Below are 57,128 nucleotides of genomic sequence, written 5' to 3' on the forward strand. Positions count from 1 at the left end.
GTCCAGGGCGGTGTGGTCGGTGGGGAGGGCGTGTTCGGCGGCCGACGCGGTGAGGTCGCGCAGGGCCCGGGTCACCTCCTGCTCCCGGGCCGCCAGCCGCGAGGTCGAGCCGCGTACCAGGTCCTCGCGGGAGGCGACGTCGGATTCCGCACGGTTCCAGCGGCGCTTGGCCGCGTCGAGCCTTCGGTGGTCCGGGCGGCCCGCGCGGTCGGCTTCGAGGCGTTCGCGCCGCCGGGCCAGCCGGGTCAGCTCGTCCTCGAGCTCCTCGATGGCCTCCTTCACCCGGTCGAGACGTGCGAGGTGTTCGGCGATGCGGCGCTGCCGGACCCGTTCGCGCGCGAGGGCGCCGATATGGGCGGCCTCGTCCTTGCTCCAGGTGCCGGTGAGGCCGGCCAGCCGCCAGCTTCCGTCCGCGCCGACGGCCGCGGTGTGCCCGGCGGGGAGTGCGGGCCCGTACGCGATGCCGGCCAGCAGGCGTCGCACCCGCTCGGCGGGGACCGGTGCGCCGGGCTCGGGGCGGAGCACGTCCAGCAGCGAGGCGCCGGTCACCGGTGTGACGGCTTCGGGGCGTGCCAGGGTGTCGTGGCCCGGCACGGTGATGTCTCCGTGGGGTCCCACCCAGGCGTCGAGCAGGCCGGACGCCTGGAGAGCGGCTTCCACCCCCGCCCGAATACGGGTGGGGACGTCGTCGTGGAAGGCCAGCAGCCCCCACAGGGGTGCGCCCTCCATGGTGGAGCGGACGGCGGTACGGGTCGTGGGGGCGGCAGGGGGCAGATCCGCCTGACGGCCCAGGAGTTCGGCACCGGCGGTGAGCCGGCCCCGCTCCTGGCGGGCGTCACGCAGGGCGTCCAGGGTCAGGGTCTCGTTCGCGGTGATCTCACCCTCCACGGCGCGGGAGGCACCTTCCACGAAGGCGAGAACGTCCGTTTCCGAGGCGGCCCGGGAGACCAGGCCGTCGACGTCCGCGAGCGTCAGCTCGGTGCACGCACCGGCCCACGCGCGAAGGCGACCGGCCTGTTCCTCCAGGGCCTGTTCGTAGGCGCTTTCGCATTCCTCCCGCTCCGCGTGTGCCCTGGTCAGGTGGTTCCGTGCCTCCTCCAAGGCGCCCTCGGCCGTGGTGCGTTCGCTCACGGCACGGTCGACCGCACCGACTGCCTGCCGCGCGTGGGTGATCTGTGCGGCCCTGCCCCGCACGGCCTCCCGGAGCATCCGGCGAGCCGTGCGCCCGCGGGCCTCGGCGTCATCGGCCCCGTCCGGTGCGGGCGCGCGGTGTCGGAGGTGCTCGCTCTCGGCGGCGAGCGCGGGGAGTGCGCCGGGCCCCTCGGGCACGTCGGGCGCGTCGGGCGCGTCAGGCGCGTCGGGCGCGTCGGGCGCGTCCGGGGCATCGGGCGCGGCAAGGGCGTCAGGCGCGTTGAGCGCGTCGGGCACGTCGGGGTGAAAAGTCGCTTCGAGCCCGGCACCCACGGTGTCCATGCCCGCGCGCCTGGCGGCCTGACGCATGTCCCGCAGCGCGGCCTGAACCTGGGCGGCCCGGGCGTCGGCGCGTTTCCGGGCGCTCTCGGCGTACGAGGCGTCGGTATCGGCCTCACGGCGCCTGTCGTCGGCGTCCTGCCGCAGTCGCCGTGCCTCCTGCACGGCCTCCTCGGCCTGGCGACGGAGCCGGTCCCCCTCGCGGCCCCGGCCGTACTCCTGGCTGCCGGTGAAGCCTTCGATACCGCCTACGAGTTGCTCGGTCTCCTGCGCCAGTTCCCTCCCGCGCCGCTCGGCGCTCTCCCGGGCCGCCCGGGCGTGGTCGTGGCTGTCCTCGCTCTCCCGGGCGGCCCGGGTGAGGTCCTCCTGCTCGCTGTCGGCCGTCATCAGTGCGGCGGCCGCAGCGCGCAGCACACACCGGGCGTAGTCGCGCTGCCGGGCGGCGACGGTACCGGCCGCCGTCACCTGCGCCTCGAGCCTCCGCAGATGCTCGCGCTGCCGGTCCAGCCGCTCGAACCGCTCGGCGAGTTCGGCGATCTCGGACTGGCCCAGCGGCGGCAGAGCACGGGACAGCAGGGAGGACAGCAGCGACGGGTCGAGGCGCTCGGACAGCTTGGGGGTGCGCAGTTGCAGCAGGGCGGTGATGAGGGCGTCGTACCGCCGCTCGCTCAGACCGGGGAAGAGTGTGCCGCGGACGGCGCGGCGATAGTCGGCTGCCGAGGCATGGACCTCTCCGTGCCCGGCGACGGCCTCGGTCAGAGCGGCCCGGGTGAGCGGTTGGCCGGCCGGGTTGACCAGGGGCAGGCCGCCGGGGACGGAGATCCGCTGCGTCGTGGTGAAGTAGTCGGCGTGCGCACCACTGGTGTGCGCGGTCGCCTGCAGACGGGCACCGCAGCTGAACCAGGATCTCTTCTCGCCCTCTCCTCGGGTGAACTCCAGCCACACATAGCCGACTCTCGTCTTGCCGGTGGCTCCCTCGCCCATGAGGTTCCAGTGCATGGTGCGCTCGGAGCCCCCGAAGGTGGACAGCCGGTGGGGCCGCAGGCTCGCGTCGAAGAGGTAGGGCAACAACACCTCGAGGGCCTTGGACTTGCCGGTCCCGTTCTGCCCGCGCAGCAGCAGCCGTCCGTCGTGGAAGCTGAACGTCTCGTCGAAATACCGCCAGACATTGACGATTCCGGCCCGTGACGGCTGCCACCGTTGCCGCCGCGGAAGACCGGGCCCGTCGTGGGCGGATGGCGTGGCGGTACGCGTCGGGAGTTCCGTGACGCTCATCCAGGGTTCCCTTCCGGGGTGTCGGATCCGGAGGCGTCGGATCCGAAGGTGTCCGGTCCAGAGGCGTCCGGCACGGAGGCGGCCGGCACGGAGGTGGCCGGTACAGACGCGTCCGGCACGGAGGCGTCCGGTGACACATCCGGTACGGAGGGCATGGTGGCGTCGGTGACGCGGTAGCGGGCGGCGGCGGGGCGGGCCGTCACCCGGCCCCCGGCACGGCGGGCGAGCCCGAAGTCGCACAGCACGGACACGGCGTCGGCGACGAGCCGGGCCACGCCCTCGTGGGACGCGTAGGCCTTCGCCCAGCGCGGGAAGCGGCTCAACAGCTCCCGGACCTCGGCGTGCAACTGCTCCGGCGTGCTGCCGCCGGGGGAGGCCGCTATGGGGTCCAGCAGAAGCAGGGCGGCGACCTTGGCGGCCCCCGAGTCGTCGGGGAACATGCCGTCGGTGGCGAGGGCGTCCGGGTCGACGAGCAGAAGACCCTCCGCCCGCTCTTCGAGGACGAACCCCGCCTGTTCGGCGGCCCGGCGCATGACCTGACGGCCGGTCGGCGAGGTGAGGTAGGCCAGCTCCCCGTCGGAGAGGTCCTCCCGGTACAGCACCGGGTCGTCGAAGAGCCTGCGCAGCACGGAGTGGCGCAGCCAGAGGTTGCGCCGAGGGTCGGAGACCGCGGGAGGATCCCCGGTCCCGGCCTCCGGACACGCGGGAGGATCCCCGGCCCCGGCCCCGGCCTCGAGCCCCGCGGGAGGATCGCCGGTCATGTCCCCGTAGCGCCGTTCGCGCGCCAGCTCGCCGAGGAGCTCCTCGAAGCGGTACGGCACCTCCTCGGCCGGAACGGCCAGCCTGGAGGGACTGTTGGGCGCGGCCGGCAGTCGCATGAGCAGCGTCGCGTCCACGCGATAGAGAACCTTCGCGTCTCCGGCGTCCACATAGCTCTCGGTCGACCCGTCCACCACCTCCAGCGCCCCGTAGGACTCCAGCAGCCGCAGCGCATCCACATACGCCATACGTTCGGTCCGGCTCGCGGGGTCGAACGCGGGCAGTGCCCGGTCCGTCGAGGTGGCCCGCACCACCCGGTCGGCGAGCAGGCCGATCGTGATCACCGGTACGGACAGCAGTTCGGCGGTCACCACGCACAGCAGCGTGTAGCGACGGCGGTCGAACGGCGCCTCCCCCACGCGGGGCCGCCGCGCCGGACGGCTCGCGTCCGTCGTGTGCCCGACCTTCAGCAGCCGCGCGTAGCCCAGCCGGGGCTCCACGATCAGCGGCCAGCCGCAGTGATAGTCGAACCACTTCGTCAGCGGCTCCCTGCGGCGCCGGACCACATCGAAGGTGTCCGGGTCGCTCCGCTCGGTGATGAGCGGGCGGCGCAGCAGCGCCTTGATGGAGCGGGCGACGTCCTCCCGTTCGGCGACGACGAGTTGGTTGGCGAGATTGCTCATCCGGCTGCCTCCGTACGGGCGGTCGTCCCGGCCGGTACGGCAGCGCGGCCCGGGGTGCGTACCTCGACCACGTAGTCCGGTCCCTCGAGTGTGCCGCGGGGTGTGCGCAGCACTGCCGACCCCCCGTCGGGGGCCGGGCGCAGTACGACCTCCACCCGCCCGTCGCCGGTGGTGCCCCGGCGGGCCCCGGTGCTGTCGGGCCCGGACGACAACGCTCGACCGAGCAGGTCGAGCAGTCTTTCGAACACTCCGTGTCCCAGACGGGCGAAGTCCGAGAGCCGCACGGGGCCGTCGGTGCGCAACATGTCCCATGCCGCTTCCAGTTCGGCACGCTCGTGGCGGGCACGTTCGGCACGAGCGGCCTTGAGCGCGGCGATGTCGCGGACCCGGGCGGTGCGGGTGAACCGCTCGGTCCGCCCGCTGGTGCGCAGCAGCGCGGAGACCTCGACGGGCGGGGACGAGGCCCAGCTCTCGGACGCCGGGATCAGCTCGGGATCCGGATGGCACAGATGGGCGTGGCGGGAGGAGGTGAGGCCGAAGGCCGCCGACCACAGCCGGTGGAGGTCCTCCTCGCCGGGGGCGGCCGCGAACCAGCGCGCGAGTTCCCGGAAGTCCCGCGCGGCGCCGGTGGAGCGGCGGTGGGACTCGGTGGTGCCGTCGAGCGGGTGCGGCGCCGTGAGGAATGCCCGGCGGGCGAAGTCGTGCAGCTCCCGCATCCGCGCCGGTGTGCCGTCGACCGGCCGGAACCAGGCCCGCAGATCCTCCCAGCGCGCCCGGCGGCCCTCCAGCCAGGCCGGGCCGGGATCCTCTCCCGGGACGAGCGGCAGTGCCGCTCCGCGCAGCGCACGCTCGTGCAGCACGCCGACGCCCCGGTCCTCGACCCGGGCCACGGCCGCCTCCACCGCTTGCCCCCGCCGTTCCAGATCACTCAGGAACCCTTGCACGAGGGCGACGGTCGCGAACTCCCGCGCAGGGGCAACGGTCGGGGACTCCGGCGCAGGGGCAACGGTCGCGGACTCCACCTCCCCGAGGCCGGCGAGGCCGGCTCCTTCGGCCCGCGACAGGCTCCCCAACTCGCGTGTGAGCGCCCCGGAGTTGTCGAGCAGTGCCTCCAGGTGCGCCTCCAGCTCCTGGAGGGTGCCGAAGATCCGCCGGTCCGCCGACGCGGGCTGCTCCAGCAGCGCGTGCAACTCGTCGAGCCGGTCGGCGACGGCCGCGAGTGCGGCCGTCTGCAGCTCCCCGGCCGAGGTGAGCACGGCCGGTGCGTGCCGGACTCCTGCGAACGCCGCCTCCCCGAGAGGGGTCGGGGAGTACTGGAGAGGGCCTTGCTCGTACTCCTGCGCGGTGCGAGGGTTCCCGGCGTGGCTGTGGGTGACGTCCAGCAGCCCCCACTCCTCCAGCTGCCTCAACGCGGCGGACAGATCCTCCTCGGACAGCGCGTCGAGCGGGCCGGACGAGCGGAGTCGTCCGCGGATCTCCTCCACGCCGAGTGCGGTCTCCAGGCGCTCGTGGGCCGAGCCGAACACCTGCAGTATCGCTCCGTACCGTCCGGCCCGGTCTCCCATGGTGAACCGGAACGCGTCCGGCGGCACCCTGCTCAACGGCTCCATCCCATGGTCCCTTCCGTCCGGGCGGAGAGCCCCCCGCTCCCGCCCGGAGACCACCGTACGAGGAGCCGTTGACAGCCACGCCGCGATCACTCGATCCGGCAGCTCGGCGGCAGTGAGATGGATCGCACCGCCGCGCGCTGATCCGGCGTGAGGTGTCGGACAGGTCGTAGGGTGCCCTGTATGAGCGCACACTTTGACGTCGTGGTCCTGGGTGCGGGCCCGGGAGGTTATGTCGCCGCGATCAGGGCCGCCCAGCTCGGTCTCAGCACGGCGATCGTCGAGGAGCGGTACTGGGGCGGCGTCTGTCTCAACGTCGGCTGCATCCCGTCGAAAGCCCTGCTCCGCAACGCTGAGCTGGCGCATATCTTCACCAAGGAAGCGAAGACCTTCGGCATCCAGGTGGACGGCCAGGTGAGCTTCGACTACCGGCAGGCGTACACCCGCAGCCGGAAGGTGGCCGACGGGCGCGTCAAGGGTGTGCACTTCCTGATGAAGAAGAACAAGATCACCCAGTACGAGGGGCTGGGCAGCTTCATCGACGCCAACACCCTCCATGTCACGCTCAAGGACGGCAGCACGGACACCGTCTCGTTCGACCACTGCGTCATCGCGGCCGGTGCGACGACCAAGCTCCTGCCGGGTACCTCCCTCAGCGAGCGCGTGGTGACCTATGAGGAGCAGATCCTCACCGACGAACTCCCCCAGAGCATCGTGATCGCGGGTGCGGGCGCCATCGGCGTCGAGTTCGCGTACGTGCTGCACAACTACGGCGTCCAGGTCACGCTCGTGGAGTTTCTCGACCGGATCGTGCCCCTGGAGGACGAGGAGGTCTCCGCCGAGCTGACGCGGCGTTTCCGGAAGCTGGGCATCAACGTGCTCACCTCCACGCGCGTGGAGGGGATCGACGACTCCGGCGGCACGGTCCGGGTCATGGTGACCACGGGCGGGCAGCGGCAGACGCTCGAGGCCGACAAGGTACTGCAGGCCATCGGCTTCCAGCCGCGGGTCGGCGGGTACGGGCTGAGGAACGCGGGCGTACGGCTGACCGAGCGCGGCGCCATCGATGTCGACGCCAGGTGCCGGACCAGCGTGCCGCATATCTTCGCCATCGGCGATGTCACGGCGAAGCTGATGCTCGCTCACGCCGCGGAGGCGATGGGCATCGTCGCGGCCGAGACGATCGCCGGTGCGGCGACCATGGAGCTGGACTATGTGATGATCCCGCGGGCCACGTACTGCCAGCCGCAGATCGCCAGCTTCGGCTGGACGGAGGCGCAGGCCCGCGAACAGGGCTACGACGTGAACGTGGCGAAGTTCCCGTTCACCGCGAACGGCAAGTCGCACGGGCTCGGAGACACCGCGGGATTTGTGAAGATCCTCAGCGACAACCGGTACGGCGAGATTCTGGGAGCCCATCTGATCGGTCCTGAGGTGACCGAGCTGCTGCCGGAGCTGACCCTGGCCCAGCAGTGGGATCTGACCGTCCACGAGGTGGCGCGGAACGTCCACGGGCACCCCACGCTGGGCGAAGCGGTCAAGGAGGCTGTCCACGGGCTCGCGGGTCACATGATCAATATGTGAGGGGAGCGTGCCCCGGCGCGGCCCCTTCGACGAGGCAGACCCAGCGGCAGCAAGCCACGGGGCCACGTGATCAGTAGGTGCCCTGTGCGGCCCGGGACGGCCCGGACCGGCGCACCTGTGCGACGGAGCCGAACTCCCACAGGCAGACCGCGGTGCGGTCCGCTGTGGCGCCCCGTACATGGACGCCCATCTGCCAGAGGAATTCCGCCAGATGGGGTGCCCCGTCCGACCACTGCTCGGCGAGGAACTCCCGCGCGTCCTGATCCAGGAGGAGCCGGGCGGCGGCCGGACTGCACACGGCCAGCACATCGCCGGGGAGGGTTTCCACGAAGCCGTGGCGGAGCGCCTCCGACGTGTCCTGGACCGTCCGCTCGCTCCGTTCGGCGGCCCCGCCGGAAGCTTCCGCCGGGGCCGGGGTGAAGACCACCTCCCACTCCCCGTCACGCAGACGTATCGCCGCGCAGGGTCCGACGCCGAAAACCAGATGACGGCGGCTGTCGGTGTCGCCCACCGGGGACAGCAGGGCGATGAACTCCGTTGCCGCATCGGACGGATCGGCCGCGTTGCGCGAACGGGCCAGGTGGGACAGCGACTCGACCGTGCCGTCCACGACGGTGTGCAGCAGCTCGCGCAGCAGATCCTCGTCCCCGTCGCCCTCCACGACCCGTTCCACCGTCTGTGCCAGGCTGCCCAGCTGATCCGCCAGACTGAGGCAGGTCCTGCGGGCCGCGATCTGCGCCCACTCCCCCGCCGGGTCGCCCGCGGCCACGGCGGCGAGGGTGAACGGACGGCGGAAACGGCCGTCGTAACTGCGCAGCAGAAAGGCATCCTTGCGGTGTACGGCCGCCCTGCGGTGCCGTGCGCCGCGCACCGAGGCCGCACGGAGGAGGAGGCCCCCCTGATCGCCCGCGTCCACCTCCGTGTCGGGCACCGGGTCGAGCCCCGCCGGCACCTGACCGGCCATCGGTTCGGCGGTGCCCGAGGCACCGGCTGCGGCCAGGGGCGGCATCGTTCCGGGCAGCACCGGAGGCGGCTCGGGCGCCGCAGGCGGCTCGGGCAGCGGCCGGTTGCGGAGCCGCTCCGCCTCCTCCTGCGCCGCGTCCCGTTGCACCTGCGCCACGGAGAGCTGCCGGCGGAGGTCCTGCTGAAGCCGCTCATCGCGCTGGGCCTGCTGGGCCTGTCCCGTCGACAGCTCCTGCGCGGCCGCCAGTTGGTGACGCAGCGCCTCGAGCGCACGCGGATCGGGGCGCGAGGCCGCGAGCTCACGGTGCTGCTCGCGCAGTGCGGCCACCTCCCTGCCGAGCCGCTGCTCGCCGCCCATGAGGCGTCGGGTGCGCCGTACGGAGAGTGCGAGGAGCACCATGAGGATCAGGCTCAGCAGGGTGCTGCCGACCGTGATCCAGTCCTGGTCGTTCATCGGCGTCTCTCCATACGATCGGTGTCCTGTGTACGGCGCGTCCCGGCCATACCCCACGCCGCGTCCGCGGCCGGTCCCGTACAGGTGTGCACGCGCAGGCGGTGCCACAGCGTCTTGGCCGACGCCCAGGGCCGGTCGCCGGGGCCCGGCAGTTCGAGGGCGGGAGGATCGGCGGGACGGCGTGCCGGAGCGACGGTGGGATCGGGCCAGCCCTGGTGGAAGGCTTCGTCCAGGAGTTCCAGCCGCAGGGAGGAGAACGCCGCCCGCAGCCGCTCCGCGGTGACCTCGGCCGGCAGCTCGGGCTCACCCCAGCGTTCGGACACCAGCCGTACGCATGCGCTGCCGCCGGATCCGTGCGGGCCGAGGTCCATGGGCAGGACCGTGCTCGCCGGCCACGCCGGGCCGAGCAGGGACCGGAACGTGGCGGCGCACCAGGAGCTCAGGTTGCCCGGGTGGAACCAGCCTTCCCCGGATCGTGACACCACGGCCACGGCCGTGCCCCGCCGCCCGGCGACATCCTTGGCCCGGCCCGCGATACGGCGGAACATCCGGGCTTCCTCCCCCTGCGGGTCGGCGTCCATGGCCGCGTACGCCGGGTGGTCGACGACGAGGACCACCGCGTGCGAGCCGTCGAGGACCTCCCTCCGGCGGGGCCTCGTGATCTCCAGCGCCATCGGTCCGCGGACGGACCCGGCGTCCGGGGTGCGCCCGGCTGCGCCGGGGAACTCCGCGGCGAGCAGCAGGGCGCGGACCCTGGCGGCGGCTTCCTCGGACGCGGGGGTCGCCGCCGCCACGGTGAGCCGCAACGGCCAGGGAGGCGGGGTGTCCGCCACGGTGTCAACGTCCGCGAGCAGGCGGGGCCCGAGCCCCGCGGACCGGCCGGCCGGGGTGGCGCCGAGGACGCGGGCCGTGGGCCGCCAGCGCCGGATGAGGGCGACGGCGTCCACACCCGGAACGGGTATCTCCCGAGCAGGGGTACGCGGCGCGGGGACACCATCCCGGACGGCGGCGTCATCCCGGGCAGAGGCACCGTCACGGCCCTCGTCACGGGCAGAGGCACCGTCACGACCCCGGTCACGGGCAGAAGCACCGTCACGCACCTCGTCACGGCCGCCGTCACAGCCGTTGTCACGGGCAGAAGCACCGTCAGGCCCGCCGTCATGCGCACAGCCGTCGTCACGCGCTGCGATGTGGCTCATCGCGCGGCCTTGGTGTTCCGGGCGTACACCACAACTCCCGGTGTGAGCTGGTGGTTTCCCTTCAGCAGGGCGTGCTTGGCCACCCACAGCGTGGTTCCCGGTGGCGGACCGGCGAGGTCGAGCGGGACGTCCTTGTCCTGGCGCATGGTGCCGGACAGACCGATATCCCGCGCGGCGCAGTTGAACCCGTGCTCGCGCAGCACCTGTGTGGTGTGGAGGGTCAGCGCCTGGCGCCGCCACCCCCACCAGCTCGTCTGCGCCGCGGGATACGAGTGGACCGGACTGCCGAGACCGGCGTCGAGTTCGACGTACTCCGTCGCTTCCGCCCACCCCCAGTTCTGCCGCCTGCGCTTCGTCACCGCGTCCACTTGACGGAGCAGCGCACGGACATACCGCGATACGTGGAACGCGGAGTCCGCCGTGTGGAACCTCTGCAGAGCCGGTGGATCGACGACCGCCGACCTCTCCCAGGTGTAGTGCAGGCTGCGGTCCCTCGCGGCGAGGCGCAGAATGTCGTTGGCGAGCGAGCTGAGCAGGGGCCCCAGCGCGGCGGCCCGTCCCCTCAAGGCCGGGTGGAGACCGGCCGGTTGAGGGAAACGGGGGCTCTTCTTCACCGCGTACGGTCCGTAGTCCGGCAGTTCGAGCCCCTGCCCGGGGCGCGTACCGAGGTCGAGGCCGCCGTCCGGCGCGGTGGTGGCGTGCGCATGGCTGCCGTCCTGACCCTCGCATGCGCCGGTGCCGTGCCGACTCCCCCATGCACCACCCGTTTCGGAGGTCAGCAGTTCGCCCGGTAGCGGGGGGATGCTCCACCCTTCCCGCCCGGGTATTCCCGCGGCGTCGGCCAGAGCCGCGCGGAGCTCCTTCTCCTTCTTCCCTCCGGGGAGCCGTAGCAGCGCCAGATGCAGGGCGTCCCACACCTCGGCCCAGTGCAGGTCGGAGGCGGCCGGTCCCGCCGCGGCGCACCGGTGGACGAGGGTGTCGAGAACCGTGTCGCCTCGGAGGTGCTCCTGAGTCCGGAACTCATCGGTCCACAGCCGGGCGAGCTCGGCACGGAAGTCCCTCTGACGTACCGAGGAACGGGCAGCCGCCTGTCCACCGCCCGACCGGCCCACGGACGACACGGCCGGCGTGGAAACGGAGAGTTCCGCGCCGCCCCGCGGGTCCGGGGGCGTTACGGGGAAGGAGTCTCTGCCGTCGACGAAGTCCCGCACCGCGGGGGTGTCCGGCGCATCGCCACCGGGGCCCGCGTCCGCGTCCGGAAGCGGTTGCCCGGCTCCCCCCGCCCGGCTTCCCTCCGTCGCGGCTTCCCCGCTCCCGGTCTGTGCCGTCCCGGCGTCCTCCGTCCGGATGTCCTCGGTCCCGGTTGCCTCCGCTCCCGTTTCCTCAGCCCCCCTCCCGCCGGTCCCGGTCTCCTTGACGCCCGCCTCCTCGGCCCCCGCCTCCTCGGATGCCGTCTCCGCTGTCTCCCGCTCCTCCGCTCCGGCCCGGAGCGTCGCGGCCACGTCCGTCGCGGCCCCCTCCGTCCCGGTCTCCGCCCTCCCGGTCCCTGCCCTCCCGCTCTCCTCCGTCCCAGCCTCCTGCGTCCGTTGCCCTCCGTCGGCCGTGCGGCTCAGCCGTGCCACGAGAGCGGTGCCCAGGGCGACGACGCGGTCCCCAGCTGCCCCCTCCTGGGCGTCCGCTCGCAGCCCGATACGGATCAGCGCCGCGGCCACGTCGATCAGCCGTTCGCGCGCCTGACGGCAGGCTTCGGAGCCGTGGTCGTGTATCGCGGCGTCGACCAACGCCTCCAAGGGCGACGGTGGCTCCGGCACGGTGACCGGCAGTGCGTCGGTGGTCATCAGTGCCTTCCGGAGTAGGGGTTCCACATCTCGTTCACCGGGGACTCGCTCCTGGCCATGGCCAGGCGACGGACCGCGCCCGGCCTCTCCTGCACCTCCCGCAGATCCTTGGCGGGCAGGAAAGGGACCCTGCCGCGGTGCACCCGTAGGCGGCCGGTCGACGTCAGCGACGCGTGGTAGGCCGCTTTGGCACCCCATTCGCCGGGCGCGTTGAGCTCGCCCAGGTCCCTGCGCGTCCCGTCCCGCCCCACCGCGACGAAGCGGTACACCTGAAGGGCGCCCTCGCGGAGCGGGGGCGGCAGCTGGGCGACGGCACCAGCCAGGCCCGGGGTCTGGGCGTCCGCGCTCTCATGGAGCTGCAGGGGCTCCGCCCCGCCCAGGGGCCCGGCGGCGAAGACCTCGCTGTCGGCCTCCTCCTCTTTCCCGGTCTCCACATGCACGGCCCACGGCAGGGCACGGATCCCTTTTCCGTCCTCGTCGGACGCGCTCTGCCCCATCAGTACGGGTGCCAGATCCAGTGCCTCGCCCTGGACGAGGTAGTGCTCCGGGCCGAGGAAGATGTGCACCGCGGGATTGAGCTGGTGGTCCACTTCGATGCGTGCCTGGACGCGCTGCTCCGACCGGCGGCCTCCGGCCCCCCACCACAGGGACTCACTGGGCCGGAAGTGCTCCCGGCCGGCGTGTTCGACGAGGTCCAGGCTTCCCCAGTTGACCGAACTGGAGCTGCCGGTGACCCGCTGGAGAAAGATCTTGCGCGGCAGGGAGAACGCGTTGCTGTACCGGCCCAGCCGGCCCGTCTCGTCCAGTTCCTCGAACTGCTGACCGGTCTTGAACACGCCTTCCACAAAGGTGTTCCCGCCGAGGAGATACATGGTGCAGGGCATACCGAGGAACAGATTCCGGGTGTCCAGGGAGATCGCGGTCAGCCCGCGCTGTTCAGCGGTCATGATGCCGCTGCCGTCGCCCTTCGCGGAAGGGCCGGTGGCGGCCTCCCACTCGGTGTTCTTGAGTGCGTACGCCCAGGCGGCGCCGATCGAGGCCGCCTGTTTGGCGTAGCGCGTCTCCTGGGAGAGGGCCGCCGCGTTCCAGGGCAGCGGTGCCGCCCCGGGGGCGTTGCCCGTGAACCATTCCACAATGCCGTCCCTGACGAGCGGCATCAGGGTGCTGCGGCCGGAGAGCATCACCCGGTCCAGCCGGCCGCCGGGAAGCCTGTCCAGATTGTCGGTCACCAGGTCCGCCGCGATGGACGCCACTCGGTGGATCACCGGACGGGTCAGCCTGCGGAACTGCTCCCGCTCCAACCGCACCCCCTCCGCGGGGAAGAGCTCCTCCCCGTACGGTGCCTTCCGGCCCGGCAGGTCGAACGCATGATGCCGCAGCTCCTTGAGCTTGTCGGCAGGGACGGTGAAATGCCCCGCGGACGCCTCGTCCGCTCCGCCCAGCGTCTTCTTGGCCTCCTCGGCCAGCCCCCAGAGGATGTTGAAGACACTGTGGGAAGCCGGGTCGCTCTCGCCCTCCGGCCACTGCGACGGCAGCAGGTTGTTGAGTATCTGCCGGACGTCGGCCGGTGCGACATCGTCCTCCAGCCCGTATCCGAGCACGGCCTCGGTGAGGGCCAGGAGGGCTCCGGACTCCGTCCGCAGCGACTCCGGCAGCAGGGCGGCCAGTGCGTCGCGCTCCATGCTGTGCCCCTCGCCCCGGAGCAGTTCGTCGACGACACGGGCCTTGATCCAGTAGAAGACGCGCAGGCTGAGGAAGTCCCCACCGAGCTGCGTATGGCCGGTGGAACCGACGACCTCAGGGCTGAGGTCGTAGTGGACACCCCGGGCGGAGGCGGCGATCGTCTCACCGGGGACCGGATCGGGGTCCCGCTCCGTGAGGGTCAGACGCAGCAGCGCGATGTCGGTCGTACCTCCCCCGATGTCGATGACCAGACCGCTCTGCTCCCAGGTCGGGCGCTCGGCGCCTTCGACCTCGTGGGAGCGGGCACGCAGCGCCTCGACTCCGTTGCCGAGGTCCATGCCGAGATCGCGCAGGACGAAGAACAGTCCCGCGGCCACGCCCTCGTCGTAGTCGGCACAGACCTCGGTCGCGTCCAGCGATTCCAGCAGCAGCTTCGCCAGCGCCGCACGGGCGCTGGGCGCGGTGGTGGTGGGGTAGGTGACCGCGATCCGGTTCACGGGCCGGGCTTCGGGGTCGCGGTCGCGGGCCGCGAACCGCTGGGCGTGGCCGAGGAGTTCGTGGTAGACGTGCGTGTAGAGGTAGTCGGTGGTGAGGGAGTGGTGCGCCGGCAGCCCGGGGACGTCGATCTGCCGGGTCTCTCCGAGATAGCGCTTGAGGTCGGGGCAGACGGTGTGCTCCTTGCCGATGGAGGCGCCGATGGTGAACGACGGCGGTTCGGACTCCTCGACTTTCAGACCGCTTTCGATGAACGTCCGGTGGCCGGGCAACTCCTCGCGGAAGGTGACCTGCCGCAGCCGCACCCGGGCCAACGGCGGAACGTCCAGCGCCCGGTCGTAGACCTCGTGCAGACGGAGCGCCAGCCAGTGGGACAGGGCTTCCGACTCCGACGACAGGCTCTTGTCCAGTTCGAGGCAGACCCTGTCGAGCAGCCCGGCGGGCAGCGGCCGGCCGTCGCGCAGACGGGACGCCAGCGCGGCCACCGAGTCGATCCTCTCGTCGCCCGCACTCCTGCCCGTCAGCCCGATCAGCCCGTCGAGATGGGACTTCCAGGCCACCCCGGCGGACGCGGACGTGGCCGGGGGAGAGTCCTCCAGCAGATCGGCGAGGAGAACGCGCAGTTGCCGTTCTTGCTCCGGGTCGATCGGAAGCTGGTTGTCCTGACGGGGGTCGAACAGCGTCACGGTGGAGGCCGTCGTTCCGAAGTCGACGGCGGCGAATCCCGGGAAGACCCGGTCCCGGTCGGTGAGCGTGCGCCGGCGGAGGCCGTAGAGCTCCTCCTCGGGCTCCTCCGCGGCGCCGTGCGGCACGAGGACGAACTCCAGGGTCACGGTGAAGGGAACCCGCTGGACGCCGGCGTCCTGCGCGGCTCCCGAGGTGAACGCCACTCCCCAGATCACGTCGCACGACAGGCGCCCGCCGCCGTCCGGGGGAGCGGGCGGAAGGAGCTCCGTCGGTACGGACACGGGCGGTTCCAGATTCCGCCGCCCCTGGACGCGCTCCCCCGCCATGCCGGGGTACACCCAACGCGTCATCAGCCAGTGCTTCAACTCCGGACCCGCGTCGCGGACTTCGATGATCCGCAGGTCATGGACCGAACTCCAGGCCGCTCCGTCGCCGGAGACGAGCACGAGCTGCGGCAGTTCGTACTGGCCCGTGTCCGGACTCGGACTGGTCTCGAACACCTTGGGGCCGTACCGGCGCACACTCGAACGCGGATCCGCGTCGAACTCCAGGGACAGGTCGAGATGCCTCATGTGTCGATCCCCCACTTCGACAGGTGGTCCAGGAGCGGGGAGATTCCGCGCTCCGCGTCGGCCGGTTCCTCCGCGTCGGGCGGCTCCTGGAAGAGGCTCCTGGCCCTCTTGGCGCTGCGGCGCCGGAGCTGGGCCCCCACCGGAATGAACCCCTGCACGCTGCGGAACTGGATCGACAGGAACTCCCGGGCCTGTTCCAGGAGCTCCAGCAGCAGGCCGGTGCAGACCTCGGCGACCGCCTCGGCTATCTCCCGCCGCATCCGGAAGGCCCTCATCTGATGCAGCTCGGTGCCCTTCTGCACCGCGTCCAGACGGGGCGCGACGGAGGGGTTCCACGGCAGGTCGTGGCATTCCCTCAGGGGAAACCGTGCGCTCGGCGTCGAGCCGCTGACCGCATCGTGCGCGGGCCGGAGCACCGTCCGCCTGAGCGCCTCGGCCATCCAGCCGACGTCGGTCAGCAGGCTCAAGATCGCCTTACGCCGCTCTCCGAGGTCGTCCTTGTCGAGCTCCGCGAAGGGGCCGGCGAGCAGGGCCTGTGTCTCCTCCTCCCGCCACCAGTGGTTCAGTTCGACCAGCCTTTCGTTCCACGATTCCCCGAACCCCTGAGCCCACAGGTCGACGTGCTCGAGGGTCTCCAACGCCAGTCGGGCGACGGTGTCGTCGAACCTCTTACGGAAGACGGCGGTCCCGCTGACATCGTCGGAACCGCCGTGCAGCCCGGTGGCGAGGCTGGTCAGGGGGCCGTCCATCAGCCACTGGGACGGCCCCTTCTCGCCCACCGTGATCAGCCCGTTGCTCACCTGGTTCACCAGGTCGTGCCACTCCGGCCATCCGAAGACCTCGACGATCGCCTTCCGGCGCAGCGTCTCCAGCAAGGAGACCCCGGACCCGTAGGTGAGCGACGTGGGATCGCGCAGCTGACCGAGGTCGATCTGGATGCGCACCAGCATGCTTCTGAGCTCCCTCAGCCTGGTCTCCGCCTCCCCCAGGGCCTTGTTGTCCTCCCCGCCCGTGCTGCGGACGACGGCGGCCAGTGCGCGCAGGAGACCCGTCAGCGTCTTGTGCCGCTTGAGTACGCGCCCGGCCTTCAGCCGTACACCGTGGCGTATGACATGCCCTTCGATCAGAACGCGCAGCGCACCGATGCCGCCGTCGTTCGCGAAGTCCTGGAGCCGGACCGCCCAGGGGTCACCGGGGAACGCCTCGCCGATGCGCCGGCCCCACTCGTCCCAGGAGGGCAGCGCGGGGTCCTTGGCCCGCTCCCTCTTCGCCTGGCCGTACTGCCGCAGCAGTCCTTCGACCTCGATCCGTGACTCCGCGCCCGCGTCCTCGTAGTGGTAGCCGTAGGCGTGGACACCGGCGATCGCCGACACGGGCAGTACGCGGTCGGAACGGCCCTGGACGAGTTCCCGCCCCGTGACGTCGAACCCGGTCACGTACTGGGACCTGGAGTGCAGCTCCTGCGCCGAGACACGCCCCTCGGAGGACAGCGGAGGTACGGGCACGGTGTCGAACCGGTTCCCCGCGACGAGTACGGCGTCCTCCAGCTCCGCACGGCTGCGGCCATGGCGCTGGAGCATCCCGTAGAACTCCAGGGGGGCACGCGTGTTGGGCTGATTGGCTCGCAGGACGACCAGGATCGTCGAGACGTCGCTCAGTTCACTGTGGCTCAGATAGGCGTCGCGGCTGCCGGAGCCCTCACTGCCCAGCCCGGGGAAATCGAGCAGGACCACGTCGTTCTCTCCCCGCAGCGCTCCCAGGTCCCATGCCTCGGGCGCCACCGACACCCGGTAGGTGACCCGGCGGATCAGCGGGAACGCCGCCCGGAGGGCGTCTGCCGAGACACCGACCGAAGCGGCGTCGAACCGCACGCCGGCGCGTCCGGGGAACGAGGCAGGCGGCGGCGCGATCTCCCCCAGGTCCAGGGCGCCCCGGATGAGTTCGTGCGCCATGGCGGTCCGGCCGCCCAGGATGCTCTCCCCGCCCCGGTGCGCGTCCCGGAACAGCAGGATCTCGTGGGCCAGACGCCGGTGGCGGGGGTTGCCCACCTCCGAACCCCACAGCGTGCGCTGCGCCCAGCGCTCGAAGGCCCGCCAGTCGTCCTCGACCGGGTCGTACGCCTCCAGGGCCGACAGCTCCGCGCCGGGCAGGTCCTGGCGCACCTTGTGGACGAGCTCGTCCAGCATGAACCGGAGGCACTCCTGTGCCCCTCTCCGGGAGAGGAACTCGACGACCGCATCCCCCTCCAGACGGGTCGGCTCCCCCTCCGGCCCCTGGACGAGGTGGAGTGCCGTGACATTGCCGGTGGTGGCCCGCACCTCGACGGGCAGCAGGTCCGGCCGGCCGAGAAGGGTGCCGATCAGCAGGGTCTTGCCGGCGCTGAACTCCCCCACCACACCGATGGTGACGGGGGCTTCGGCGACCTGGCGCAGTTCCAGGGCCTCCTGGCGGGCCTGCTCGATCAGCCGCGGAGTGATCTCGTCCCCCTCGCCGGGGCTCTGGAGCCCGAGGACCTCCAAGCTCTCCTCGGCGAAGCGCACCGCGTTCTCGACGGTGGACGAGGAGGTGCCGGACGGTGGAGGGGGATGCGGGTCTCCGTGCGCGTCGGTGTTACCCGTACCGCTCCCTGCGGAGGCGGTGTGCTGCTCGGCCATGCGGCGGTACTCCGAATCTGGTGCGGTGGTGTCACGGGCGACGGCTCAGGTGTCCGTGCGGCGGTCGAAGAGGAAGATCTTGACGGTCAGCCGCCCGGCCGGCGCGCTCAGGTCGTGGTAGTGCTGGTAGAACGCGATGTCCGCGGGGAACAGCGCGGGGTCGGCTTCGTTGAACAGCCGGGAGGCCGCGAGGGCGTACTTCTTGCTCCGTTCGGAGTCGACTCCGAACGAGGTCCGGAAGGTGCCGAAGACGGCGCAGATGGCCGCGCGGCGGCCGGACAGCCCGACCTCTCCCTCGGCGTCCGCCTGCCGCACCTGCAGATCCACGGCCGCGCGTACGGCCGCGACGAGGGAGCGGTGCGCGCGGGCTCGCCGCTCCCGGTCCCCGCCGAGGACGTCCTGGTCCGATGCCTCCCCCAGCACCTCGATCACCACCGGTGTCCGGTCGAGCCCAGGGGGAGCCGTGGCCGGGCGGGAGGGGGCCGACGAGGGCGAGGGGTCCGCGCCACCGGTGGGAGACTCGGTCCGCTGTCCTCCGAGCACGACGAGCACGAGGACGATCAGGAGATCCGCGAAGAGCCAGCCGGCGAGGAGTTCGGGGCGGCCGGAGAGCCGGCCCGGCCGCGTCACGACGCTCCTCCCTCGTCGTGGATGTCCCCGGCCGGCCCGTCGTCCGCGGGCCACGCCGCGTTCCGCGCGTACGCCGTGCCCTCGCTTCCCGACGGGGTCCCCGAGCTCCCGGGCCCGGGCTGCACCACGTCGGAAGCTGTGCCGGCTGCGGCCCTCGCGCCTGCCTCCGTGACCACGGCCTCCAGAGCCGCCGTCGCACGGGTCAGCGCGGTGTCGAAGACGGCAGCGGACTCCCGCAGCCGGTCGGCGAACTCCGCCTGCCGCCGCAGGACATCACCGTGCCGGCGCTCCTCGCGGGCCGCGCACTCCGCGTGGACGGCGGCGTACTGCTCGACCGTCTCCCGGGTGGACCGCTCGCCCCGCGCCACCACGGCCTCCGTGTCGCGGGCCACTTCTGCCATGGTGCCGGTGAGCGAGACGGTGGTGGCCGCCACGGCCAGACGGTACGTCTCGCCGATGTGACGGGCTCCTTCCTCCGCGGCGGCCATGAGAGCCGTGGCCAGACCGCTGCCGCTGGAGGACACCGTTCCCGACGCCGTGAGCAAGGCGTCGACCGTCTCGGAGAGCCGCTCCCGGATCGCGCCGAGCTGTTCCTCGGTGTGCGCGGCCGCCTCCGTGAAGCGCTGCCGTCCGTGGTCGGCCGCTTCGGCCGTCTGCTCGACAAGGCTCGCCGCGGCGGAGTCGATACGCCGCTCCACCGCCTCCAGGTGCCGGTCCACGGCCCCGCTCAGCCGGCCGGCGGCACCGGATGCCTCGGCGGTCGAGGACAGTACGGCGTGGGCGGCGTTCTCGAAGTCCTTGGTGGCATCGCGGAGAGCCTGGGCGGAGGCGTCCAACTGCCCGTAGAGCTCGTTGGCCTGCTGCGCCAGGTCCCGGGTCGCCCGTTGTGCCTCCACGGCGACCTCATGGGCCAGCCGGGTCTCGGCGAGAGTGCCGCGCATCGCGTCCGCGAGCTCGGCGAAATCCGAGGCGTGGCGGCCGGGTGAAGCGTGCCGGGCCTGGTTGAGCACGGCCTGCGCCTCGTGCAGCAGCGGGATGAGGGCCCTTCTGGCCCCTTCCCTGGCGGAGGTGACCCGCGCGTCATGACGACGCCTCGAGACGGCCGCGAGCACGGTGGAGGCGATGACCAGACAGATGGCGAGCAGCGTCCACAGCGCCATCCAGCCGAAGGTGAGCGGTGCCTGAAGATGGCCGTCGAACCCGGTCTGCCACAGTTCCAGGAAGGTTCTGCCCCGGGCCTGCCGCCGGTCCCGCACGGCGGTGTCGTCCAGCATGCGCTGGTACGCGTGGGTGGCTGCCGCCAGTCCGCTCCATGTCACGAGCAGGGGGACGAAGACCGTGACGGAGGGCAGCAGTTCCAGGCTCCGCCGAAGGCGGCGCGACGGGTCGGGTGGGTCGTCGTAGGCCGAGGAGTCGGTGAACGCGCCCGCCAGGTCGGTGTACTGCCACTGCTCGAGCGAGCGTCCCGTACGGACCGCGGCGGCGAGACGCCGGAGCGCGGGGGCGTGCGGGGCGAGAGGCGGGTGGGTCGCGACCAAGTGCTCCAGTGCCTGCGAGACAGCACTGGACGCGGGCGCCGGTTCCTGCCCGGCCGACTGCCGGACCGACGGGGTACTTGTCGACATGGCTACCAATGCCCTTCACTCCCCCGGAAGGGCGGCCAGGCCCTCGTCCCTTGCCTTCGGGGAGTCGGCGACGCCGGACCGATCAGCCCCTCGGAACGGGCTCATCGGTCCGGCGGCCACCGCGACACACAACCGCTCCCCTACTCCCGGACGCCGCTCGTCCACGTTTCCCCCTCGCAGAGCGCGGGCCTGTCCGGCAGTACGCCGTGTGTCGTCCCCCGGTCCACCACTGTCCCCGGGGGGCGCGGATACGACCTCGTCGTGCGACGGGATTGGGCGTTATCGCGGATACGACTTCCCGACCGCCGCCCGATGGCTGACGCCCGGCCGCCATCTGCCCAACCGCCCGACACTCGAGGCCTGTCGATCCCCTGCCGCCGGCGATTGCCCGCCGGTCACCGCCCGACGGCCGAGGCTCCCCATCCCCATCCCCTGCCGCTGCCGCTGCCGCTGGCGGACGGTCCGGCCATGCCACGTGACAGGCCCGGCCGCTGTCTCGCGTCCGGTCGGCGTCTCCCCGTCACCGATCGCGTCGATCCCATCGACTGATGGGAAGTCACCGGCGCGTCCGGACCTACGATGGCGCTTGCCCGACGTCAGCGTCAGCCCGTGCGGTACCCACAGCCCGTCGAGGAACAGCCGCACGAGAACCGTCGGCGTCTCTCACCGCCTCCCGCGGAGTCGGGGGCTCGGCTCCCCCCCCGGAGTCGGGGGCTCGGCTCCCCGCGGGGTCGGGCGTGGGCTCCACCGGGTACCGCCATGCCCGGTGGCCCCCCCGCTCAGGTCGGTCGAAACCCGTACGGCGGGTCCGCCGTTGCCGGGACGACGCCGCAGGCCCGGGCCCGGAGCCGGCAATCCGCGGAGCGGGTGGGCGGTGGGGCGTTCCAGCGGAAGAGGCACGCCGCTCACCGATGACACGACCGTTCGACGACCTCGGCGACGTCCACCACCACGGTGGCCAGGGGAAGGGATGTGCGTCATGGCCGAAGACGAACCGCCGTCACCGACCGGCCCGAGGCGACCGGAGACACTCTCCGCCGCCGAGGAGGTCACTGTGGCGGTCGCCGCGCTCACCTCGTTCCAGCAGGTGACTCAGCAGGCGGATGCGAAGGCCGGAACGCTGGTCGCCGTACACGTCGGTCTGACGGCTGTCGTGGCCACACAGATCGGGCGTGTCTCCCGGGCCGTGGCCTCCTGGCCCTCGTCCCTCCCCTTCTGGCTGGCCACGACGGCCTATGTCACCGCATTCGCCGTCTCCGGCTACCTGTTGGTCCAGGTGATCCGCCCCCGGACCGGTTGGCCAGGGGGGCCGAACCGGTTCGCACTCGTCGACGGCGGACCCGGCCGCGCCGTGCCGGGCTCCTCGGCGGGCTCGGTCAACGGCGCGCAACTCGCCGCGCAGGCATGGGAGACCGCCGAGACGCTCGCCCGGATCGCGGTGGTGAAGAACCGTTACACGGTACTGGCCGTGGGGTGGGTGGCCACGATGGTCATCGTGGCTGCGGCGTGGTTGGTGGTCGTCGGGACGGCACGGTGACGGGCAGCGCTCTCGTCCGGCCCCCCGCTTGCCGGAGCGCGAGTTCGACGACCGCGTCAATACCGGCGATACGGCAGAGCGCGCCGACGTCGCGGACGAGTATCCGGCGGTATCCGGTTTCGATGGTGCCGTCCTGGCGGAGCGACCGCAGTGTTCTGTGCACACTCGGTTCGGAGGCCCCGACCAGCGCGGCGAGATCCGGCTGGGTGAGAGCCGCGCCGATCGAGATGCCATCGCTGCCGACCTGGCCGTGGACCCGGACCATCTCCACCAGAACCCGGGCCACGCGCGTACTGATGGGGCAGCCTCCGAACTCCTGCCGCCGCCGGGTCGCCCAGCGGAGCTTTCCGGCCACGGCACGCATCACCGCCTGCCCGGCGTCGTCGTGCACGGCGAGAAAGGCGAGGAACTCCTGTCGCCCGATCAGCCTGGCGCTGCCGGCACCGACCGCCCTGACTGTGGCGACCCGGGGCTGTGCGTCGAAACAGGCCAGTTCACCGACGACGTCGCCGCCTGACCGTACGGCCATCAGCGCTTCCCTGCCGTCGTCCGTGGCGGCGAGCACCTTGAACCAGCCATGGAGAAGAAGAAAGACATGGGAACCGTGCTCCCCCTCGCGCAGCAATCGCTCACCGCCCTCGAAGCGCACCGGACGGCCGAGGGACAGCATCCCGGCGCGGGTCTCGGGAGAGAGGCCGCCCAGCAGGCCGGCGGGCGGCCAGTGATCTCTTCCCGGCCGGGAAACGAGACTGCCGCGAGAATTCATCGACACCACCAATACCTCAATTCACCGATGTCACGTACGGATCGAGAAATCCACTGACACAGAAAGAGTCCGGGCTTGGTGGAATGTGTTGGTTGGAGGCATCAATTCCCTCATTCGCTCACAGCGCAGCCGCCCGTTCACGCGGCCCCAGAGGTCTGCGTGGAGGCCTATTATCTGCCCGATCCATCACGTCTGCCCAGACATGCGGGCACCACGAGGGACGGATTTCATCACACAAACGCCGTGATGGTCGAGTTCCCCGCCCGGCCGACCGGGATGTCATCCATATACGATCGGCCATTTTCGAATTTGATCGGAGCGAGCTGACTGGAGGCACATTTTGTCTGCGGGCCTGTATTCCCCTGGTGGGAGCTGTCGGGTGATCACGGCTGCGCGAACGCTCAGCGGGGGAACCGCCACCGGGTCTGGCTGTAGTCGCCCTTGCGGAAGCCGAAGGCCGTGGAGGGCGCGACCTCGTACACCAGGGCCTCGCCCGCCTGATGGTGAAACACACCGTCGCGCACATCGAAGTGCCAGTCGCTGCCGTACTTCGACTCGTACGCCTCGGCGATACGGCGGAGCTCGGCGTCGTCACTCACCCTCTCGGCGTCGCCTTCGACCACCACATCGAGACCCTCGTCAAGGGAGTTGCATCCGGTGGTGAGCGTGCAGTGGGGGTTCCGCGCGATGTTCTCGGCCTTGCGTTCGGCCGGACCCGTACAGAAGTACAGCGCGTCGTTCCGCCAGACGGACAGCAGCGGGGTGACATGGGGGCGCCCGTCGGGGCGAACCGTCGAGAGCCAGAACAGCTCCGCCTCCTCGAGCAGCCCCCGTGCCTCCGCCCACCCCGTCGGACTCGCCCCGGGCATGCTGTACCGGGCGTCCAGTTCGGTCACCGGCTCCTTGTCCGCCATCTCTCCTCCTCCGTGCGGCCGTCGGCGCCCGGGGCGGGGACTCGGCCGCCGACCGGTTCATGGTGGGTGGTCAGCGGCTCCGGGCCGGTCCATGGTGGCAGCCGGTCGACGGCCGGTGGCGGACGCCGAGCCGTGTCGCCGACCGCTGCTTCGTGAGGCGCAGGCGCGGTGGCTCCACGCCACCACTGCGCGGGTGCGCAGGCGTCATCCGGCTCTCCGCAGCCGCCCGAACGCCCTCTACGGCCTGTGGCACTCGCCCGAGGCGATCGCAGCGGCGGACCGGCCCGCCGGGCCGCCGGCCCGCCGCAGGGAGCCGTACTCCGGTTGCGCTCCGGGCGCACACCGATACGTTACGTAAACGATGGATTGCTGACGATCAGTGGAGTTTGCGATGGAAACGTCGAACCGGGTGCGGACCGAGCAGGCGCGTCATGCCGAGGCCGCGGCCGAGCGCTACCGGCGGACCAGCGCCGAGCGCCACGAGATCGAGCGCCGGCAGCGGGCCGGAGTGGCCTTCCCCGATTCACCGGAGTCGCTGGCCGCCAGGACCGCGCGTCTGCTCGACCGTTACGGCGTACCCGTCGCGGCCGTCGTCGAGAGCATCCGCAAGGAGGAGCCCCTGAAGGCACCCGATGCGTTCGAACGCATCCTCGGTGTGTCCAAGGAACTTCAGGCCTGGAGCTTTCTGCCGCGTGGCGCCCGGGCCGCGAGAACCATCGCCCGGATCTCGGTCCGGGAGAACGGCCGTGAGCTCCCCATGGGTACCGGTTTTCTCGTCTCGCCCAAACTGATGATGACCAACCACCATGTACTGCCGGACCGGACGGCCGCCGAGCAGAGCTTTGTGGAGTTCGACGCCCAGGTCACCATCGACAACACCCCGGGCGCCGCCACCCGGCTCGAACTCGACCCCGCGGCCCTCTTCATCGCCGACGAGCGTCTGGACTTCGCCCTGGTCGCGGTCCGTCCGGGCGGCGACAACCGCCCTCCGGGCGAGGTGTTCGGATGGAACAGGCTCAGCGTCCAGACGGGCAAGCTCGTCGTCGGCGAGCCGGTCAATGTGATCGGGCACCCCATGGGCCGGCTCAAGGAGATCGCGGTCCGTGACAACGCCCTCCAGGTGCGGCTGGACGACTTCCTCCACTACAGGACCGACACCGAGCCCGGAAACTCCGGCTCCCCGGTCTTCAACGACCAGTGGGAAGTCGTGGCACTTCATCACAGCGGTGTGCCGCGCACCGACTCCCAGGGCCGGGTGCTGCGCCGGGACGGCCAGGTCTGGCAGCACGGCGACGGTGACGACGCCATCGACTGGGTCTCCAACGAAGGCGTCCGCATCAGTTCCATCCTGCGACATCTCGCGGCACTGCCGCCGGAGTCCGCGCCACGGGCGCTCCTGGCCGAAATGGGCCCGGAGGCAGGTCTGCTGGACGGCGTACCCGCACCGCAGACGGCAGCGGGGCCGGTGGTCCCGGGCCCGGCGGAGGCACACACGTACGGAGCACCGTCAGCCGCGGCGCTCTCCTCCGCGGCGCCCTCGTCCGCGGCGCCCCCGTCCGCGGCACCTTCGTCCGCAGCGCCGTCGACCGCGGCTTCCCGGCCTGCGGGCGAGGCCGTGGCGGCGCCTTCCGGACTCGCCGCCAGGGCCACCGCGTTCGGCGGCAGACGACGGCTGGTCTTTCTGCACGGCCGCAACCAGCAGAACCGCATCCCCGAGCATCTCCGCCGCACGTGGGCGGCGGGGCTCAACCATGGACTCACCGAAGCCGGACTCACACCGATCGACCCGGCGGACGCCTGGTTCCCCTACTACGGCAACACGCTCGTCCGCGCGCTCGAACGGCAGGAAGCCGTGCCCCACCCCTTCGAAGGAGCGATGGTCGCACCGGCCGAGGCCGGGGCACCCGCGTCCGCGTCAGCCAAGGGACTGTACGAGCAGCTGATCAGCGAGGCCGCCGTGCGGGCGGGTATGCCGGCGGACGACCGACTCGCCACCGAACGGCTCGGTTGGGGCGACGCGGTCGGGGCCCTGCAACGCCGGCTGAGCTGGCTGGCCTCCAGGACCTCTGTGGACGAATGGTCCATCGCCTTGTTCTTCCGGGATGTCGCGTCCTACCTCGACGATCAGCGCGTCCGGGACGAGGTCCTGAACTGCGTCCTGGCGACCATGCCCACCTCCGGGGAGCTGCTCCTCGTCAGTCACAGCCTGGGCACCGTGGTCGCCATGGACCTGATCACCCGGCTCGCTCCGGAACTCGACATCTCCCTGCTCGTCACCGCCGGCAGCCCCCTCGGCATGAACACCGTGTACAGCCGGCTGCTGGTCGGCGGCCCGAAGCGCCCCGAACGGGTGGCCCGTTGGCTCAACGCGTGGTGCCCGACCGACGCGGTCGCCATCGGCAGCCCGCTCGGCGACGACTGGAAGGGCGAACTGACCGAGCTGGCGGTGGCCAACGCACGGGACCGCCCGCACCACATCGACGAGTATCTCGCCCACCCGGAAGTCGCCCGGGTGATCGGCGGCAGCCTCGCGACCTGAGGCCGCGCAGGCCACCGCCGCGGCCCGACGAACGGTACGGCCATGGCTCCGGCCGGCGCGCCGACGTGGAAATCCCCGTCCCGGTTCGGTGTCGTCGGCCTGCTCACCCAGCCCACCGCCTACACGGTGGTCATCTCCGGGATCACCGGATTCCTCTTCTTCATCGACGCGTTGCAGTCCGGATCGGTGACCGCGGCGACGGCTGCCATGGTGATCGGTGAGAGCGTGGGGCCCGCCGCGTTCGGAGTCGCCTGGCTCGGCGATTCCACCCGGCACGGATACGCGCCGCTCGCCATCCTCGGCTTCGTCCTCTCGATCGCCGGCGCACTGGCCCTGGCCCGCTTCGGCGAGGCGGAACAACAGGAACGACAGACAGCGCCGTCGTGAACACCGCCGCGTCCGGACCCGGCGGCGGGCCGCCCGGTGCGGACAGGCGGCCCGCCACCCGGACCACCGTCGCCGAAGCGGGTTCGTAGCGGCCATTCGGTGACTCCGCCCGGCCACCGGCAGCCCGCCGACGCTGAGGGGGTAATCGACACTCATGCCCAAGAAGTCTTCCGACGCCGCAGGTCATGGGTCCTGGTTCGGACGACTGGACCGCGCCTTCCACCTCTCCGTCGCGGGGCGTGGCTGGAGGCACGCCGGCGAGCTGGAACTGATGCAGCGCTCGATGGGCTTCGCGGCACTCGGCTTCCTCACTCTGGTGCCGCTGCTCATCGTGGTGGCCGCTGCCGATCCGGCGAACGGGCGCGGCTTCGCTCAGTGGCTCGGGGACGGCCTGGGGGTGTCGGCGACCGCTCAACAAGAGATCCAGCAGTTGTTCGCCAAGCCCCGTCAGGCACTCGAGTCGACCACGGCGTTCGGCCTCGCGGCCCTTGCTGTATTCGGCCTGACGTTCGGCTCGGCGGTGCAGGTGGGCTACGAGAAGGTCTGGGAGCTGCCGCCGGCCCGTTGGCACACCATGTGGCGGCATCTCGTATGGGTCGCCATGCTGATCGGCTATCTCTTCCTGTCGGCCCACTTCACCCTGGAGCCCGACCGGTCCGAGCCGGTGGCCGAGACGTTCTGGCGCTTCCTCGTCGGTGTGCTGAGTGCCGTGCTGTTCTTCTGGTGGTCGCAGCGACTGCTGCTCGGGGGGCGGGTCGGCTGGGTCGCCCTGCTGCCCGGCGCGGTGGGGACGGTGATCGGGCTGCTCGGACTGCGGGTCTTCTCCCGACTCGTGTTCTCGCCACTGATCGCGACCAACGCCGTCACCTACGGGCCCATCGGCACCGTTCTCGTCGTGCAGTCCTGGCTCGTCGGCGTCGGTGTCGTCGTCTTCGGCGGAGCCCTCGTCGGCCGGCTGCTGCATGAGGAAGGTCACCGGATGGCGCACATGGTGCGCCGGCGCCGTTGACGCCGGCGGTCGGACGTGTCGGGCGGCCACCGAGCGTACGACCCGTGGCCAACGGGATTTCGGCGTACGACTCTGGCGCAGCGGCGCCCGTATCGAGTGTCATGTACCGGTCCAGCGTCGAGAAGGAGTGGGTGTGCGCTTACTGCGAGCGGTGTGCGGAACAGCGGCGGTCGTGGTCGCCGCGCCGGTGATGACGGCCTCGGGTGCGGTGGCGGGGGGCGAGGGGACGCCGCCGGAGGGGACGGTGTACGTGCAGAGCGCCGTCAACGGTCTCAACGCCTCCGACAGCGACGGGACCATCGCGCTCCACCGCCCCAAGGGCAATGAGGACCGGCAGCAGTGGGCCGTCGCGCCGGTCTCCGGAGACCGCCATGAGCTGCGCAGCGTCGACGATGCGGAACGCTGCCTCGGGCGGAGCGGCGCGCAGGCCGTCACCGTGGCGTGCGGCGGAGCGGAAGCCGCATGGGAGGTGACCCCGGCCGGGGGCGGGCAGTACACCATCGCCGTACCGGACGCCGGCGGCCACCTCACCCTGGGGGCCAGGCCCAGCGGCGGAACGTACCCGGAGCAGGCGCTGATCGGTGGGGACGGGGAGCTCGCCCGCTGGTTCCTCACGCCCGCTCCCCCGCCCCGGGCTCCGATGCCCCCGGCCGACCAGCGCCGGCTCGACCAGGTCACCTTCCTCACCGCTCACAATGCCTACGCCAATGGGGTGGACGGCGGTTTCGCGCCGCCGTTCGTGGACGCCTTCCCCAACCAGAAGCGCGGCATCGAGCAGCAACTCGCCGACGGCGTACGGGGGTTCATGCTCGACATCCACCAGACTCCGGACGGGGCCCTGCTCTGCCACAACAGCTGCACCCTCGTCAGCCGGCCGGTCGCGCTGTGGGTGGACCTCCAGCGCATCGTGGACTTCCTCCGGCAGCACCCCGGCCAGTTCGCCACGGTATTTCTGGAGGACTACGTCTCCGCTGATGTACTGCGCGGCGAACTCGACCGGGTCCGCGGTCTGTCGGACGTCCTCTACCGGCCCGACCAGGACGGAGTACGCGAGAACGGCTGGCCGCGGATGGCCGGTCTCGCCGCCCGCGGAAAGCAGTTGATGATCTTCACCGATCGCACGCGTGCCCAGGACGCGGGGGGCACGGCGCGCGACAGTTTCGGCGTGATGTACCAGCAGGAGTGGACGGTGGAGAACCACTGGTCCATGGGGCCGGGCGTGGGCGCCTCGGACTGGTCGTGCTACAGCCGCTGGTACGGCGGCGACGTCAATGTCCCGCTCACCCGGGAAGACGGAGCGTTCCGCCCGCTCTTCGTGATGAACCACTTCCGTGACGTCCCCATGACCGCGACGGCGTCGACGGACAACAGCCGGGTGCTGAACCGGGCGGAGAACTTCTGCGCGCCCGCCGCCCGGAAGAAGGCCAACTTCCTTGTCGTCGACCACTACGACCGAGGTTCACCGCAGTCGGCCGTCGACCGGCTGAACACCTATACTTCGTCGCCCTGACAGGGCGACCGATCACACGGTGTCGAGGAGCGCGATCTCGTCGGCGTCCAGCACCAGGTCGGCGGCGGCCGCCGAGTCCCGGATCGTCTCGGGCCGGCTCGCGCCGGGTATCGGGATGACGACGGGCGACTTGGCCAGCATCCACGCCAGACAGACCCGCTGCGGGCTGACCCCGCGGGCCTCGGCGACGCGGGCGAACGGCGCGGAGGCGGAGCCCAGGTCACGCGCCCGGGGAATGCCGCCGAGCGGGCTCCACGGCAGGAAGGCGATCCCCCGGTCATGGCAGAGCTCCAGCTCCGGCACGCTGGAGCGGAAGGCTGGTGAGAACTGGTTCTGCACCGCGGCCAGGCGCCCTCCGAGGATGTCGTCCGCCAGCCGGATCTGCCCCGGATCGGCATTGGAGACACCAGCCGTGCGGATCTTGCCCTCGTCCAGCAGATCGCGGAGGGCGCCGATCGACTCCTCGTACGGAACGCGCGGGTCCGGGCGGTGGTACTGATATAGCCCGATGGCCTCGACACCGAGCCGGGCCAGCGAGTCCTCACAGGCCCGCTTGAGGTGTGCGGGAGATCCGTCCAGCGTCCAGGAGCCGTCGCGGTGGCGCAGATGTCCGCCCTTGGTCGCGACCAGCACCTGCGAGCCGCGTTCATGGGCGGACAGCGCCTTGGCGACGAGGGTCTCGTTGTGGCCCACCTCATCGGTCCCCAGGTGGTACGCGTCCGCGGTGTCGATCAAGGTCACGCCGGCGTCCAGGGCCGCGTGCACGGTGGCGATCGAGCGGGCCTCGTCGGGCCGTCCCTCGACCGACATGGGCATGGCCCCCAGCCCGATCGCACTGACCTCCGCGGCGCCGATGCGGCGGGTCTGCATGAGCTGATGCCTCTCCTCGAACCAATGGGCGCGCGGCGTGGTGCGGCACGCGCCGCATCAGCCTCTCCCCGCACCCGGCCGCCTGTCCAACCGGATACGAGCCGGGCGGCCGCGGAGGACCGGTGACCGCGGAGTTACCGGGCCCGGACTGGGTTGCGCAGCTCCAGGCGCAGCTGAACCTCCTGGTCACCCGGGACCATATGGCCCTCCTCCCGCACGCCGAACGTCGTCGCCAGCGCCTCACGGATGTCGTGGACAGCCCGCTCGCAGCCGAAGAGATCGGCGACGACGGCCCCGCCCAGCGCCGGAGGGGCGACGGGCTCACCATGGCTGCGGACATCGAAGGTTCCGATCCACACCATGGGGTTGGCGCCTTGGTGGCTCTTCACGCAGTGCTCCTCGGCCGTCCGGTCCAGGGGCGCCGGGAAGGCGGCGCGCAGGGCGTCGAAGACGGCGTCCGCGTCCTGCGGGGCGCATTCGGTGAGATGGACGCTGACAAGTGCGGAGTGTTGCAGGGTGGTCATCGCTGAGGCCTCCTCTGGTACGGCTCGTCCGACTCCGAGGACCGGCGGTCCCTAGGGTGTGTTTCAAAAGTAGCGCCGTCCGCCCGAAGGGCGGGGTCCGCGGCGTCTGGTGCGTGCGATCGCAAGGCGGTGGGGGTACCCCCGGCCGGAGGCTGGGGGAGGTCGTCCTCGTACTGGGCGTACCCGGACGAGCCCGACAACGCAGCGAGCGTGCGTGCCAGACGTCGCGGACCAGGCGGGACTTTCGAAACACGCCCTAGGAGGACGGACAGCCGTCGGGCGTTCGACGGATGGCAGGTCCGTGTCCGCGGCCCGCTCCCGGGGCGGCGGCAGTGGTCTCGCCGAGCCGCTCGGCCAGCCGGGCCAGCTGGGCCTCGACGCCGCGGCCCCGGGTCCGTACGAGAGCTTCGGCGAGGTCGGACAGCTTGCGGTTGGTGCGCTGCGACAGCCGGCGCAGCAGGGTCATGGCCGTGTCCGCCTCGCACTGCAACACGTACATCACCATGCCGCAGGCCTGGTCGACGACGGGGCGGGTACGCAGCGCGGTGTCGAGCTGGTCGACCTCGGTGAGGACGTCCAGGTACTGGCGGTCGCGGAGCAGTCCGGTCGTGGCGAGGTCGCCCAGGAGGACGGTCGCCCCGTGCCCCGCGTCCTGGAGGAAGCCGGGCCGGAACCCGTAGACCGTGAGGGTCACGGCCAGGGCGTGGCGGCGGAAGGGCAGGGTCACGCTCGACCGCACTCCCGCGTCCAGGGCCTTGGCCCGGTAGCCGGGCCAGCGCTCGTCGCGCAGCAGGTCCTCAGCCGCGGCGGGACGGCCGCTCTCCAGCGCGGACGGTATGGGCCCTTCCCCCGCCTCCCACTGCACCGCGACCAGCGGCGACAGGTCGGGGTGGGTCACCGCGGTGGACGGTGGTTCGCCCTGGCCCGCGGCGTCCTGGGTGATGACCGTCGCCGTGGCTCCGCAGCAGGCGGGGTTGCAGGAGGCAGCCTGCTCCGCGAGATCGGCGAGCCCGCCGTCCGGCGGGCGCGCTTCCCGGTCGCGCGGAAAGTCCCGGTACTCGGCCATGAGGACGTTCATTCCCCTCGTTCTCGCGGCGATTTCCTACGAAGGCGGGCAGACGCCTCGTCCGCCCCTCCGCTCCGGGTCTTCCCCCGATCGTGTGCTCGCACCGGATTACTGTCAACATTTCTCCTGGCAGGGCCGGGGCCGCCGCACCGACCCGGCCGGGGGGTCGTGATCAGAGCCTGCGATGCATGATGTGCAGCCCGACATAGCCCTTCTCCGGGTGGTGGAAGCCCTCCGGCAGGGTGCCCAGCACCTCGAAGCCGAGGGAGCGCCAGAGCGCGACCGCCCGGCTGTTGGTCTCCACGACAGCGTTGAACTGCATCGCCCGGTAGCCCTCGGCCCGCGCCCAGTCCAGGGCGTACTCCCCCAGCGCCCGCCCGACTCCCCGCCCGGCGTGCTCCGGGGCCACCATGAAGCTCGCACTGGCGATATGCGCGGCGGGGCCCATGTGATTGGGGTTCATCTTGGCGGAGCCGAGGACGGTCCCGTCGGGGGCGACGGCGACGACCGTACGGCTCGGCGCCTCCAGGCACCACATCGCCCGGGCCTGCTTTTCGCTGACGTCACGGGGCCAGGTGAAGGTCTCGCCGACGGCGACGATACGACGCAGGAAGGCCCAGATCGAGGGCCAGTCCTCGGGGGTGGCTTCTCTGATCACCATGCGCTCAGCATGGCGGCCGGGGAAGCGGGCTGCCAGGGCTTTCGCACGGCTGCCCGCTGGTGTCATCCGGCTCTCGCTGCTGTCACCCGCTTTCTTGCTCATGTCACCCGCTCACTTCATGTCATCCCGGCTCTCGCCCATGCCGACCGGCCCGCTCATGTCGCGGCGAGCCTCCAGAGAGAGGTGACCTCCGCCGCCCGCGCCGCATACAGCGGATCACTCGCGTCGGAGGCCCGGGGGTGGACCGGCCGGGTGTCCAGGCGGCCCGCGACCGCGAGCCCCGCCGCGTCAATGGCCTCCAGCAGCTCGGCGCGCGTCCGTAATCCGAGGTGCTCGGCGAGATCCGAGAGCACCAGCCAGCCCTCGCCGCCCGGCTCCAGATGGGCCCTCAGACCGTCCAGGAAGCCGCGCAGCATACGGCTGCCCGGGTCGTAGACGGCATGCTCGACCGGGGTGCCGGGCCGTGCGGGCACCCACGGCGGGTTGCAGACGACGAGCGGGGCACGGCCCGGGGGAAAGAGATCCGCCATCACCACATCCGTACGGCCCTCCAACCCCAGCCGGGCCAGATTCTCGCGGGCACAGACCAGTGCGCGCGGATCCTGGTCCGTCGCGATGACGCGCTCCACTCCGCGGCGTGCCAGGACCGCGGCCAGCACGCCCGTCCCCGTGCCGATGTCGAAGGCCCGGGTGCGCGCGGGCAGCGGCGCCTCGGCCACGAGCCGCACATATTCACCCCGCACCGGGGAGAACACGCCGTAGTGCGGATGAATACGGTCGCCCAGCGCCGGCACGGCGACGCCTTTCCTGCGCCACTCATGGGCTCCGATGAGGCCGAGCAGCTCGCGCAGCGACACCACCGAGGGCTCGTCGCCCGGCCCGTACACCTCCGTGCAGGGCTGCCGGACATCAGGGGCCCGGCGCAGCGGGACGACATGGCCCGGGTCCAGCGGTACCAGAAGCATGCCGAGCGTGCGGGCCCGCTGGAACCGGTCCTTGCGGTGCAGATGGAACGCCTCGGCCATGGAGACGGGCGGTGACGCGGCGGCCTTGCGCTGCTTGCGGTCCGTACGCCGTCCCATCGCCTGGAGCAGCTGCCGCGCGTTGGGGAAGTCGCCGCGCCACAGGATCGCGGTGCCCTCGCAGGCCAGGCGGTACGCGGTGTCGGCGCGCAGGCGGTCGTCCGCGCTCACCACACGCCGCGGCGGGGGCGCCCCGCTCTCGGACCGCCAGCGGGCGGCACGGACTTCCTCGGCTTCGGTCCAGCGAACGGCGTGCACCGCCCCATCGTCGTCGGAACGCGGAGGCACGGCAACGCATTTATCCCGCTTTCACCGGTGTGCCCTCCCTCCGCATACCCGCCCCCATCTCCTGATCAACACTCAACTCGCTTACGCTGCTGCCACTTTCACCACCCCTCACACACAAGGTGGCATCGCATGCGCAGAGATCGCACTGCCGGATCAGCCGCGGCCGTGGTGGCCGCGGCGCTTCTCGTTCCGGCCGCGCCGGCCGGCGCCCAGGAGCCGGGCCCCGGCGCGCTCTCGTACTCCTCGAGCACCTCGGTGGGCGTGCACAACGCCTACGAGAAGACCACGTACCCGTACTTCGCGGACGCCCTGGACTCCGGAGCCGGGCTGCTGGAGCTCGATGTGTGGACCAACGGACTGAGCAGGAAGTGGCGGGTCTCGCACGACAACCCCGTGGGCAGCGACAACAACTGCGAGAACGCCGCGTCGTCGGCCGAACTGCGGTCCAAGCCCCGTAATCAGAGTCTGGACGGCTGTCTCGCCGACATCAGGGCCTGGCACGACGCCCACCCGGGCCACCGGCCGGTGCTGTTGAAGATCGAGATGAAGGACGGCTTCAACGCCCGGCACGGTCTGGGCCCCGAAGCCTTCGACGCCCTGGTCTCCGGCAAGCTGGGTGACGCGCTCTTCCGCCCCGCCGATCTGCTCGGCGACCGCACGAGCCTGGACGAGGCGGTACGGGCGGACGGCTGGCCGGCGCGGTCCGCGCTCACGGGCAAGTTCCTGATCGAGTTGATCCCCGGCACCGTCGAGGAGAGCAACCCCTTCGACTCGCTGTGGACCGACCGCGAGTACGCCGGACATCTGCGGGCCCTGGCCGCGTCCGGCACACTCGCCCGCGCCACGGCCTTCCCCGCCGTCCACGGTGCCGCCGCGGGTGATCCGCGGACCCGGTACACCGATCCGGCGCTCCGCCCGTGGTTCGTGGTCTTCGACGGCGACGCGTCGCGGTATGTGACGGACACCGGGATCGACACGGCGTGGTACGACCGCCGCCACTATCTGCTGACCATGACGGATGCGCACGGGGTCGCGCCCGCCATCGACCCCGTCCATCCGTCCGAAGCCGATGCCCGGGCCCGGGTCTCCGCCCTCGCCGGACAGCACGCCACCACCGTCACCAGCGACTGGTACCCCCTGCCGGGAGTGCTCTCCACGGTCCTCCCCCCGCGGCGCGTAGCCGACGCCGTCCGGCCACCGCCGCCAACGGTTTGACCACCCCGTCTGTCGCTGATCGTCGTACTCGCGCACACTGGTCGAACACACGGACAGCGGGCCGGTGCGAGGGAGGCGCGACATGCGGATGTCGGTCGACCGGTGGCGGCGGGCTCTCGCCTCGCCGTGGCAGCGCGGTGCTGTCGCGGCCGCGGCGGGAACGCTGCCCGCGCTCGCCTTCCCCGAGCCGTCCCTGTGGTGGTTCGCCTACGTCGCCCTGGTGCCGTGGATGCTGCTGATCCGCTCCGCTCCGAGCGGGCGTCGTGCCGCGTTCGACGGCTGGCTGGGCGGGGCGGGCTTCATGCTGGCGGTGCATCACTGGCTGATGCCGAGCCTGCATGTCTTCATCCTGGCGCTGGCGCTGCTGCTCGGGCTGTTGTGGCTGCCGTGGGGGCTTCTGGTCCGGCGGCTGCTCGGCGGTTCACCGGGCGTGGGGCGCGCGGCGGCGGCGCTCGCCCTGGTGCCATCCGGCTGGCTGATGGTGGAACTGGTCCGCTCCTGGGAGAACCTGGGCGGACCCTGGGGGCTGCTCGGGGCGAGCCAGTGGGAGGTCACGCCCGCGCTCCGGCTCGCCTCGTTGGGCGGGGTGTGGCTGGTGAGCTTCCTGATCGTCACGGTGAACACGGCGCTGACCGTGCTGATCGCGCTGCCGGTCCCCCGTAGGGCGGCGGTGGCCGGGCTGGTGGCGTGCGTGGCCGCGGCCGGTGCGGCCTGGGCCTGGGCGCCGCTGCCGGAGCGTACCGGCAGCGCGCGGATCGCTCTGGTCCAGCCCGGCGTCGTCAACGGGATCGGGAGCCGGGAGCATCGTGTCGAGCGGGGGGAGGAGCTGACCCGGCAGCTGGCCGGCCATGAGGTGGACCTGGTCGTCTGGGGCGAGAGCAGCGTCGGCTCGGATCTCGGCAGCCGTCCGGATCTGGAACGGCGGCTGGCGGCGCTGTCCCGGGACGTCGGAGCCGATCTGCTGGTGAACGTGGACGCGCCGCGTTCGGACCGCCCGGGGATCTTCAAGAGCTCCGTGCTGGTGGGGCCGGACGGCCCGGACGGGCAGCGCTACGACAAGATGCGGCTGGTGCCGTTCGGCGAGTACGTTCCGCTGCGGTCGCTGCTGGGCTGGGCGACATCCGTCGGCAAGGCCGCGGACGAGGACCGCAGGCGCGGAGCCTCCCAGGTGGTGATGGAGGTGCCGGGCGCCCAGGGGCTGCGGATCGGCCCGCTGGTCTGCTTCGAGACGGCGTTCCCCGATATGAGCCGCGGGCTGGTGCGGGACGGTACGGGGGTGCTGATCGCCCAGTCCTCGACCTCGACGTTCCAGCACAGCTGGGCGCCGGAGCAGCATGCCTCGCTGGCCGCGCTGCGGGCGGCGGAGACCTGGCGGCCGATGGTGCACGCGACGCTGACCGGGGAGAGTGCGGTGTACGGCCCCCGCGGCGAGCCGGTGGGCGGCCGTCTGCCGACCGACCGGAGCACGGCCGCGATCTACGACGTACCGCTGGCCGCGGGCAGGAGTCCGTACGTCCGGTTCGGCGACTGGGTCATCTACGCGTCGATCGCCGCCCTCGCCGCCTTCGGCACGGCCGAGAGCATACGGGCCTTCAGGAGGCCTGCTCCCGGGCCTGCGTCACGACCCGCTCGCACAGCTCATGGGTCCGCAGCGCGTCCTCGGCGGTGAGCAGTCTCCCCGCGCGCACGGCGTCGAGGAAGGCCAGGGTGATCTGCTCGATACCGCGCTGCCGCGCGACCGGGACCCAGTCGCCACGGCGGCGCACACTCGGCTGACCCTTGTGGTCGATCACCTCGGCGAGGTTACGGACCTCCCGCTTGGTGTCCTGCCCGGAGACCTCGAGGATCTCCTCCGCGGAGCCGCTCATCCGGTTCATGGTGCCGACGGCGGTGAAGCCGTCGCCGGACAGCTGCAGCACGACATGGTGCATCAGGCCCCGCCGCACCCTGGCGCGGACATCGATGTGCTCGACCGTGCCGGGCACCAGGAAGCGGAGTGTGTCGACGACATGGATGAAGTCGTCGAGGACCAGGGTGCGGGGATCCTCGGCGAGACCCACCCGGTTCTTCTGCATCAGGATCAGGTCGCGGGGGTGCTCCAGGCACTGGGCGTAGCCGGGCGCGTAGCGGCGGTTGAAGCCGACGGCCAGGCTGACCCGGCGCTCCTCCGCGAGCCGTACGATCCGCTCGGTGTCGGCGTAGTCGTAGGCGACGGGCTTGTCGACGTACGTCGGCACCCCCGCGTCCAGGAGCCGCGTGACGATCCCGGCGTGCGCGGAGGTGGCGGCGTGGACGAACGCCGCGTCCGGGCGGGCCGCGAGGAGCGAGTCCAGGTCGCCGTGGAGCCGGCCGGCCGGGACGTGGTGGGTGGCTCCGACCCGCTCCAGGGTGGCCGCGGTCCGGGTCTGGAGGTGCAGCTCCAGACCCGGCTGGGCGCCGAGGACCGGCAGATAGGCCTTCCGGGCGATGTCCCCGAGCCCGATGCAGCCGACCTTCACCTGCGTCACCTCAGTCCTGTGCCGTGGGCGTGTTCTGCGGCCGTTCCGTGGCGGCACCGGCAGCATACGTGCGCCGTGGCGGCTGCCAGTCGGCGATGCCGTCGAAGCCGCGCAGCGCCATCCCGGGGCCCAGCCGGCCCACGGCGGTGAGGAGGGCCGTGCGCAGCGCGACCGCGGGCCGGGAGGACAGGCTCACCACGCGGCGGATCCGGGCCGAACGACGCAGGACGTCGGTGGTGCGGGGCAGCCGCTGCGCGGTGTAGCGGGCGAGGGCCCGACCGGTGCCGGAGCCGGGCGCGGCGAGATGGGCGAGCACGACCGCGTCCTCGATGGCCTGGCAGCCGCCCTGGCCGAGGGTCGGAGCCATGGGATGGGCCGCGTCGCCGAGGAGGGCGGTCCGCCCCCGGTGGTAGGCGGGCAGCGGCACGGTGGGCTCATGCGGAGAGGGCTGCGCGGAGACGGTGACGCAGCCCGCGAGGGCCGGGGAGGCGAGGAGGGCCACTGCGGCGGCAAGTCGGTGCACCCCGAGAACTCTGCTGGTCCCCGGGCGCCTTTGGACAGCTTTCACCGGGAAAGTGGCCCATTGGGGTGACGACGGATCACTCTCCGGTGGGGCCGGTGATCCGTTTCCCGGGCAAGGCCCGCGACATCGTTGCGCCGCGTGCGGTCCCTCGATCGCGGTCGCGCGGTGCGCGTGGGGGGGCGATCGCGGGGCGCGAAGCCCGGAGCCGGAGCGTTCCCTCAGTCCTCGGGGCCGCTGCCCGGTGAGGCCGGGCCGAGTAGCGCGCCGCCCGGCTGGGACACGTCGGCGCCGGACTCGGTCTCGCGCCCAACGCGTTGCGCGCCCTCGACACCATCGGCGCGGGCGATGGCGTCCGCGCACTGTCGACCTGGCAGACCGAGGGCGCACTGCGGACGCCCCACGGCCGCCGGCTCTCCCGGATCAGCAACGAAGCCGCCGTCGCACGCTTCGGAGGCCCGATGGTCGTAGCCCACCGCGCGACCCTGATCGATCTGCTCGCCTCCCGGCTGCCCTGCGGCACCCTGCGGACCGGTACGCCCGCGCGGCTCACCGACCCCGGCGGGCAGGACCGCCCGGGCCTGGTCACGACGGCCGACGGCGAGACCCTGGAGGCCGACCTCGTCGTCGGCGCCGACGGCATCCACTCGGCGGTGCGCCGGACGCTGGTCCCCGGCCACCCCGCGCCCCGCTACAGCGGCCTCACCGCCTGGCGCGTCGTCGTACCCGCGCTCGACGAGCCCTTCGAGCCCCACGAGACCTGGGGGCGCGGCAGGCTCTGGGGGACCCAGCCGCTCCACGACGGCCGGGTCTACGCCTACGCCGCGGCGCTCGCCCCGGCGAGCGCCAGGGCCCCGGACGGGGAGAGGGCCGAACTGCTGCGCCTGTTCGGCGGCTGGCATCATCCCGTCCCGGCCGTCCTCGCCGTCCTCGCCTCGGTGTCCCTGGCGGTGCACCGCCAGGCCGCCGGACGCCCCTGGCGCGCCGCGGTGTCCTGTGCGGCGGTCGCCCTCTGCTGCGCCGGGGCCGTGGTGCTGCCGGTCGCGCTCGACCTTCCGTACCCGGTCGCCGTGGCGCTGCTCATGGCGGAGGCTGCCGTGCTCCTCGTCGCCTCGGCGACCCTGGACTCCCACCCGGCCTCGCTCACGGCGCTGGTCTGCGCGGTCGCCGTCGCCTGCGTCGCCGCCTTCTGGGGGCTGGCGGACCAGTCGGTGACGTTCGGCGTGCTCGGCACCCTGCTCATCGCGTTCACCGCCGCGGCGGCGGCCGGAGGGCGCGTGCGGCAGGCTGTGACGGCCTGTGCGGCCGTGGTGTGCGCCGTGGGGCTCTCGGTCGCCCTCTGTGCCGCCGCGGGGCTCTCAGCCCCTCGTACGGCGTTTCCCGTGCTGGCCGTCGCGGGGGCCGCGGCGTTCGTCGCCGCCCGGCTGCGCCGCCTCCCCGCCGGTCTCCCCGTCGAGTGCACCGGCTACGGGGCCGCGCTGCTCGCCGTCGGCCTGTCACTGGGCGACGCGTCCATGCTCGCCGCCGTCCTGGGCCTGGCCGGCGTCCTCGCCGCCGGCACCGCGCTGCGTCCCGACCGCCGCGCCGCCGCCCGCACCGCCGCTGGGCTGTTCGTCCTGGCGAGCTGGGTACGGCTCGCGGCGTACGGCGTCGTGGCACCGGAGGCGTACACCCTCCCGGTGAGCGTCCCGGCGCTCGTCATCGGCCTGCGCCGGCGCCGCCAGGACCCGGCGGTGTCCTCCTGGGCGGCGTACGGTCCCGGGCTGTCCGTGACGCTGCTGCCCGGCCTCCTGGCGGCCTGGGGCGACGCGCACTGGCCGCGCCCGCTGCTGCTCGGCGCGGCCGCCCTGGGCCTCACCCTGCTCGGCGCGCGGCTACGGCTGGGAGCCCCGCTGCTGCTGGGCGGGGCGGTGCTGGCGCTGGTCGGCGTGCACGAGCTGGCCCCGTACATCGTCCAGGTCGCCGACGCGCTCCCCCGCTGGCTGCCGCCCGCGCTGGCGGGCCTGCTGCTGCTCGCCATCGGGGCGACGTACGAGCAGCGGCTGCGCGACGCCCGGCGGCTCCGCGACACGCTGGGCCGGATGCGGTGAAGGCGCCCCGTCCCGGGTCGGCGGCCATGGCCGGCCGCGGCTCCGGGTACGGGCCGAAGGCCGAAATCCGGCGGTGGCGGCATCAACGGCAGCAGCAGGCCGGAAGAGCGTCGCAGAACGGCCGGGGAGAGTTCCGCGACGCCAGGAGACGATCGTTCTCGTACGGGAGCTCCGGCGCCCACCACGGGGTACTCCTGCCCACGGCTTGGAGCGCAGACGGCTGCCCAGCGCCGAGGAGCTCACGCGCGGACCGGGATCGCACCGGCCCGCCACGTTGTCCGTCTACGGGGCCAGGGAAGGCAAAAGGCCGGGGGTCCGCAGGCTCGTAAGCCTGCGGACCCCCGGCCTGTGGTGGGCGATACTGGGATCGAACCAGTGACCTCTTCGGTGTGAACGAAGCGCTCTCCCGCTGAGCTAATCGCCCGGGCGCAGGGGAAACATTACCGCATGTCACCGCATGCCCTTGACCACCCCGAGGTCACCGGGCCGACCGCCCGAGGGCCGTCCGGAGCTCACGGGCCGACCCTCCACGGCATCGCGGCACCGAACTGCCACACGTACACCGCAACCCCCATCGCGATGATCACCAGAGCGATGACGGTCAGTGTCGTGTTCCGCCGCCGCACCCGGGGGTCGAGCGCCTTGTGTGCCGCCTCGGTCACTTTCCGTTTCGTCCAGCGCAGCACCAGCTGGGCCCAGACGAACTCGGTCGCCCAGATCGCCATGCCGCCGAAGATCACCAGCCAGCCCGGTCCCGGCAGCGGCAGCAGGGCCACGCCCCCCGCGACGACGGCCAGACCGACCAGGAAAACCCCCACCTGCCAGCTCAGATGCAGCGGCTTGGAGGCCTTGATGAACCGCGGGGCCCGCGAGCCGAGCGGCGGATCGTCGTGCGCGCCGTCCGCCTTCTGGCCGTCCCACGACGTACCGTCCCCCGCAGCGCCGGCGGCCGCCCCCTTGGCGACCTCTCGCCGCTCGTCACTCTCCGCATTCATGCGGCCCAACCTACCCGACCGCGAAGCGTCACCGGAATGGGTGTTGAGGATGACACGCCGCTCCGCCGTACGGGGTACCTGAACGGTCTCAAAACGGTCAGAGGGGTTTACAACGACACTGGAGGTGGCATGTCGATTTCGCCGACGTGCGAATCCCCGAGCGCACACTGAGCGAAAGGCCTTGGCGCTTATGAACACCACGGTCAGCTGCGAGCTGCACCTGCGCCTCGTTGTGTCGAGCGAATCCTCCCTGCCCGTTCCGGCGGGCCTGCGGTATGACACGGCCGATCCCTACGCCGTGCACGCCACCTTTCACACCGGAGCCGAGGAGACCGTCGAGTGGGTGTTCGCCCGCGACCTCCTCGCCGAGGGCCTGCACCGGCCCACCGGCACCGGCGACGTCCGGGTGTGGCCGTCCCGCAGTCACGGTCAGGGCGTCGTGTGCATCGCCCTGAGCTCTCCGGAGGGCGAAGCCTTGCTCGAGGCCCCGGCGCGGGCGCTGGAATCGTTCCTCAAGAGGACGGATGCCGCAGTGCCTCCCGGCACCGAGCACCGTCACTTCGACCTCGACACCGAGCTCTCCCACATCCTGGCCGAAAGCTGAGCCGACCGACATCCGAGAGGTACCGCAGGGACCCACCGCCCCCTACGCTCACCGTTCGTAGCCGTCCGACTCGGGGCGACGGCACGAGCACGGAACATCGCATGGCGCACACACCGGCGCCTTCGCCGCGCGGCACACCGCGGCGAAGGCGCCGGTGCGCTGTGGCGAAGGCGCCGGTGCGCTGTGGCGAAGGCGCCGGTGCGCTGTGGCGAAGGCGCCGGTGCGCTGTGGGCGATAGGGTCGGCCAACGTCCGCGGCCACGGACGGAGCCGCCCCACCACCGGCCAGGGAGCGAACCGTGCTGATCAACCACGACACCCGGTGCGCCCTGGAAGCGGTGGTCGACCTGGTGAACACCGCTCCGGAGGGCGGTGAGCCCGACGGCCTCCCGGACACCCCGGCGCTGCGCCGCTTCGTCGAGCGCAATGTGATCAGCGATGTGGAAACGCTCGGCGAGCGGGACCTGGCGGCCGTACGGGCCGTACGCACCCGGTTCGCCGAGGTCTTCGCGGCGGCCGACACCCAGGGTGCGGTGGACCTGCTCAACGCCATGGTCGCCGCGGCGGGCACCACGCCCCGGCTGACCGACCACGACGGCTACGACTGGCATGTCCACTACTTCGCGCCCGGCGCCTCACTGGCCGACCATCTCGCCGCCGACGGCGGTATGGCGCTCGCCTTCCTCGTCGTCGCCGGGGAGCGGGAGCGGCTGCGCCGCTGCGAGGCCCCGGACTGCCGGCATGCCTTCGTCGATCTGTCCCGGAACCGCTCCCGGCGCTACTGCGACAGCCGCACCTGCGGTAACCGGCTGCATGTGGCGGCGTACCGCGCGCGGCGCCGCGAGGCCGGGGAGTGACTCCCTCACCGCCTCTCACCACCGGTTGAGGTCGTAGAGGGCCGTGAACAGCAGCAGGCTGCCGATCACCGCGAGGAACAGCATCAGCGGCGGCTGGGAGAGCGCGAAGAGGCAGCCGCGCGATTCGGCGGGCCTTCCCGCGGGCGGGGCCAGGGACGGGTCGGTGCCCGGGGTGGCGAGGTCGTCGTTCATCTCGCGCAGATGATCGCGCAGACAGCCGGGCCCGCGGGCTCAACACGCCCGTATCGCAGGGGACTTCGTCAAATTCCGTGCTTCTTGAGGATCGCCTCGATGTCCCGGAAGTCCTCGGCTCCCTCACTCGCGCCGGCCTTCGCCCCGGGCCGGTCCTTCGCACCGCCGCGGACCTTCGAGGGACCCGGAGAGACGGCGGGGCGCTGTGCGGCTCCGGCAGCGGCCGGCTCGGTGCGGCGGCCGCGGCGACGGCCGGCGACCCGGGCACCGACGAGCAGCACCACCGCCGTGGCGAGAACGGCGAAGCCGACCCACACCGAAGGCTTGAACACCAGGTCGGCGGCCCAGTCGCCGACCGCGGCGCCCACATCGGCCACCAGATCCGCCAGACCGGCCATGGCCAGGCCGACGGGGATCAGCGCGACGCCCGCGATCCGCGTGGCGCGAAGGTACCGGCGCCGGTACGCGGTGAGGAACGCGATCGCGAGGCCTGCCGCGGACAGCGCCACACATACGGTCGTGGTCAGCATGGTGGGCTCCCACCCACAGTGACGGACATGCCCTCTCCTCCCCGTGGCAGAGCAGTATCCCGCCCCGCTCGCCCACAGGCACCCGGTGCGCCCTGGGCTCGCGGGCGTGTCCCTCCATCCTGCACCGCCAGGCGTGGCACGGGCACGCCCCCGCCCGGACTTCAGGGAGATCTCCGGGGGCGTGCCCCGCCGGGTGCCGGTTCGAGAGCGACGGCTCCGGCTGGGAGACTGTGACCATGAGTCACGCCGACCCCACCCGCCCCGTCCTCGACATCTGGTGCGAGCTGCAGTGCCCCGACTGCCGGACCGCCCTGGAAGATCTCCGTGCCCTGCGCGCCCGTTACGGCGACACGCTGGAACTGCGGCTGCGGCACTTCCCGCTGGAGCGGCACCGGCACGCCTACGCCGCGGCGCAGGCGGCCGAGGAGGCGGCGGAGCAGGGCAAGGCCTGGCCGTACGTGGAGGCGGTGCTGGAGCGTACGGAGGAGCTGGGCCGCAGGGGTGAGCAGCTGCTCGTCGAGGTGGCCGGGGAACTGGGGCTGGACGCCGAGGAGATGGACACCGCGCTCATCGACGGCCGTCACACGCTCATCGTGGACGCCGACCAGGCGGAGGGGCGGGCGATAGGCGTGACGGGCACGCCGACGTATGTGATCGACGGCGAGCGGCTGGACGGCGGGAAGAGCCAGGAGGGGCTGCGCGCACGGATCGAGGCGATCGCCGACCGGCTTCTGGAGCGGCGCGGCTGACCACAGTCGGTCGGAGCAGCGCCTTGCAGGGCGGCGCTCCGGGCCGCGCTCGGACCAGCGCGCCGAACAGCGGCGCTGCCGACCGCGCTCGGAGCAGCGTCTCGAACAGGGGCGTGGTCGTCCGCTGTCGAACAATGCCCGGAACCAGGCTCCGGATGCAAGAGCGGAATACAGCCCCGCGTAGCCGGAGAGCCCGCAGCGTCCTGGACGCCGGCGCGGTCGGCCGCGCTCGGATCAGCGCCCTGTACGGCGGAGCAGCCGGCCGCGCCCGGCCGCCCTGAACAGCGGCGCTTCCGACACGTCTCGGACAGCCGCGCGGCCGGCCGCCGTCAGACCAGCGCCTTGAACAGGTGGTACCGGGTCGGCTCGTACCCCAGCGACTCATACAGCCGGAGTGCCGGGGTGTTGTCCAAGAACACGTTGAGTCCCAGCCTGTCGGCGCCGGCGGTCCGGCACTCGCGCTCGGCCAGCAGCATCAGCGAGCGCCCGTGGCCCCGCCCCCGGTGTTCCTCGGCGACCTCGACATCGAAGACGTAGGCGTCGAGTCCGTCGGGCAGTCCGCCCAGGGAGATCCAGAGGGTGCCGACGTCCCCGCCCCGGTGGGACAGAACGCGCAGGACGGCGCCGGACGTGCGGACTCCGTCCGGCAGTTGCGCCGCGTGGTCGGCCTCGGACTTCGCCCAGGCCTGGTCCTCGGGGACGCCCCGGTCGATCCAGTCCTGCGCGTACGCCTTCTTGCCGGCGGCGAGCCAGGTCGCGAACTCCCGCTCGCTCATCGGACGCGTCGCGCTCTCCCCGGGGAGCGAAGGCGGCTGCTCGGGGACCCGCTTGACCATGTTCCGGTTGCGCTCGGTGTAGCCGAGGGCTTCCACCAGGCGCCGGGCCGCCTCCGCCCCGGCCGGGACGCTCACCTCGATACGGCCGCACCGCCAGCCGCGCAGCACTTCCTCGGCGGCGAGCGCGGCGACCGTCGCGCGGCCCCGCCGGCGGTCCGGCTCGTCGATCCGCAGTGACCGGATACGCCCCACGGCGGGGCCGAACCGTTCGTCCGTACCGAGGTCGATCGTGCCGACGGGGCGGCTGTTGACGCACACCTCGTACGTGCGGGACCGATGTCCGCCCGGACCGTGTTGTTCCGGCCCCGAGGGCCGCAGAGTGGTGGTCACCCGTGGTGTTGTACCGGCTCAGCGGCCCCTCGTCACCCGTTTTTGCCACGCCGGGGCGGGCGGGGCCGGGCGGCGGTGGCTCAGCGCGGGTCGGTATCGGCGGCCGACCGCTCGTCGAAGATCCGCATGGCCTTGGCGGTCACCGGGCCGGGCGCGCCGGGCAGCTCCCGGTCATCCAGCCGGTGCACGGCCTGGACGTCCCGGAGCGACGAGGTCAGAAAGACCTCATCGGCCCGCTCCAGCACGTCCTGGGGCAGGTCGGCCTCCTCCGCGCCGACCCAGTCCACGACGAGGGCCCGGGTGATACCGGCGAGGCAGCCCGCGGAGAGGGGCGGGGTGTACAGCTCACCGTCGAGGACGACGAAGACATTGGCCCCGGTGCCCTCGCACAGCCGGCCGGCCGTGTTGGGGAGCAGCGCCTCGGAGGCGCCGTGCTCCCGGGCGCGGGCGAGTGCCACGACGTTCTCCCCGTACGAGGTCGTCTTGAGCCCGGCGAGCGCACCCCGCTCGTTGCGGGTCCAGGGCACGGTCACGACCGCGGTGGTGTCCGGCCGGCGGTGCGTCTCGCCGAGCGCGACGACCAGCGTGGGTTTCGCGGTCCCGCGGTCCGAGCCGAGCGGGGACAGCCCGCCGGTATAGGTGATCCGCAGCCGGCCGAACGGCATCGGGTTGGCCGCCAGCACCTCCTCGCAGGCCCGGCGCACATCGTCGTGGTCGGGCTCGGGCAGGCCGAGGCCGCGCGCGGAGCGGGCCAGCCGGTGCACATGCCGGGTGAGCGCGAAGGCCCGCCCGTCGACCGCCTTGATCGTTTCGAAGACGCCGTCACCCACGGTCAGCCCGTGATCGAATACGGAGACCCTCGCCTCGCCGGCGTCCTGCAACACCCCATCGAGCCAGATCTTCACCGTACGACTCCTCCAGTTTCCCGGTATGCCCCCGACGCTACCGCGAGCAGCCGGGAAGCCTTCAGCTGCGTCTCCTCCCATTCGCGCTCCGGGTCGGAGCCCCAGGTGATCCCCGCTCCCGTACCGAAGCGCAGCACCGGCCCGCCGGCCGCCGCCCGGTCGATCCAGAACGTACGGATGCCCACCGCCAGCTCGCCGGTCCCGCGGTCCGCGTCGACCCAGCCGATGCCGCCGCAGTACGGACCGCGGGGCGCGCTCTCCAGGGCATCGATGATCCGCAGCGCGCTGGACTTGGGAGCGCCTGTCACCGAGCCGGGAGGGAACGTTCCGGCAAGCAGCTCGGGCCAGCCCGCGCCCTCGGCGAGCTCCCCGCGGACGGTGGAGACCAGATGCACCAGGCCGGGGTGCTCCTCGACCGCGCACAGTGCCGGGACGGTCACGGTGCCGGTCGCGCAGACGCGGCCCAGATCGTTGCGGACGAGGTCCACGATCATCACGTTCTCGGCGCGGTCCTTCTCCAGGAGGTCCGCGGCGGTCCGTCCGGTGCCCTTGATCGGTCCGGACTCGACGACCGGGCCGTGGCGGCGCAGGAAGAGCTCGGGTGAGGCGGTCGCGATCTCCACTCCGTGGGCAGGGAGGCGGACCGTACCGGCGTAGGGGGCCGGATTGGCGCCGGCCAGCAGTGCGGTCAGCGCGTCGGCATCGACGCGGTCCGGATCGGGCAGCGGTGCGGACAGCACGCGGCAGAGGTTCGCCTGATAGACCTCGCCCGCGGCGATGTGCTCGCGTATACGCCGTACACCGGCCGTGTACGCGGTGTGGTCGAGGGAGGACGTCCAGTCCCCCGCCCCCGGTCCGTACCATGCCCCGGGCACGGCGGCGGGTACGGGCTCGTGCCGTACGTCCCCGAAGCGGGCGCAGACCAGCCGGCCCTCGAAGTCGGCGACCACCGCCCAGAAGCCGCTGGAGTCCAGGGCCGCGGGGTCGCTGGTGACGTCGCGCAGATCAGCGGCGACGAGACTGCCGAAGCGGGCCAGTGGGGCGAGGTCGTACACGGCTGCGAGTCTATGGCGGGTGCCCTCCCGGGCGGTCCGGGCGGTGTCGCACCGCAGCACGCTGGGCAAACGGAATTTGAGCTGGCTCAGGAATCCGCTAGAGTTCAACACGTCGCCGGGACGCGGAAGCGCACCGGGGACGGGGGCACCTCTCGGACCTGGTCCGGGGGAGGCACTGCGGACGTGGCTCAGTTGGTAGAGCATCACCTTGCCAAGGTGAGGGTCGCGAGTTCGAATCTCGTCGTCCGCTCGATGGGGGCTCCGGCCCCCGCACTGGTGGAGTGGCCGAGAGGCGAGGCAACGGCCTGCAAAGCCGTCTACACGGGTTCAAATCCCGTCTCCACCTCGGACGATTAGCTCAGCGGGAGAGCGCTTCCCTGACACGGAAGAGGTCACTGGTTCAATCCCAGTATCGTCCACTGGGCCCGTCGGGGCCCCTGCACGATCTGCGGCATCTTCGGGTGCCGCACCCCACCCGCGCGATTAGCTCAGCGGGAGAGCGCTTCCCTGACACGGAAGAGGTCACTGGTTCAATCCCAGTATCGCGCACGCAGCACCGCACCACCGAGGACGATTAGCTCAGCGGGAGAGCGCTTCCCTGACACGGAAGAGGTCACTGGTTCAATCCCAGTATCGTCCACGCACAGAGGCCGAGGGCCGGAGCTTCCGCTCCGGCCCTCCGCTGTTTCCCCGGCTCAGCTCTCACGGGTCTCACGGGCCCAGCGCTCCGGGCTCTCTGCTGAGCTCCCGGGGGCGGCTCGGGGCTCAGGAGGAGAAGAGCATCCGGCCGAAGCTCTTGTGGCGGTGGTGACCGTGGTGGCCGTGCTGGCCGTGCTGCTGAGCCCCCCAGGCGGGAGCGGCCGGGTACGCCTGCGGGGCCGCGGGAGGCGGCGGGGCCTGCTGCACCCACTGCGACTCGAGGCGGGTCAGCGACTCCAGCTCCCCGTAGTCCAGGAATATCCCCCGGCAACCGCTGCACTGCTCGATCTGGACGCCGTTGCGGTGGTACGTGTGCATCGGCGCATGGCACTTGGGACACTGCATGGTCGGTTCAGCTCCTCGCCAGTTCATCGGAATCGCCCGGGAAGTACTGCCCGGCGACGACGAGTTCACCCTACGGCGTACGGTCCGGCGCCACGTCGGAAGGCAGCCGGACGATCCGTGCGCAGGCATCGGTGAGTGCCTCCTCCACCTCATCGGGGGCGCGGCGCTCGGCGGCGGCCCGGACGAGTGCCAGCGCTGCCGACTGGACCGTCAGCGCACGGGCGGGGATGTCCAGTTCCGGCCATGGGTCGCCATCGGGACGGACGGCTCGGCCTCCGTACGCGCGGTAGGCGGTGAGGAAGCGCTGCCATACGTCCGGGGCGAGCAGGCCGGCGGCGTACCAGGCCGCCGGGCGGGCGAGATCCCAGGCCGGGTCTCCGAGACCGAGGTCGTCGACATCGATCAGCAGCCACGGGCCGCCGGGAACCGGATACCTGACGAGCTGCCCCAGGTGCAGATCGCCGTGGCAGAGCGTGTCGGCGCGCGGCGGGGCGGCTTCGCCCCGCGCCCAGGGCGGTAGCCCGGAGCAGGCCCGCAGCACCGTTTCCCCGGCGGGCGTGGGCGCGACGGCCCGCAGCCGGGCGGCGGCCCGGGCGACCTTGGCGGGGCCGCGCATGGACGGCAGCGGGCCCGGCAGCCCGGCCGTCGGTACGGAGTGCAGCCGGGCCAGCAGGGCTGCTGTCTCCTCCCAGGGAGCGGCGTCCGGTTCGTCCGGTGCCACGGGCAGGCCCAGAGGCCACAGGCTGGCCGGACGGCCCTCGGCGTCGAGCAGCCTGCCCTCGTACAGGGGCGGCAGCAGGATGCCGCCGAGGCGGGGGTGCGCGGCCGTACGGAGTCGGGTGACGAGGGCTGATGTGTCGCTGTCGGGCGCGTGTGCCTTGGACACGACAGGTCCCACGCGCACGACGGTGCCGTCGGAACGGTCCGCCAGCACGACCGCCGGCCCGTCGCCCCCCATGTCACGGCCGAGCGCCGTCAACCGGTAGGTCAACGACGTGCCCATGGCGTCCCCCTGCGTGCGTGCGTAGTAATGGCGGTGCTCGGTCCGGGCCTGCGGGGGCACCGCCCTGTGTGGTGGAAGCCCTGAGTGGTCCAAGCCCCGCGTCCTGAAACCCTGTGTGCGTGCGCGTTCCACGGCGTCCTCGGTCCCGCAGCGTACGGCGCACGTGGTCGGGCGCCCGCATCGTACGACGGCGCCGTACGGCCCCCGCTGTACGCCCGCGTCTACGGCCCGCGGCGTCCCATACATGCCGTACCGCCCGAGTCATACGGCCCGTGGCGCACCGCTCGCACCTACGTCCGCGTCATGCAGCCCGCGTCGCACCGCCCATACCTACCTCCGCGTCAAGAGGTCCGCGTTGCACCGCCCATACCTGCACCCGCGTCATGAAGCCCGCGTAGTACGGACCATGCCTACGCCCGTCTCATGAGGGGCGTCGTTCCCGCCCCTCCCGTACTGCCCATGCTGTACGCCCGGGTCATACCGCCTACGACGTACCGCCCCTGTCCTGCGGCCTCGTGCGCACCGCCCACGGCGTACGGCCCCGGACGGCGCGACGCCCGGACAGCTCCCCAGCTGTCCGGGCGATCGTGCCGTCCGCCGCACCCCCGTCCCCACGGGGCTATGACCGGAGGCCTCCCGGGCCGCTCTCCCGGGCCTGGAGTGCCGTTCAGCGCCCCAGGATTCCGGCCACGGACGACGCTTGGACGACGACGGCCTCCCAGCCGCCGAACGCGACCACGAGCAGCGCCGCGAGCGGCAGCACCATCGCGGCTGCCACCAGCGGGTGACGCCTGCCGGACCGGCGGACGCCGAACGCGGCGAGTGCCTTGTGCCCCTGCGACCCCGTGGCCGCTCGTCCTGCCGCGTACACCATGGCCCCGCTCCCGTCGTGTCGGGGCGGCGGGCGTCTGACCTCGGGGGACGAGTGCGGCGCCCGCCGCTTGAGTTCAACACTAGGGACGCGCCGGGACAGCGGCGTCATGCCGCGTATCGATTGCCTGGCCTCCCGGAGGATGACAGACCTCCCGTGGACGTACTCCCCAGGGTGGAGATCCACCCCTACTCCACGACCGTCTCCTCCACGGGGCGCTCGCCCGCGTCGGTCCTGGGCACCGGCTGTTCCACCAGTGCCAGCACGCGGTTGGCCATGAAGCGCGCGGTGCGCACCACCGAGCCGTTCCTGGTGACTTCGCTCACTTCCACCACTCCCCTGCGCACAGCCGTCTCCACCCTGCGGCCCGCCCGCGCGGCCACAACTTCATACGTACGAGTCGTGTCCCCGGCGTCCACGACTATCTCCACCCGGTCACCCTTCACCGACTCAATCCCCCTTCTGCGACGGATCGTTGAGATCTCGCACGGCCACGGGAGCTGTCGAAATGCCTGCCCCGGGCCACTTTTCAAGGATCCCACCCGGCACTGACAATCCGTCTGCCGACGCATGCGCGGCCTATGAGCACACCGGGCCGTCAATCCGTAAGCTGTGCCACGTCAGACGGACGGGCAGCGGAGTGGGGCCTCCCCACGGAGGTAGGGGACGGACATGGCGATGATGCGGCTCCGGCGCGAGGACCCGCGTGTCGTCGGCTCGTTCCGGCTCCACAGGCGGCTGGGCGCCGGCGGGATGGGCGTGGTGTACCTCGGCTCGGACCGGCGCGGGCAGCGGGTGGCGCTGAAGGTGATCCGGCCGGACCTGGCGGAGGATCAGGAGTTCCGGTCGCGCTTCGCGCGCGAGGTCTCCGCGGCCCGGCGTATCCGCGGCGGCTGCACGGCCCGGCTCGTCGCCGCCGACCTGGACGCGGACCGGCCGTGGTTCGCCACCCAGTACGTGCCGGGGCCCTCGCTGCACGACAAGGTGGGCGAGGACGGCCCGCTCTCCGCGGCACGCACGGCGTCGATCGGCGCCGCCCTCTCCGAGGGCCTGGTGGCCGTACATGAAGCAGGAGTTGTGCATCGCGACCTCAAACCGTCCAACATCCTGCTCTCCCCCAAGGGCCCCCGGATCATCGACTTCGGTATCGCCTGGGCGACCGGTGCCAGCACACTGACCCATGTCGGCACGGCCGTCGGGTCGCCGGGCTTCCTCGCACCGGAGCAGGTGCGCGGCGCGGCCGTGACTCCGGCCACCGACGTGTTCGCGCTCGGTGCGACCCTCGCCTACTGCGCCACCGCGGACTCCCCGTTCGGGCAGGGGAGTTCGGAGGTCATGCTCTACCGCGTGGTGCATGAGGAACCCCATCTGTACGGTGTGCCCGACGCGCTGGCCCCGCTGATCCAGGCCTGTCTCGCCAAGCACCCGGAGGAGCGGCCGAGCACCCTGCAGCTGTCGATGCGGCTCAAGGAGATCGCAGCCCGCGAGGCACACGGCCGGGAACCGGCCCGGCCGGCCGGCGGATTCGCCGAGGAGTACGATCGGCAGCGCACCGAGCGGCGCCCGTCGGCCACGCCCGCGCACCGCACCCAGTCGCCTCGTGCCTCCATGCCCCGTACGGGACCGCGTTCAGGGGTGCGTCCCGGCCAGCGCACGCCCACCACCCGCAACGGCACGCGCCCGAACGGCCGTACGCCCGCACGCCCCACCGCGGGCGGACGCCGCCCCGGTCCCGACCGTCGCTTGCTGCGCCAGCGGCTGATCGTGTTCGTCACGGTCACCCTGCTCGTGGCGCTGGGCATCGCTGCGGCCCAGGGATGCCAGGGTCCGGCCCGCAGCCTCGGTCTGCCGGAACGGCCCGCTCACGCCGCGCCCCACTGAGGAAACCCGGTCAGGCTCCATTGACGAGGCCCTGCTCAGCAGCGGCCGGTCTCACAGGCCGTTCGCAGCCTCGCCTACTTCGTCACCGCCATGGAGGACCCGGCGTGGGCCGGCCCGCATCCGACCCGTAAGGGGAAGGTGTTGCCTGCACGGCACAACATCGACCACGAGCGCGAGCTCTGGGACACCTATGCCGAGGGCACCAAGGACATGGCCCGAGGTGTGGGAGGAGCACCTCCTCCGGGCCGGGTTCGCCACCGCCGAGGCGAGCGTCCTCAACGCTCCCGAGGACGGCCACATCGGCACGCTGATCGTGCGCGCCGTAGTGGACTGACGAGAGCATACGCCCCGATCTGGCCCCGGTCCGCCGGGTCGGGGCGATGCTTGAGGCGGCGTCAGCGGAACAGATGGCGGGGCGCCCCGCCGAGGCCGACGACAGCCCTGCAGGCACAGCCCCGGACCAGCGGAACGTCAGAGGCGGGTGGCGTAGAAGGCCACTGCGGAGGCTGCCGCGACGTTCAGGGAGTCGACTCCCCCTCCCATCGGGATGCGCACCCATTCGTCCGCCCCACGGAGGGCTTCGGTGGTCAGCCCGTCGCCTTCGGTGCCGAACATCAGGGCGAGCCTTTCGCACCGACGCGCCGCGAGCTCGTCAAGGGTGATCGCGTTGTCGCTCAGGCAGAACGCGGCCGTCACATACCCCTGGTCGCGCAGGAACTCGATGCTCTGGGGCCAGGGATCGATGCGGGTCCACGGGACCTGGAAGACCGCGCCCATGGAGACCTTGACCGCTCGCCGGTACAAGGGGTCGGCGCAGCGCGGGGTGAGGAGGACGGCATCGACGTCGAGCGCGGCCGCCGATCTGAAGGCCGCCCCGAGATTGGCGTGATCGACGATGTCCTCGAAGATCGCGACCCGTCTGCTGGAGCTGTGCTGCGCACCGTCGCGGAAGGTCCCGGCCAGCAGCTCACCGGCCGCCGGCAGCGGTTTGCGCTGCATGGAGGCCAGCGCGCCGCGGTGCACGTGATAGCCCGTGACCTGCTCCGCGAGGTCCGGGGTCACGGCGTAGACCGGCGCCGGAACCTCGTCGATCACATCCCGCATCACATCGACCCACTTGGCCGACAGCAGCATCGACCGCATCTCGTACCCGGCGTGCCTCGCCCGCCGGATCACCTTCTCGCCCTCCGCGATGAAGAGGCCCTCCGCGGGCTCCCGCTTGCGGCGGAGCTCGACGTCCGTCAGGCCCGTGTAGTCGCGCAGTCGCGGGTCGGCGGGATCATCGACCGTGATGAGATCAGCCACAGGGTGATACTGCCTTGTCCTGGATACGGTGCCAACGGTGGGACGTCAGCCGCGGCCCACCGCGACGACCTCGCCGATGACGACGACGGCCGGCGGCCGTACGCCCTCGGTGCGCACCGTCTCCGCGACGTCGGCCAGCGTGGCGTCCACCCGCCGCTGGGCGGCCGTGGTGCCTTCCTGGACCACCGCGACCGGCGTATCGGCCGCCCGGCCGTGCTCGATCAGCGTCTCGGCGATGGCCCCGATCCGCTCGACCGCCATCAGCAGCACCAGCGTGCCGCGCAGCTGGGCGAGCGCCCGCCAGTCGACGAGCGACCGCGGATCGTCCGGCGCGACATGACCGCTCACCACGGTGAACTCATGGGCCACCCCGCGGTGGGTGACCGGAATTCCCGCCGCTCCGGGGACGCTGATCGAACTGGAGATGCCGGGCACGACCGTATACGGAATTCCGGCCTCCGCCAGTGCCTCGGCCTCCTCCATGCCACGGCCGAAGACGAAGGGGTCACCGCCCTTGAGCCGGACGACCGCCTTCCCTGCCTTCGCGTGCTCGATGAGCGCGTTGTTGATGGCCTCCTGTGCCATGAACCGGCCGTACGGGATCTTGGCGGCGTCGATCACCACGACGTGCGGCGGGAGTTCGTCGAGCAGATCGCGCGGGCCCAGCCGGTCGGCGATCACCACATCGGCCTCCGCCAGCAGCCGCCGCCCGCGGACGGTGATCAGATCGGGGTCGCCGGGGCCGCCGCCGACCAGGGCGACGCCGGGCGTACGGGCCCGGTGCCGGGGCGCGGCGAGGGTGCCGTCGTGCAGGCCCTCCACCACGGCGTCCCGCACATCGGCCGACCGCCGCGGGTCACGGCCGGTGAGGACCGCGACGGTCACACCTTCGCTACGGCCGGTGGCCGGCGTCCAGGCGGTGGCGGCCTCCGCGTCATCGCTGCGGACGCACCAGACCCGGCGTGTCTCCGCCTCGGCCGAGGCGGCCGCGTTCGCTTCCGGATCATTGGTGGTGATCACCACGTACCAGGCGTCCGCCAGGTCGCCTTCGCGGTACGGCCGCCGCTCCCAGCGCAACTCGCCCGCCTCGGCCATCGCCTCGACCGAAGGGGTCGCGGAGGGTGCGATGAGCAGGACGTCGGCCCCTGCGGCGAGCAGCCCGGGCAGCCGCCGCTGTGCGACCTGCCCGGCGCCGAGCACCACAACGCGGCGTCCGGCGAGACGCAGTCCGACGGGGTAGGCAGGGGCGTTGTCGGTCATGACGGTGCGGCTCCTCATCCTGGAGAGGGGAATCCGGGCCGCTGCGGCACTGAAGCGGCGGAATGGGGCGGGCGTCGGCCCTGCTGCGGCCACCCTACGGGGCGGTGCGGCCTCCGGCCCAGCAGATCATCGCAGGCCGGAGCCCTGCGCCACCCTTCGGGGCCCGCTCCGGGCGCCGTGGCGCCGCCCGGGCGGAAGCTCCGCGGTGACCGCGGCGCGCCCGGGCGGGAGCCGGTGCGGCGTCGGCCAGGTCTGCCCGGTGGCGAGGTGACCTGGTGCGGTCAACGGCTCTGGTGCGGTCAGCGGCCAGGTGGCGCCGGATCGGCCTCGTCGTCAGGCCTTCTCCGTAACGCCTGCCGAGTCGAACGTCGCCACCTCGTGCATGGCCCGCGCCGCGCTCTGTACCAGCGGAAGTGCCAGCAGCGCGCCGGTGCCCTCGCCCAGCCGCAGGTCCAGATCGACCAGCGGACGCAGCCCGAGCTTCGTCAGAGCCGCGACATGGCCCGGCTCGGCGCTCCGGTGGCCCGCGATGCACGCGGCCAGGGCCTCCGGGGCGATGGCCCGTGCCACCAGGGCTGCCGCGCCCGCGCTGACCCCGTCCAGGATCACCGGTGTACGCAGTGAGGCCCCGCCGAGAAGCAGCCCGACGATCGCCGCGTGCTCCAGTCCGCCGACCGCGGCGAGTACACCGATCGGGTCGGCGGGATCCGGCCGGTGCAGGCTCAGGGCGCGCCGTACGACGTCGACCTTCCGCGCGTGCGTCTCGTCGTTGATGCCCGTGCCGCGTCCGGTGACCTCGCTGGGGTCCACTCCGGTGTAGACGGAGATCAGGGCGGCGGACACGGTGGTGTTCGCAATGCCCATCTCCCCGGTGAGCAGCGCCTTGTTGCCTGCCGCGACGAGATCCCGGGCCGTCTCGATACCCACCTCGATCGCGCGCAGTACATCCTCGCGGGACAGCGCGGGCCCGGCCGTGAAGTCGTCCGTACCGGCCCGTACCTTCCGGGGGAGCAGCCCGGGAGTGCTCGGCAGGTCGCCGGCGATGCCGACGTCCACCACACACACCTCGGCACCGACCTGGTTGGCGAAGGCGTTGCACACCGCCCCGCCGCCCAGGAAGTTGGCGACCATCTGTGCGGTCACCTCCTGGGGCCACGGGGTCACGCCCTGGGCGTGGACGCCGTGGTCGCCCGCGAAGATCGCCACAGCCGCGGGCTCCGGGATGGGCGGCGGGCACTTCCGGGACAGGCCGCTCAGCTGGGCGGAAATGATCTCGAGCATGCCGAGCGCGCCGGCGGGTTTGGTCATCCGCTTCTGACGCTCCCACGCCTCGCCCAGGGCCTTGGCGTCCAGGGGCCGGATGCCCTGCAGCGTTTCGGCGAGCAGGTCGTGCGGCTCCGCGCCGGGCAGGGCCCGTCGGCCGTAGGTCTCCTCGTGGACGACCCACGACAGGGGGCGGCGCTTGGACCAGCCCGCCTGGAGCAGCTCGGGCTCGTCCGGGAACTCGTCGACGTAACCGACGCAGAGGTAGGCGACGACCTCGAGGTGTTCCGGCAGGCCGAGGGCGCGGACCATCTCCCGCTCGTCGAAGAAGCTGACCCAGCCGACGCCCAGGCCCTCGGCCCGGGCCGCGAGCCAGAGGTTCTCCACGGCGAGCGCGGAGGAGTACGGCGCCATCTGGGGCTGGGTGTGGCGTCCGAGGGTGTGGCGGCCGCCGCGCGTGGGGTCCGCGGTGACGACGATGTTCACCGGGGTGTCGAGGATCGCCTCGATCTTGAGTTCCTTGAACTGCTTGGCCCGGCCCTTGGGGAGGGATTTGGCGTAGGCCTCGCGCTGGCGGGTGGCCAGTTCATGCATGGTCCGCCGGGTCTCGGCGGAGCGGATGACGACGAAGTCCCAGGGCTGGGAGTGGCCGACGCTGGGCGCTGTGTGGGCGGCCGCGAGGACGCGCAGCAGGACGTCGTGGGGGACGGGGTCGGTGCGGAAGCCGTTGCGGATGTCACGGCGCTCGCGCATGACGCGGAGCACGGCTTCGCGCTCGGCGTCGCCGTATCCGGCCGCGGCGGCGGAGCCCTCCTGGGCGTCCGCCGGTGTCCCGGCGTCTGCGTCCGCATCCGCGCTCGCGTCTGCGTCCTCATCCGCATCGGTAGGTGCTTCGGCCGCTGCCTCGTCGGCGACGAGGACGGGGGCGGGCGCGTCCTCCACCGGAGCAGCCTGCTCGCCCTGCTCCGCTGCGGCCTCGCCCTCGGCAGGCTCCGGTACGGGCTCGGGCTCCGGCCGGCCGGCGGCTGCGGTCCGGGATCCGACGAGTGCATCGGCCAGCACGGGGCCACCGCCGGGCACGGCCGCCCGGCCGGGCTCGTCCTGCGCCGCGGGACCGGCGGAGAGTTCGGGCTCGGCGGGGGTATCCGCAACGGTCGTCCCGCTGTCAGCAGAAGCTGCGGCCTCCGGCTCGGCCGGGCCCTCGGCGGACTGCTCGGCGGCAGTCGGCGCCTCGGCCGCGGCCGCCCTTTCGCCGGTGGGAGCCTCTTCGCCGGTGGGCGCTTCCGCCCCGGCGGGCGCGGGCTCCGGCTGCCGGCCCGTGTCGGCCGGGAGTTCCTGGGGGTCCGGGGTCTCCGGCGCTGTCTCTCCCGGCACCTGCTCGGCCGTGGCCGGAGCGGCGGCGGCGTGCGGCGCGGTACCGGCGGCCGTAGCCCCTGGGGCCTCTGCGGAGACGTCCTGAACGGGAGCTTCCTGGGACGGTGTCGCGGAGTGAGGATCGGCCGCGGTGACGGGCACGGCCGAGCCGGGCCCCTGAGAACCCGGCTCCGGAGCAGCCTGCACCGGGACGCCCTGCCCCTGAGAATCCGGCTCCTGAGAGCCCGGGTCCTGGGATCCGGTCTCCTGAACCTGCGGCTCCTGAGCCCCCTGTGCCCGGGGCCCGTGCTCCGGAGAGCTCTCTCCCCCCGCCGCGACCGGCTTCTCAGCCGACGGCGACGCGGACGACGCCGGTGCGGACTCGGTCACCGCCGGATTCTCGGGCTCCCGCGCGACCTCCGGAACCACCGGATCCGGTACGGCCGCGTCCACCGCCTGGGCCGCGCCGGCCTGTTCCGGCGCGGGCTCGGAGATCGTCTCG

Annotated in this window: 44 protein-coding genes, 6 tRNA genes and 2 pseudogenes (1 of these 52 running past the window's edge); 19 read left to right on the plus strand and 33 right to left on the minus strand. The window is 72.3% G+C overall.

What is annotated here, in order from left to right:
• The 3 genes from ACTWQE_RS06310 to ACTWQE_RS06320 all read right to left on the minus strand — a co-directional run.
• Positions 1-2,745, minus strand: a 2,745-nt coding sequence (locus ACTWQE_RS06310; protein WP_443327807.1) for a TIGR02680 family protein, incomplete at its 3' end; no start/stop codon positions are given.
• Positions 2,742-4,187 (minus strand): TIGR02678 family protein, encoded by a 1,446-nt coding sequence (locus ACTWQE_RS06315; RefSeq protein ID WP_443327808.1) that lies wholly within the window; start codon positions 4,185-4,187, stop codon positions 2,742-2,744. The genes ACTWQE_RS06310 and ACTWQE_RS06315, both read right to left, overlap by 4 nt.
• Positions 4,184-5,797, minus strand: a complete 1,614-nt coding sequence (locus tag ACTWQE_RS06320; RefSeq protein WP_443327809.1) for a TIGR02677 family protein — start codon at positions 5,795-5,797, stop codon at positions 4,184-4,186. Before ACTWQE_RS06320 ends, ACTWQE_RS06315 begins: the two co-directional genes overlap by 4 nt.
• Before the next feature lie 180 nt (positions 5,798-5,977).
• Between ACTWQE_RS06320 and lpdA the strand changes: the two genes are divergently transcribed.
• Positions 5,978-7,378 (plus strand): dihydrolipoyl dehydrogenase, encoded by a 1,401-nt coding sequence (gene lpdA / locus ACTWQE_RS06325; protein WP_443327810.1) that lies wholly within the window; start codon positions 5,978-5,980, stop codon positions 7,376-7,378.
• A gap of 70 nt (positions 7,379-7,448) precedes the next feature.
• On the opposite strand, the gene ACTWQE_RS06330 is transcribed toward lpdA, so the two are convergent.
• From ACTWQE_RS06330 to ACTWQE_RS06360, 7 genes are all read right to left on the minus strand, one after another.
• Entirely contained in the window at positions 7,449-8,795 is a 1,347-nt protein-coding gene (locus ACTWQE_RS06330) for a protein phosphatase 2C domain-containing protein (protein ID WP_443327811.1), read from the minus strand.
• Positions 8,792-9,742: a hypothetical protein gene (locus ACTWQE_RS06335; protein WP_443327812.1), complete on the minus strand. Its 951-nt coding sequence runs from the start codon at positions 9,740-9,742 to the stop codon at positions 8,792-8,794. The genes ACTWQE_RS06330 and ACTWQE_RS06335 overlap by 4 nt, the downstream gene beginning before the upstream one ends.
• Before the next feature lie 248 nt (positions 9,743-9,990).
• On the minus strand, positions 9,991-11,832 hold the full coding sequence (locus tag ACTWQE_RS06340; protein ID WP_443327813.1) for a hypothetical protein: 1,842 nt from the start codon (positions 11,830-11,832) through the stop codon (positions 9,991-9,993).
• Positions 11,832-15,269 carry a hypothetical protein gene (locus ACTWQE_RS06345; protein ID WP_443327814.1) on the minus strand — a complete coding sequence of 1,146 codons (3,438 nt, stop codon included), beginning with the start codon at positions 15,267-15,269 and terminating at the stop codon, positions 11,832-11,834. The genes ACTWQE_RS06340 and ACTWQE_RS06345 overlap by 1 nt, the downstream gene beginning before the upstream one ends.
• Positions 15,266-17,923: a hypothetical protein gene (locus ACTWQE_RS06350; RefSeq protein ID WP_443327815.1), complete on the minus strand. Its 2,658-nt coding sequence runs from the start codon at positions 17,921-17,923 to the stop codon at positions 15,266-15,268. Before ACTWQE_RS06350 ends, ACTWQE_RS06345 begins: the two co-directional genes overlap by 4 nt.
• Positions 17,924-17,968: 45 nt before the next feature.
• A complete protein-coding gene (locus ACTWQE_RS06355; RefSeq protein ID WP_443327816.1) occupies positions 17,969-18,553 on the minus strand; it encodes a hypothetical protein in 585 nt (194 codons plus the stop codon).
• Positions 18,550-20,178 carry a hypothetical protein gene (locus tag ACTWQE_RS06360; RefSeq protein ID WP_443327817.1) on the minus strand — a complete coding sequence of 543 codons (1,629 nt, stop codon included), beginning with the start codon at positions 20,176-20,178 and terminating at the stop codon, positions 18,550-18,552. Before ACTWQE_RS06360 ends, ACTWQE_RS06355 begins: the two co-directional genes overlap by 4 nt.
• Before the next feature lie 979 nt (positions 20,179-21,157).
• On the opposite strand from ACTWQE_RS06360, the gene ACTWQE_RS06365 reads away from it, so the two are divergent.
• Complete coding sequence (locus tag ACTWQE_RS06365) at positions 21,158-21,715, plus strand: hypothetical protein (protein WP_443327818.1); 558 nt, start codon at positions 21,158-21,160, stop codon at positions 21,713-21,715.
• On the opposite strand, the gene ACTWQE_RS06370 is transcribed toward ACTWQE_RS06365, so the two are convergent.
• Both ACTWQE_RS06370 and ACTWQE_RS06375 read right to left on the minus strand, forming a co-directional pair.
• Positions 21,669-22,481: a Crp/Fnr family transcriptional regulator gene (locus ACTWQE_RS06370; protein WP_443327889.1), complete on the minus strand. Its 813-nt coding sequence runs from the start codon at positions 22,479-22,481 to the stop codon at positions 21,669-21,671. The two genes, ACTWQE_RS06365 and ACTWQE_RS06370, sit on opposite strands and share 47 nt — an antisense overlap.
• A 401-nt stretch (positions 22,482-22,882) precedes the next feature.
• Positions 22,883-23,395: a pyridoxamine 5'-phosphate oxidase family protein gene (locus ACTWQE_RS06375; RefSeq protein ID WP_443327819.1), complete on the minus strand. Its 513-nt coding sequence runs from the start codon at positions 23,393-23,395 to the stop codon at positions 22,883-22,885.
• A 391-nt stretch (positions 23,396-23,786) separates the two neighbouring features.
• Between ACTWQE_RS06375 and ACTWQE_RS06380 the strand changes: the two genes are divergently transcribed.
• From ACTWQE_RS06380 to ACTWQE_RS06395, 4 genes are all read left to right on the plus strand, one after another.
• Entirely contained in the window at positions 23,787-25,934 is a 2,148-nt protein-coding gene (locus ACTWQE_RS06380) for a trypsin-like serine peptidase (protein WP_443327820.1), read from the plus strand.
• 42 nt (positions 25,935-25,976) lie between these two features.
• A complete protein-coding gene (locus ACTWQE_RS06385) occupies positions 25,977-26,321 on the plus strand; it encodes a hypothetical protein (RefSeq protein ID WP_443327821.1) in 345 nt (114 codons plus the stop codon).
• Positions 26,322-26,475: 154 nt separating this feature from the next.
• Entirely contained in the window at positions 26,476-27,330 is an 855-nt protein-coding gene (locus ACTWQE_RS06390; protein ID WP_443327822.1) for a YhjD/YihY/BrkB family envelope integrity protein, read from the plus strand.
• A gap of 133 nt (positions 27,331-27,463) precedes the next feature.
• Entirely contained in the window at positions 27,464-28,840 is a 1,377-nt protein-coding gene (locus ACTWQE_RS06395; protein WP_443327823.1) for a phospholipase, read from the plus strand.
• 12 nt (positions 28,841-28,852) lie between these two features.
• On the opposite strand, the gene ACTWQE_RS06400 is transcribed toward ACTWQE_RS06395, so the two are convergent.
• The 5 genes from ACTWQE_RS06400 to ACTWQE_RS06420 form a co-directional block, all read right to left on the minus strand.
• Complete coding sequence (locus ACTWQE_RS06400) at positions 28,853-29,710, minus strand: aldo/keto reductase (RefSeq protein WP_443327824.1); 858 nt, start codon at positions 29,708-29,710, stop codon at positions 28,853-28,855.
• 134 nt (positions 29,711-29,844) lie between these two features.
• The gene (locus ACTWQE_RS06405; protein WP_443327825.1) at positions 29,845-30,234 is read right to left on the minus strand and encodes a hypothetical protein; all 390 of its coding nucleotides are present in this window, start codon (positions 30,232-30,234) and stop codon (positions 29,845-29,847) included.
• A 256-nt stretch (positions 30,235-30,490) separates the two neighbouring features.
• The gene (locus tag ACTWQE_RS06410; protein ID WP_443327826.1) at positions 30,491-31,312 is read right to left on the minus strand and encodes an ANTAR domain-containing response regulator; all 822 of its coding nucleotides are present in this window, start codon (positions 31,310-31,312) and stop codon (positions 30,491-30,493) included.
• 160 nt (positions 31,313-31,472) lie between these two features.
• A complete protein-coding gene (locus ACTWQE_RS06415) occupies positions 31,473-31,961 on the minus strand; it encodes a GNAT family N-acetyltransferase (RefSeq protein WP_443327890.1) in 489 nt (162 codons plus the stop codon).
• A gap of 155 nt (positions 31,962-32,116) precedes the next feature.
• Positions 32,117-33,241, minus strand: coding sequence for a methyltransferase (locus tag ACTWQE_RS06420; RefSeq protein WP_443327827.1), 1,125 nt, complete (start codon positions 33,239-33,241; stop codon positions 32,117-32,119).
• A gap of 159 nt (positions 33,242-33,400) precedes the next feature.
• Here ACTWQE_RS06420 and ACTWQE_RS06425 point away from each other — a divergent pair, with 159 nt between their 5' ends.
• Both ACTWQE_RS06425 and lnt read left to right on the plus strand, forming a co-directional pair.
• Positions 33,401-34,486, plus strand: coding sequence for a phosphatidylinositol-specific phospholipase C domain-containing protein (locus ACTWQE_RS06425; RefSeq protein WP_443327828.1), 1,086 nt, complete (start codon positions 33,401-33,403; stop codon positions 34,484-34,486).
• 82 nt (positions 34,487-34,568) lie between these two features.
• Positions 34,569-36,155 carry an apolipoprotein N-acyltransferase gene (gene lnt, locus ACTWQE_RS06430; protein WP_443327829.1) on the plus strand — a complete coding sequence of 529 codons (1,587 nt, stop codon included), beginning with the start codon at positions 34,569-34,571 and terminating at the stop codon, positions 36,153-36,155.
• On the opposite strand, the gene ACTWQE_RS06435 is transcribed toward lnt, so the two are convergent.
• Complete coding sequence (locus tag ACTWQE_RS06435) at positions 36,079-36,984, minus strand: Gfo/Idh/MocA family protein (protein WP_443327891.1); 906 nt, start codon at positions 36,982-36,984, stop codon at positions 36,079-36,081. The two genes, lnt and ACTWQE_RS06435, sit on opposite strands and share 77 nt — an antisense overlap.
• A gap of 10 nt (positions 36,985-36,994) precedes the next feature.
• Entirely contained in the window at positions 36,995-37,507 is a 513-nt protein-coding gene (locus tag ACTWQE_RS06440; protein ID WP_443327830.1) for an FAD-dependent oxidoreductase, read from the minus strand.
• Between the two features lie 260 nt (positions 37,508-37,767).
• On the opposite strand from ACTWQE_RS06440, the pseudogene ACTWQE_RS06445 reads away from it, so the two are divergent.
• A pseudogene (locus ACTWQE_RS06445) lies at positions 37,768-38,439 on the plus strand (FAD-dependent monooxygenase); the annotation flags it as partial.
• Positions 38,440-38,973: 534 nt separating this feature from the next.
• Positions 38,974-39,594 (plus strand): annotated as a pseudogene (locus tag ACTWQE_RS06450) (SCO7613 C-terminal domain-containing membrane protein); the annotation flags it as partial.
• Positions 39,595-39,943: 349 nt separating this feature from the next.
• On the opposite strand, the gene ACTWQE_RS06455 reads toward ACTWQE_RS06450, so the two are convergent.
• A tRNA-Val gene (locus tag ACTWQE_RS06455) sits at positions 39,944-40,018 on the minus strand.
• A gap of 88 nt (positions 40,019-40,106) precedes the next feature.
• On the minus strand, positions 40,107-40,589 hold the full coding sequence (locus tag ACTWQE_RS06460) for a TIGR02611 family protein (protein WP_443327831.1): 483 nt from the start codon (positions 40,587-40,589) through the stop codon (positions 40,107-40,109).
• A gap of 190 nt (positions 40,590-40,779) precedes the next feature.
• Here ACTWQE_RS06460 and ACTWQE_RS06465 point away from each other — a divergent pair, with 190 nt between their 5' ends.
• Positions 40,780-41,193, plus strand: a complete 414-nt coding sequence (locus ACTWQE_RS06465; protein WP_003959770.1) for an SsgA family sporulation/cell division regulator — start codon at positions 40,780-40,782, stop codon at positions 41,191-41,193.
• Between the two features lie 298 nt (positions 41,194-41,491).
• Positions 41,492-42,049: a CGNR zinc finger domain-containing protein gene (locus tag ACTWQE_RS06470; protein ID WP_443327832.1), complete on the plus strand. Its 558-nt coding sequence runs from the start codon at positions 41,492-41,494 to the stop codon at positions 42,047-42,049.
• 15 nt (positions 42,050-42,064) lie between these two features.
• Here the strand turns inward: ACTWQE_RS06470 and ACTWQE_RS06475 are convergent, their stop codons facing one another.
• Together ACTWQE_RS06475 and ACTWQE_RS06480 are read right to left on the minus strand one after the other, a co-directional pair.
• A complete protein-coding gene (locus ACTWQE_RS06475; RefSeq protein WP_443327833.1) occupies positions 42,065-42,241 on the minus strand; it encodes a hypothetical protein in 177 nt (58 codons plus the stop codon).
• Positions 42,242-42,309: 68 nt separating this feature from the next.
• A complete protein-coding gene (locus tag ACTWQE_RS06480; RefSeq protein ID WP_443327834.1) occupies positions 42,310-42,771 on the minus strand; it encodes a hypothetical protein in 462 nt (153 codons plus the stop codon).
• Between the two features lie 236 nt (positions 42,772-43,007).
• Here ACTWQE_RS06480 and ACTWQE_RS06485 point away from each other — a divergent pair, with 236 nt between their 5' ends.
• Positions 43,008-43,520: a DsbA family protein gene (locus ACTWQE_RS06485; protein WP_443327835.1), complete on the plus strand. Its 513-nt coding sequence runs from the start codon at positions 43,008-43,010 to the stop codon at positions 43,518-43,520.
• Positions 43,521-43,849: 329 nt separating this feature from the next.
• Here the strand turns inward: ACTWQE_RS06485 and ACTWQE_RS06490 are convergent, their stop codons facing one another.
• The 3 genes from ACTWQE_RS06490 to ACTWQE_RS06500 all read right to left on the minus strand — a co-directional run bounded on the left by ACTWQE_RS06490 (position 43,850) and on the right by ACTWQE_RS06500 (position 46,646).
• Complete coding sequence (locus tag ACTWQE_RS06490; RefSeq protein WP_443327836.1) at positions 43,850-44,686, minus strand: GNAT family N-acetyltransferase; 837 nt, start codon at positions 44,684-44,686, stop codon at positions 43,850-43,852.
• Positions 44,687-44,766: 80 nt separating this feature from the next.
• Positions 44,767-45,591 carry an aminotransferase class IV gene (locus ACTWQE_RS06495; protein WP_443327837.1) on the minus strand — a complete coding sequence of 275 codons (825 nt, stop codon included), beginning with the start codon at positions 45,589-45,591 and terminating at the stop codon, positions 44,767-44,769.
• A complete protein-coding gene (locus tag ACTWQE_RS06500; protein ID WP_443327838.1) occupies positions 45,588-46,646 on the minus strand; it encodes a chorismate-binding protein in 1,059 nt (352 codons plus the stop codon). The genes ACTWQE_RS06495 and ACTWQE_RS06500 overlap by 4 nt, the downstream gene beginning before the upstream one ends.
• Before the next feature lie 177 nt (positions 46,647-46,823).
• Between ACTWQE_RS06500 and ACTWQE_RS06505 the strand changes: the two genes are divergently transcribed.
• The 5 genes from ACTWQE_RS06505 (at position 46,824) to ACTWQE_RS06525 (ending at position 47,286) form a co-directional block, all read left to right on the plus strand.
• Positions 46,824-46,896: transfer RNA gene (locus ACTWQE_RS06505), tRNA-Gly, on the plus strand.
• Between the two features lie 25 nt (positions 46,897-46,921).
• Positions 46,922-46,992: transfer RNA gene (locus tag ACTWQE_RS06510), tRNA-Cys, on the plus strand.
• A 1-nt stretch (position 46,993) separates the two neighbouring features.
• Positions 46,994-47,065: transfer RNA gene (locus ACTWQE_RS06515), tRNA-Val, on the plus strand.
• 58 nt (positions 47,066-47,123) lie between these two features.
• Positions 47,124-47,195 (plus strand) — tRNA-Val (locus ACTWQE_RS06520).
• 19 nt (positions 47,196-47,214) lie between these two features.
• A tRNA-Val gene (locus tag ACTWQE_RS06525) sits at positions 47,215-47,286 on the plus strand.
• A 125-nt stretch (positions 47,287-47,411) separates the two neighbouring features.
• Here the strand turns inward: ACTWQE_RS06525 and ACTWQE_RS06530 are convergent.
• The 4 genes from ACTWQE_RS06530 to ACTWQE_RS06545 all read right to left on the minus strand — a co-directional run bounded on the left by ACTWQE_RS06530 (position 47,412) and on the right by ACTWQE_RS06545 (position 50,010).
• The gene (locus ACTWQE_RS06530; RefSeq protein ID WP_443327839.1) at positions 47,412-47,690 is read right to left on the minus strand and encodes a TFIIB-type zinc ribbon-containing protein; all 279 of its coding nucleotides are present in this window, start codon (positions 47,688-47,690) and stop codon (positions 47,412-47,414) included.
• Positions 47,691-47,760: 70 nt separating this feature from the next.
• A complete protein-coding gene (locus tag ACTWQE_RS06535) occupies positions 47,761-48,693 on the minus strand; it encodes a phosphotransferase (protein WP_443327840.1) in 933 nt (310 codons plus the stop codon).
• Between the two features lie 667 nt (positions 48,694-49,360).
• On the minus strand, positions 49,361-49,567 hold the full coding sequence (locus tag ACTWQE_RS06540; protein WP_443327841.1) for a hypothetical protein: 207 nt from the start codon (positions 49,565-49,567) through the stop codon (positions 49,361-49,363).
• 185 nt (positions 49,568-49,752) lie between these two features.
• Positions 49,753-50,010, minus strand: coding sequence for a hypothetical protein (locus ACTWQE_RS06545; protein WP_443327842.1), 258 nt, complete (start codon positions 50,008-50,010; stop codon positions 49,753-49,755).
• Between the two features lie 226 nt (positions 50,011-50,236).
• On the opposite strand from ACTWQE_RS06545, the gene ACTWQE_RS06550 reads away from it, so the two are divergent.
• A complete protein-coding gene (locus ACTWQE_RS06550) occupies positions 50,237-51,445 on the plus strand; it encodes a protein kinase domain-containing protein (RefSeq protein WP_443327843.1) in 1,209 nt (402 codons plus the stop codon).
• A 471-nt stretch (positions 51,446-51,916) separates the two neighbouring features.
• Here ACTWQE_RS06550 and ACTWQE_RS06555 read toward each other — a convergent pair whose 3' ends face one another.
• The 3 genes from ACTWQE_RS06555 to cobT form a co-directional block, all read right to left on the minus strand.
• Positions 51,917-52,750, minus strand: a complete 834-nt coding sequence (locus ACTWQE_RS06555) for a TrmH family RNA methyltransferase (RefSeq protein ID WP_443327844.1) — start codon at positions 52,748-52,750, stop codon at positions 51,917-51,919.
• 45 nt (positions 52,751-52,795) lie between these two features.
• Complete coding sequence (cobA, locus tag ACTWQE_RS06560; RefSeq protein WP_443327845.1) at positions 52,796-54,010, minus strand: uroporphyrinogen-III C-methyltransferase; 1,215 nt, start codon at positions 54,008-54,010, stop codon at positions 52,796-52,798.
• 333 nt (positions 54,011-54,343) lie between these two features.
• On the minus strand, positions 54,344-57,128 hold the 3' portion of the coding sequence (gene cobT / locus ACTWQE_RS06565; protein WP_443327846.1) for a nicotinate-nucleotide--dimethylbenzimidazole phosphoribosyltransferase. Its footprint extends 1,097 nt past the window's final position; only the last 2,785 of its 3,882 coding nucleotides appear in the window; its start codon lies beyond the right edge, outside the window — the gene reads right to left on this strand; the stop codon is at positions 54,344-54,346.

The sequence above is a fragment of the Streptomyces sp. 8N706 genome, assembly GCF_052245415.1.
Classification (GTDB): domain Bacteria; phylum Actinomycetota; class Actinomycetes; order Streptomycetales; family Streptomycetaceae; genus Streptomyces.

Excerpts from the sequence above, each read along its gene's own strand:
- ACTWQE_RS06425 (WP_443327828.1), top strand. The coding sequence starts at position 33,401 with ATGCGCAGAGATCGCACTGCCGGATCAGCCGCGGCCGTGGTGGCCGCG.
- ACTWQE_RS06370 (WP_443327889.1), bottom strand. The coding sequence starts at position 22,481 with ATGAATTCTCGCGGCAGTCTCGTTTCCCGGCCGGGAAGAGATCACTGG.
- ACTWQE_RS06340 (WP_443327813.1), bottom strand. The coding sequence starts at position 11,832 with ATGACCACCGACGCACTGCCGGTCACCGTGCCGGAGCCACCGTCGCCC.
- ACTWQE_RS06530 (WP_443327839.1), bottom strand. The coding sequence starts at position 47,690 with ATGCAGTGTCCCAAGTGCCATGCGCCGATGCACACGTACCACCGCAAC.
- ACTWQE_RS06460 (WP_443327831.1), bottom strand. The coding sequence starts at position 40,589 with ATGAATGCGGAGAGTGACGAGCGGCGAGAGGTCGCCAAGGGGGCGGCC.
- ACTWQE_RS06380 (WP_443327820.1), top strand. The coding sequence starts at position 23,787 with ATGGAAACGTCGAACCGGGTGCGGACCGAGCAGGCGCGTCATGCCGAG.
- ACTWQE_RS06475 (WP_443327833.1), bottom strand. The coding sequence starts at position 42,241 with ATGAACGACGACCTCGCCACCCCGGGCACCGACCCGTCCCTGGCCCCG.
- ACTWQE_RS06390 (WP_443327822.1), top strand. The coding sequence starts at position 26,476 with ATGCCCAAGAAGTCTTCCGACGCCGCAGGTCATGGGTCCTGGTTCGGA.
- ACTWQE_RS06465 (WP_003959770.1), top strand. The coding sequence starts at position 40,780 with ATGAACACCACGGTCAGCTGCGAGCTGCACCTGCGCCTCGTTGTGTCG.
- ACTWQE_RS06360 (WP_443327817.1), bottom strand. The coding sequence starts at position 20,178 with ATGTCGACAAGTACCCCGTCGGTCCGGCAGTCGGCCGGGCAGGAACCG.
- ACTWQE_RS06385 (WP_443327821.1), top strand. The coding sequence starts at position 25,977 with ATGGCTCCGGCCGGCGCGCCGACGTGGAAATCCCCGTCCCGGTTCGGT.
- ACTWQE_RS06350 (WP_443327815.1), bottom strand. The coding sequence starts at position 17,923 with ATGGCCGAGCAGCACACCGCCTCCGCAGGGAGCGGTACGGGTAACACC.
- ACTWQE_RS06375 (WP_443327819.1), bottom strand. The coding sequence starts at position 23,395 with ATGGCGGACAAGGAGCCGGTGACCGAACTGGACGCCCGGTACAGCATG.
- ACTWQE_RS06345 (WP_443327814.1), bottom strand. The coding sequence starts at position 15,269 with ATGAGGCATCTCGACCTGTCCCTGGAGTTCGACGCGGATCCGCGTTCG.
- ACTWQE_RS06410 (WP_443327826.1), bottom strand. The coding sequence starts at position 31,312 with ATGAACGTCCTCATGGCCGAGTACCGGGACTTTCCGCGCGACCGGGAA.
- ACTWQE_RS06405 (WP_443327825.1), bottom strand. The coding sequence starts at position 30,234 with ATGACCACCCTGCAACACTCCGCACTTGTCAGCGTCCATCTCACCGAA.
- cobA (WP_443327845.1), bottom strand. The coding sequence starts at position 54,010 with ATGACCGACAACGCCCCTGCCTACCCCGTCGGACTGCGTCTCGCCGGA.
- ACTWQE_RS06330 (WP_443327811.1), bottom strand. The coding sequence starts at position 8,795 with ATGAACGACCAGGACTGGATCACGGTCGGCAGCACCCTGCTGAGCCTG.
- ACTWQE_RS06540 (WP_443327841.1), bottom strand. The coding sequence starts at position 49,567 with ATGGTGTACGCGGCAGGACGAGCGGCCACGGGGTCGCAGGGGCACAAG.
- lnt (WP_443327829.1), top strand. The coding sequence starts at position 34,569 with ATGCGGATGTCGGTCGACCGGTGGCGGCGGGCTCTCGCCTCGCCGTGG.
- ACTWQE_RS06365 (WP_443327818.1), top strand. The coding sequence starts at position 21,158 with ATGGCCGAAGACGAACCGCCGTCACCGACCGGCCCGAGGCGACCGGAG.
- ACTWQE_RS06415 (WP_443327890.1), bottom strand. The coding sequence starts at position 31,961 with ATGGTGATCAGAGAAGCCACCCCCGAGGACTGGCCCTCGATCTGGGCC.
- ACTWQE_RS06315 (WP_443327808.1), bottom strand. The coding sequence starts at position 4,187 with ATGAGCAATCTCGCCAACCAACTCGTCGTCGCCGAACGGGAGGACGTC.
- ACTWQE_RS06320 (WP_443327809.1), bottom strand. The coding sequence starts at position 5,797 with ATGGAGCCGTTGAGCAGGGTGCCGCCGGACGCGTTCCGGTTCACCATG.
- ACTWQE_RS06550 (WP_443327843.1), top strand. The coding sequence starts at position 50,237 with ATGGCGATGATGCGGCTCCGGCGCGAGGACCCGCGTGTCGTCGGCTCG.
- ACTWQE_RS06480 (WP_443327834.1), bottom strand. The coding sequence starts at position 42,771 with ATGCTGACCACGACCGTATGTGTGGCGCTGTCCGCGGCAGGCCTCGCG.
- ACTWQE_RS06485 (WP_443327835.1), top strand. The coding sequence starts at position 43,008 with ATGAGTCACGCCGACCCCACCCGCCCCGTCCTCGACATCTGGTGCGAG.
- ACTWQE_RS06400 (WP_443327824.1), bottom strand. The coding sequence starts at position 29,710 with ATGCAGACCCGCCGCATCGGCGCCGCGGAGGTCAGTGCGATCGGGCTG.
- lpdA (WP_443327810.1), top strand. The coding sequence starts at position 5,978 with ATGAGCGCACACTTTGACGTCGTGGTCCTGGGTGCGGGCCCGGGAGGT.
- ACTWQE_RS06535 (WP_443327840.1), bottom strand. The coding sequence starts at position 48,693 with ATGGGCACGTCGTTGACCTACCGGTTGACGGCGCTCGGCCGTGACATG.